This is a genomic window from Massilia phyllosphaerae (assembly GCF_034659755.1).
Classification (GTDB): domain Bacteria; phylum Pseudomonadota; class Gammaproteobacteria; order Burkholderiales; family Burkholderiaceae_D; genus Telluria; species Telluria phyllosphaerae.
On sequence record NZ_JAXSQX010000002.1, the window covers coordinates 420541 to 478211 of the forward strand.

The window sequence follows — 57671 nt, forward strand, 5'->3', positions numbered from 1 at the left end:
TGGTGCGCTAGCAGGGCTCAGGCGGTTTCCAGGTCGAACATGGCCAGGATGCCCGCCTTGAGCCGGGCGGCTTCGGCATCCCCGCGCGCGCGCGGGCGTGCCAGCCCGACCGGCAGCTGGGCGCGCGGCGGACCGGCCTGGCGGTCGAGCAGCACGATGCGGTCGCTCAGGTGCACCGCTTCGTCGATGTCGTGGGTGACCAGCAGCACGCTCAGGCCGCGCTCGCGCGCAACACGCGCCAGCAGGTCCTGCAGCTTGATGCGGGTGATCGCGTCGACCGCCGAGAACGGCTCGTCCAGCAGCAGCACGCGCGGCCGGGTGTACAGCCCGCGCGCGATCGCCACCCGCTGCGCCTGTCCGCCGGACAGCTGGCGCGGCAGGTGGGCGCCGTAGCCGGCCAGGCCGACTTCGGCCAGCAGCGCATCGACGGCCCCCGCGGCGGCCGCCGCAGCGCCGCCGCCGAAGGCGATGTTGCGCGCCACGTCCAGCCACGGAAACAGGCGCGGCTCCTGGAACACGAAGCCGATGCCGTCACCGTCACGCTCGCCGGCTCCGGCCAGCGCTGCGCCGTCCAGCCGCACCGTGGCCCGCGCCCCCTTGTCGAGTCCCGCCACGATCGAGAGCAGCGTGCTCTTGCCGCAGCCGCTGGGGCCGACCAGGCTGACGATCTCGCCGCGCGCCAGTTCCAGGCGCAGGTTCTTCAGCACGACGCGCTCGCCGTAGCGCTTTTCGTCGACGACGATTTCCAGAAAACTCATCGGTATCCTCCACCCAGGCTCCCCGCGAAGTCGTCGCGCCAGGCCAGCAGGCGCCGTTCCAGCGCCACCATCCCCATGTCGCTCAGCTTGCCCAGCACCGCCAGCAGCACGATCGCCGCCAGGACGATGTCGGCGCGGCTGGTCTCGCGCCCGTCCGACAGCAGGTAGCCGAGGCCGCGCGTCGCCGCGATCAGTTCGGCCGCCACCATGAACATCCACGCCAGCGACAGGCCGGTGCGCAGTCCGGTCAGGATCGCCGGCAGCGCCGCCGGCAGCAGCACCCGGCGCACCAGCGCCAGCGGCGCCAGCCGGTACAGCTGGGCCACCTCGACCAGCTTGCGGTCGACCCCGCCAAAGCCGGACACCACGCCGGTGTAGACCGGGAAGAAGGCGCCGATCGCGATCAGGACCAGCTTCGGTAGTTCGTCGATGCCGAACCAGAGCAGCAGCAGGGGCACCCAGGCCAGCGACGGGATCGCGCGCAGCGCCTGCAGCGTCGGATCGAACAGCGCGGCGGCGCGGCGGTCGAGCGCTACCAGCGCGCCGGCCAGCAGCGCGACGCCGGCGCCGGCCAGGAAGCCGATCGCGACCCGCGCCGTGCTGGCCGCCAGGTGGGCGCCGAGGCCGTTCTCGGCCAGCCAGGCCAGGGTGCGTGCCACTTCGGATGGGGGCGGCATCAGGTTGGCCGGCAGCACACCGGCGCGCACGGCCAGCTCGGCGCCGCCCAGCAGCAGGGCCGGCAGCACGAAGGGCAGCACCAGCAGCAGCGGCACGCCGCCACGGCGCCGATGCGCACCCGCTGCGGGCACATCCAGGACGCGGGTGTTCACGTCAGCCCTTCGCGATGTAAGGCTGGGCGAAACGGGTGTCGACCAGCTCGGCGATCGCGCGGTTCAGGTCGGCGCCGGGCTTGACCAGCGCTTCGTCGCGCAGGATCGGCGCTGCCTGGCGCAGGGCGTTCACGTGTTCGGTGCCGGGCAGGGGCTGGCTGAAGTCGCTGCGCAGCTTGATCTGCAGCAGGGCCACCGGCAGCGAGACCTTGGCCTCTTCGGACAGGATCTTCGCCGCTTCGGTCTGGTTGGCACGCACCCAGGCGCGTGCCTTTTCATAGGCCTGGATCACGCGCGCCGTCTCGTTCGGATGGCTGCCCAGGAATTGCTCGCGCACGTTCAGGAAGCCGTAGGTGTTGAAGGCGACGTTCCGGTACAGCAGGCGCGCACCGCTTTCAAGCTCGCTCGCGGCCATGTGCGGATCGAGGCCGACCCAGGCATCGACCTTGCCCTGTTCCAGCGCCGTGCGGCCGTCGGCGTGCTGCAGGCTGACGTGCTCGATATCGGACCGTTTCAGGCCGGCCACTTGCAGCGAGCGCAGCAGGAACAAATAGGGATCGGTGCCCTTGGTGGCGGCGACCTTCTTGCCCTTCAGGTCGGCCAGGCTGCGGATCGGGGAGTTCTTCGGCACCACCAGCGCGGTCCATTCGGGCCGCGAGAAGATGTAGGGGGCGCGGATCGGCGTGCCGTTGGCGCGCGCCAGCAGCGCGGCCAGGCCGGCCGAGGAGCCGATGTCGATGCTGTTGCCGTTCAGGTATTCCAGCGCGCGGTTGCTGCCGGCGCTGAATACCCATTTGACCTTGGTGCCGTCGGCCTTGAAGGCTTGTTCGAGCCAGCCGAAGCGGCGCAGCACCAGGCTGGTGGGCGAATAATAGGCGTAGTCGAGGCGGATTTCCTCCAGCGGCACGGCGGCGGCCAGGCGCGGCAGGGTGGCGGAGGCTGCGCCGGCGGCGGCGGCGAGTTGGAGCAGGGTACGGCGTTTCACACTTTTCCTTTCTTATTAGCTAAAAACCTGATCAGGCGGCGGATGGCTGCGTCACGATGCTGACCCGCTGCCCGGGATGGTGGGGCGCCAGCCGGTCGCCCCGGCCCAGCAGCTGGTTGCGCAGGGTGCCGCCGGGATAGTCGGTGCGGTAGCGCCCGCGCCGCTGCAGCTCCGGCACCACCAGCTCGACCACGTCGCGCATCGATTCATGGGCCACGGCAAAGGCGAGATTGAAGCCGTCGGCGCCGGTCGCTTCCTGCCAGGCGTCGAGCTGGTCGGCCACCTGGCCGGGGTCGCCCACCAGCACCGGACCGCGGCCGCCCAGGCCGATGAAGCGTGCCGCCTCGCGCACGGTCCAGGTGCGCTCCGGGTCGGCGGCGCTGAGCGACGCGAGGGCGGTACGGCCTGCGTCAGTGTCGATGTACTCGACGGTGGCGTCCAGCGGCAGGCGCGCGAAGTCGACCCCGGTCCAGCCGGACAGCAGCGCCAGCGCACCTTCGACGTCGACGTGTTCGAGGTAGTCCTGGTACTTGGCCTGGGCCTCGGCGGCGGTGGGCGCGGTGACGATCAGCGCCTGCGCATACACCAGCAGTTCGTCCGGATCGCGGCCGGCGGCACGTGCCGCAGCGCGGGTGGCGTCGACGTATTTTTTTACCACCTGCTTGCTGGGGCCGGCCACGAAGGTCGCCTCGGCATGGCGCGCCGCGAACGCGAGGCCGCGCGGCGAGGTGCCGGCCTGGTACAGGAAGGGCGTGCGCTGGGGCGAGGGTTCGCACAGGTGGATGCCGGGCACGGTGTAGTGCGGGCCCTGGTGCTGGATGGGGTGGACCCTGGCCGGGTCGGCGTACACGCCTTCGACCTTGTCCGCTACCACGGCATCGTCGTCCCAGCTCTTTTCCCACAGCTTGTAGACCACCTCCAGGTAATCGTCGGCGAGGTCGTAGCGTTCGTCGTGGCCCAGCTGCCGGGTCTGGCCGAGGTTGCGCGCGGCGCTGTCGAGGTAGCCGGTGACGATGTTCCAGCCGACGCGGCCGCCGCTCAGGTGGTCCAGCGTCGACATGCGGCGCGCAAAAGTGTACGGATGCTCGTAGGTGAGAGCGGCGGTGACCCCGAAGCCGAGGTGTTCGGTGGCGTGGGCCAGCAGCGGCACCAGCGCCAGCGGATCGGCCAGCGGCACCTGCACCGCGTTGCGCAGCGCGGCGTCGGGACTGCCCTCGTAGACGTCGTAGATGCCCAGCACGTCGGCCAGGAACAGGGCGTCGAAGCGCCCGCGTTCCAGCAGCTGCGCCAGTTCGACCCAGTGGGCGGCGGTCTTGTAGCGCGTGCTGGTGTCGCGCGGGTGGGTCCACAGGCCGGGCGATTGGTGGCCCACGGTGTTCATCTGGAAGGCGTTGAAGCGGATCGGCTTGGTCATGTAGCAGTTATTTTGCGCGTTGGGCCAGCATGGCCAGCTGGTAGTCGGTCTTGGCGTAGCCGGCGTTGTGCTGCTCGGTCCAGGCCAGGAAGTCGCGCGAGCGGTAGGCCGCGGCCAGGTCGCGTGCGAAGGGTTTGTCGAGGTCGGCGCTGCGTACCGCCACCACATTGACGTAGTTGCGCGAGATCTTTTCGGTGCGCAGCGCCTCGGTCAGCTTCAGGCCCGAGGCCAGCGCATAGTTCCCGTTGACGAAGGCGTAGTCGGCATCCTGCAGCGCGCGCGGCAGTTGGGCGGCTTCGAGCGGCAGCAGCTTCACGCCGCGGATGTTGCGCGCGACGTCGCGCTCCGACGCCTTGACCGGATCGGTGTTCGGACGCAGCTGGATCCAACCCATCTGCTCGAGCATGACCAGCGCCCGTGCCTGGTTGGTCGGGTCGTTCGGCAGCGCTACCGTGCTGCCGGCGCGGGCCTCGTCGAGGCTGCGGTGCTTGCGGCTGTAGATCGCGATCGGCGCGGTCGGGATCGTGACCAGTTCGGACAGTGCCAGCTTGTGGTCACGCGAGAATTTATTCAAATAGACGATGTGCTGGAACACGTTGGCGTCGAGCGCCCCCTCGGCCAGCGCGAAGTTCGGCTGGATGTAGTCGTTGAACTCGACCACCTTCACCTGCCAGCCCTGGCGTTCCAGGATCGGCTTGATGCCGTACTTGACCTGGTCGGCGTAGGGGCCGGCGCTGGTGCCGATCACGATCTGTTTCGGGTCCTTTGCCCCGGCCTGCAGGCTGCAGCCGAATGCCAGCAGGAGCGCCAGCGCTGCGCGGCGTGGAATCTTCATGTGCTTCCTTCTTGTTGAGATGAATGCGTCAGCGCTTGTCGAGCCGGCGCGCCACCCGCGTGCCGGCGAACTGGATCAGCTGCACCAGCACGATCAGCAGCGCCACCGTGAACACCATGACGTCGGTCTCGAAGCGGTAGTAGCCATAGCGGATCGCGAGGTCGCCGATGCCGCCGCCGCCGACCACGCCCGCCACCGCCGAATACGACAGGAAGCTGATCGCCAGGACGGTCAGCGCCAGCACCAGGCCGGAGCGTGCTTCGACCAGCAGTACCCGGGTCACGATCTGCAGCTCGGAGGCGCCCATCGCTTCGGCCGCCTCGATCACGCCGCGCGGCACCTCGCGCAGCGTCTGTTCGACCAGGCGCGCGAAATACGGGATCGCTGCCACCGACAGCGGCACCGCCGCCGCCAGCGGCCCGATCGAGCTGCCGGCGATGACGCGCGTGAAGGGCACCAGCGCCACCAGCAGGATGATGAAGGGGAAGGAGCGGACCGTGTTCACGACCCAGCCCAGCACCGCGGCCAGGGTCCGGTTCTGCAGCGACTGGCCGTCGCCGACCAGGAACATCAGGATGCCGAGCGGGCCGCCCAGCAGCAGCGCCGCGCCGAGGCCGATGCCGAGCATGGTCAGGGTCTGGCCGAGGGCGACCAGCAGCTCGGGCAGCAAGGTGATCAGCTTGTCGAGGGTCGAGGCGTCAGGCATGCAGCGCTCCCTGCAGGGCGGCGCCTGCCTCGGTGCCGTGGAAGGCCAGTTCGCGCCCGAGCGCGGTCAGGCGCGGCGTGCTGGAGTCGGCCAGGTCGAACTGCTCGGCCACGCGGCCGTCTTCCAGCACCGCGACGCGCTTGCACAGCGCACCCAGTGCCGGCAATTCGTGGCTGACGATGACGATGGTGACGCCAAGGCTGGCATTCACCTCGCGCAGCGTGGCCAGCAGGCCGCGCGTGGTCTCGGCGTCGAGCGCCGACGTCGGCTCGTCGCACAGCAGGATGTCCGGCTGGCTGGCCAGCGCCCGCGCGATCGCCACGCGCTGCTTCTGGCCGCCCGACAACTGGGCCGGATAGCTGGCCGCCTTGTCGCCGATGCCGACCAGGTCGAGGCATTCGCGCACCCGGCGCTCCAGCCGCGGCGCGTTCAGCAGGCCGTGCAGGCGCAGCGGGAAGGCGACGTTGGCGTGCACGTCGAGGTTCTGCAGCAGGTTGTAGCCCTGGAAGATCATGCCGATGTTGCGGCGTGCCAGGCGCAGGCCGCGCCGGCTCAGGCGGGTCAGGTCCTGGCCGGCGACGAACACCGATCCGGCATCCGGCGTTTCCAGCAGGTTGATCATGCGCAGCAGCGTCGACTTGCCGGCCCCGCTGCGGCCGACGATGCCGAAGATGTCGCCGCGCTCGACCTGCAGCGTGACGTCGCGCAGCGCGGCGTAGCGCTCGCCATTGGCATGAAAGGGGGCGGCAAAGGATTTGGCGATGCCTTCGAGGCGGATCAGCGGCTCGGCTTCGGTGTGCATGGCAGTGCTCAGGAATAGGCGGTCGGTTCCGGCAGGCGGCCTTCGAGCGCGTAGCGGCCCAGGTCGCGCAGCTTGTAGTCGACCGGATCGTGCAGCGTGTGCACGCGGGCGTTGCGCCAGAAGCGGTCGAAGCCGAAGCGGGCCGACGTGGAGCGGGCGCCGGTCAGCTCGAACAGCTGGCTGCCGATCTCGATCGAGGCGCGGTGCGCCAGCACCTTGGCCTCGGCCACCGCCACGGCGACCTCGCCGCGCTCGGCCGCGGTCAGGTCGGCGCCGCGCCGGAAGGCGGCATCGAGCTTGCGCGCCGCCTCGTCGGCGAGCAGCTGCGCCGGACGCACCAGCAAATGGAATTCGCCGAAGCGGTGCTGGATGAAGGGATCGTCGACGGCGTTTTCCACGCCGGATGCGAACCAGGGGCGCGCCTCGTCGCGCAGGTAGCCGCGCGCCGCCGCCAGCGCGCCTTCCGCCAGGCCGAGGTAGAGATTGGTCACGACCAGCTGGGCCACCTGCGAGCGCAGCGTCGCCTGCGGGGTGGCGGCGCGGCCGGCATGCTGCAGCACCAGGTCGTCGCTCAGCGTGACGTTGTTGAAGCGGACGTTGCCGCTGTCGGTCTGGCGCTGGCCGAAGGCATCCCAGTCTGCCTGCACCTCGATGCCGGGCTGGCGTGTCGGCAGCACCGCGATCAGGGGCGCGGCGGCCAGCGGGTCCCAGGCCGAGATGGTGAGCCAGTCGGACCCGACCGAGCCGGAGGCGAAGCTCTTGATCCCGTTCAGCAGGTAGCCGCCGGCCGAGGGCACGCCGACCAGGCGCTTGTCGAGCGGGTTGAGCGCATTGCCCCAGAAGGCGTTGGTGGCGACGGTGTCGGTCAGCAGGCGGCGCTGCTGCCCGCTGCTGCCGTACAGCTGGATGCCGGCCAGCTGCAGGTGGTGGAAGCCAAGCAGGTGCGCCAGCGCGCTGTCGGCCCGGGCGACGATGCGCACGACCCGGTAGACCGTGGGCCAGTCGGCGCCGAGGCCGCCGCATTCGGCCGGGACCGACAGCGCCAGCAGCCCGGACTCGCGGATCCATTCGCGCTCTTCGGCGGCATGGCCGCCGATGCGGTCGCGCTCGACCGCGGTGGTAGCCAGGCGTTCCGCCAGCCTGTCGGCGGCGGCGATCGGATCAAACTCGGTGGGCGCAGCGGGAAATGCCAGGTGCATGGTGAATATCCAGGTCAGAAATAGCAGCCAGTATTGCAAACGGCTGTCGGTGCGTGAACGAAGATATTCGGGCTTGCATATTTGTTAAACGCTAAAACGAAAAGCGTCTAAGCATGTGCATGCGGCAGAGACCGGAGCGGCTCAGGCACCCAGCCGGTCGGCCAGTTCCCCAATGTCGGCCACCAGCAGTTCGGGCGGCTCGGCCAGCGGAAAAGGCGCCTGGTCGTTACGGCGCACAAACGCATTGCGCAGCCCCGCCCAGCGTGCCCCGGCAACGTCCCAGCCATGCGCCGCGACCAGCATGGCCTCCTTCGGTTCGACCCGCATGCGTCGCAAAGCCCCCTGGTAGACCGAGGCATGGGGTTTGTACACGCCGGTCTCCTGCACGCTGAACTGGGCATCGAAGCAGGACGCCAGCCCGGCATAGTCCAGCTGGCTGCGCAGGCCAGTGGTGGTGGAGTTCGACAGTGCGGCCAGTTTGAACCCGGCGGCGCGCAGCCGGGCCAGCGCCGGCGCCACGTCGGGGTAGGCGGGCAGGCGCGTGATCGGCGCGATGGCAATGCGGGCCTGCTCCTCGGACAGCTTGACGCCGCGTCCCTCGGCCAGCATGCGCAGAACGGCGGTGCCGATCTCGGGCAGGGTGGCGTACTGCTCGGCCAGCGACATCGCGGTGGCGTACTGCAGCATCGTGGTGAACCACAGCTTGGGGCTGTCGGCGCCCGGCAGCACGCGGCGGATGCTGGCCTGCAGCGGAGTCAGGTCGAGCAGGGTTTCGTTGACGTCGAACAGCAGCAGGGCGGGGCGGGACATGGGCGCGTGCGTATATATAAAGACGCATCATCGCGTATCCCGGGCGGCAGCGGCGCGCGCCAGGATAGGGACATCAGCGCGCGATGATCAAGCGCAGCCCCAGCCCGATAAATACGACTCCGGCGGCGCGGTCCAGCCATACGCCCGCCTTCGGCTTGCGGTTCAGCCAGGCGCCGACGCTGCCGGAAAAGTAGCCCAGCAAACCGAACAGCACGGCGGCCTGCACCGCGAAGGTCAGCCCGAGCAGGGCCGTCTGCAGCGTGACATGGCCGTGCGAGGCGACCACGAACTGCGGCAGGAAGGAGAGGAAGAACAGCGCCACCTTGGGATTGATGGCCGCCGCGATCGCGCCCTTCATCATCAGTGCGCGCGGTGATTCGGTCACCCCCTCGGCCTGGCCGACCTTGCCGGCGCCGCGGCTGCGCAGCGCGCCGACACCGAGCCAGGCCAGGTACAGGCCGCCGCACACCTTGAGCGCGGTAAACGCCAGCGGCGACGCGGCGATCAGGGCGCTGACGCCGATCACGGCCAGCAAGGTGTGGCTGAGCGTCCCCAGCGCGCAGCCCAGGCCGAAGGCCATGCCGCGCAAGCGGCCCTTGGCCATGCCGAGGCTGAGTACCAGCATGTTGTCCGGTCCGGGGGACAGCGTCAGCAGGATGACGGTGCCGAGGAAGGGGAAGAACTGGTCGTAGGTCAGCATCGGGAGTCGGGAAAGACATGGAGCAAAGACGAGGGATAGCCATCTTACACGGCCTTGTCGACCGGCACTAGGCATTGCCGGCGCAGTACCAGGGCCGCCTGCGATGGTGTACAGTGCGGCTTTGCCAGCGCGCCACCCATGCCAGCCGCCACGACCAAGTCCGACCGCCCGATCCGCAATGCCACCGAACGTACGCTGAATGCCCTGTTGCTCGGCGGACGGGTCGCGCGCCTCAGCTACCGTCTCGGCGGGCTCGGGCGGTTACGGGTGACGCGCCACACAGTAGTGCTGGCGCCGCCAATCATGGCAGCGCTGCCGCGACCGCTGCGTGTCGGCTTCGCCTCCGACCTGCACGCCGGCCCCACCACCGCGGCTGCCCTGTTCGACGACCTGCGCGCGGCGCTCGAACGCGAGCGGCCCGACGTGCTGCTGCTCGGCGGCGATTACGTGGCCTTCGACGCCGCCCACGTCGCCGACCTGCACGCCTTCCTGCAGGCGGCGCAGGCGCCGCTCGGCACCTATGCGGTCATCGGCAACCACGATATCTGGAACGGGCGGGCGCCTGTGGAGGCGGCACTGCGCGCGGCCGGGATCGAGGTGCTGGTCAACCGCAGCGTAGCCTTGCCGGCGCCCTTCGGCGCGGTCAGCATCTGTGGCATCGACGATCCCTGGACCGGACACCCCTCGACCCGGGATGCGTTTGCCGGGGCCGCGGCCGCGGCGCTGCGCATTTTCCTGACCCATTCGCCGGACGGCGTGACACTGCTGGATGGCCAGCGCTACGACGCCGCCTTCGCCGGTCATACCCATGGCGGACAGATCGCGGCACCAGGCGGCCGGCCGCTGTTCCGTCCGAGCGGTCCGGGTTCGCGCCATTACAGCTACGGTCCCTACGAGATTTCGGACAACGGGCCGCTGTTCGTCAGCCGCGGCGTCGGCTGTTCCGGTATTCCATTGCGCATCAATGCCGATCCCGAACTCGTGATCTGCACGCTGGGCGGCCACGGCGGCTGATGCTTTTTATAGGACCATCGCGTCTTTCCGCCCGGCGTTTCGCCTCGCGCAAAGCACCCAACATTGTTTTTTGAGTATTTCCTTTGATTCCGGATAACAGAATGGCGATAATGTGACGCCACTAGGACCTGTCCGAAAGGAAAGGTCCTTTGCTTCCGCCTGGCATCCTTATTGCTTGCCAGAAGCGGTCGCAGGCCCGCGCCCGAGGAGGAGACATCCAAAGGTCGGCCGGCGATACCCTCGCCGTGTCGCAGCATCAAGCCCGACTAAGCACGCCCGACCATAAGAAAGGGCACGGGGTCTATCATCAATTGATTGGAGAAAGCAGTGAGTCTTTTTAGAACCAAGAATCTCGACCAGATGGTCGCCAGCAGCCAGAAGACCGGCGGGCTGAAGAAAGTGCTGGGCCCGATGGACCTGATCCTGATGGGCATCGGGGCGATCGTCGGCACCGGTATTTTCGTGCTGACCGGCACCGGCGCGCTCACGGCCGGTCCGGCGCTGACCGTGTCCTTCATCGTTGCCGCGATCGCCTGCGGCTTCGCCGCCATGTGCTACGCCGAATTCGCATCGACGGTGCCGATCGCCGGCTCGATCTATACCTACAGCTATGCGGTGCTGGGCGAACTGGTGGCCTGGATGATCGGCTGGGACCTGCTGCTCGAGTACGGCTTGGCGACCTCGACCGTAGCGGTCGGCTGGTCCGGCTATTTCCAATCCTTCCTGCATGGCTGGGGTTTCGACCTGCCCGCGGCCCTGACCGCCGCGCCCGGCGCGCGTCCGGGCGTGGACACCGTCATGAACCTGCCGGCGCTGTGCATCATGCTGTTCCTGACCTGGATGCTGTCGCTGGGCGTGCGTGAGTCGGCACGCGTCAACAATGTCATGGTGGCCATCAAGATGACCATCGTGCTGCTGTTCATCATCTTCGGGTTCGGCCATGTCAACACCGACAACTGGCGTCCATACGCGCCGTTCGGTGCGTCGGGCATCATGAGCGCCGCCGCGCTGGTGTTCTTTGCCTTCATCGGTTTCGATGCTGTGACCTCGGCCGCCGAGGAAGTCAAGAATCCGAAGCGCGACCTGCCGATCGGCATCATCGGTTCGCTGGCGATCTGCACGGTCTTGTACGTGATCGTCTCGGCGATCATGACCGGCATCGTGCCGTTCAAGCTGTTCGAAGGCGTCGACCACCCGGTGTCGCTGGCGCTGGAGCACGCGGGCGTGAACTGGCTGGCACAATGGACCAATGTCGGCGCCATCCTCGGCATGACTACCGTGATGCTGGTGATGGCCTACGGCCAGACCCGCATCCTGTTCGCCATGTCGCGCGACGGTCTGCTGCCGGCCCGCCTGTCGACCGTGCATTCGAAATACGGCACCCCTTACTTTGCCACCTGGCTGGTCGGCATCGTGTTTGGCGTGATCGCCGCCTTCGTACCGCTGAACGTGCTGGCCGAGCTGGTCAACATCGGCACCCTGGCCGCGTTCTGCCTGGTCTCGGTCGCCGTGATCGTGCTGCGCAAGAAGCGTCCGGACCTGAAGCGCGCCTTCCGCTGCCCGGGCGTGCCGGTGGTGCCGGCGATCGCCGTGCTGTTCTGCCTGGCGCTGATGTCCTTCCTCAGCCTGATCACCTGGATCGCCTTCCTGGTGTGGCTGGCGCTGGGCCTGGTGGTGTACTTCGGTTATGCGCGTTCGCGCTCGGTGCTGGGCGGCGCGGTGTCGAAGACCTGAGCGGCCGTCGTCACTTTCGTTAGATCCGGAAGCCGCCCCTGTTTGCACAGGGGCGGCTTTTTTCAAGCGCCTGGGCATCACCTACCGAGCGAAAATCTTGTCGTCAGCGTAATGTCCAAAGGCTTGAAATCGTGAATTTTTTGTAAGTTCTGTCCGACATTCATGTGGGATGCGTACCGATTACGTGCACACCGATGCGTCCGCATAATCACGGCAGAACATTTACTAGAAGATTCATTATGACTTCAAGCTTAGCCGTCGACAGCCTTGAACGCGCAGCCGCAGCAGCCGCCACGAGCGATACTGCAATCCCGTCTGCCAAGGCACTCTATTTCTCCATGCTCGACAACCCCGAGGAAGCCGCGGTGGAGGCCCGCGCTTTCCTGCATGCACAGATCGAGCTGGCCCGCTGCGAACCCGAAGAATTGCCGGAATCGGTAACGCAGTTGTCCGGATGGGTCCAGGGCCGTTCCGAAGCGGTCGGCCTGGCCTATCGCGAATACCTGAACGCGCGCAAAAATGGTGCGGCGCGCCGCTACTTCACCAACAAGTCGCATGCGCTGGCCTTCCTGAAGGGCGCTGCGCCGACCAAGCTGGCCGATGGCGCCTGGCTGTACGGCACCTTGTCGCGCTGGGAAAACCCGGATTTCCATCCGCTGATCAAGACCTATCTCGAGGAACTCGGCGACGGCGTGCCCGACAAGAACCACGTGACCTTGTACCGGCGCCTGCTGGCGGCGCATGGCTGCGAGCACTGGGAAGGCCTGTCGGACCCGCACTTCGTGCAGGGCGCGATCCAGTTCGCGCTGGCCTATAACGCCCAGGATTTCCTGCCCGAGATCATCGGCTACAACCTCGGCTACGAGCAGCTGCCGCTGCACCTCCTGATCACGTCGTACGAGCTGAACGAGCTCGGCATCGACCCGTATTACTTCACGCTCCACGTCACCGTCGACAATGCCGGCAGCGGCCACGCCCACAAGGCGGTGCAGGCGCTGCGCAACCTGATGGCGCAGTCGAGCGACCCGGCCGCCTTCTACCGGCGCGTGCTGGACGGCTACCGCCTGAACGAACTCGGTGCCAGCACCACCTCGATCATCGCCGGCTTCGACCTCGAAGCGGAGCTGGTCGAAATCTTCACCGCCAAGGCGGTCGTCGGCAAGAACATGCACTCGGATTACTGCCGGGTCGCCGGGCGCTCGATCAACGACTGGCTGGCCGAACCGGCCCAGATCCCGGCCTTCATGGCGGCGATGGAAGGCGCCGGCTGGATCAAGCGCGGCGAAGACGCCGAGAACAGCCGCTTCTGGCGCCTGATCCAGGGCGAACGCGCCGAAATGTTCGGCGTGTTCTCGACCTATGAGCAACAGGTGCTGCGCGACTGGATCCAGAGCTCGCGCGACGACAGTACGGCCGCGCGCACCGGCCGCGTGCTGAGCCACCGCGCCCGCCAGCGCACCCTGGACACGCTCAACCAGCACGCCGAGCGCGGCGCCTATCCGGAGCGCGGCCTGATCCGCCGCCGCAGGACGGGGGCGGAGAGTGCCGGCGACGCCGAACTGCGCCAGCTCGAGCAGAAGGTGGCCGACGCCGCCGGCAAGCCGGAAGCGATGGCCATGCTGGCGCGCCTGATGTCGCCGGCCGTGCACCATACGGCGATCGGCCTGATGGCCACCCGCATGTATTCGCAGTTGCTGGACGCCTGATCCTGTTCAGGCAAGACCAACCCTAGAAAGACCCGGCACGGGCGCGGCATGACCGCGCCCGGCCCTCGTTCCGAACAAGGAAATCCTGTGCGCATACTCGAACAACGCTTCCTGCGTGGTCCCAACATCCACGCCGATACCCCATGCCTGCTGTCCGTGCTCGATCTCGAAGACATGTACGGCGTCTCCACGCGCGACCTGCCGCACTTCAACGAAGCGTTGCTGGACCTGCTGCCGCTGCTGGCCGACTACCTGGTGCCGACCGGCCAGCCGGGCGGCTTCGCGCAGCGCCTGCGCGAAGGCACGTATCTGGCGCGCGTGATCGAGCACGTGACGCTCGGCCTGCAATGCCTGGCCGGCGCCGGCGCCTCGTTCGGCCGCACCCGCCCGGTCACCGGCGTGCCCGGCCAGTACCGCATCGTGTGCGCCTACCAGCTGGAAAAGGTGGCGCAGCCGGCGTTCGCGCTGGCGGTGGACATCGTCGACGCACTGGCCCACGGCCGCCCGTTCGAGCTGGCGCCGCGCATGGAGGAGCTGCGCGAGCTGGCCCAGCACTACGCGATCGGCACCTCGACCGCCGCCGTGCTGGCCGCGGCCCAGGAACGCAACATCCCGATCCAGCGCGTCACCGAGGACGCCAACCTGTTCCAACTCGGCTGGGGCGCCAAGCAGAAGCGCATCCAGGCCACCATCACCGGCGAGACCAGCAACATCGCGGTACGCATCGCCAGCGACAAGCAGCTGACCAAGACCCTGCTGGCGGAAGCCGGCGTGCCGGTGCCGCAGGGCGAGACCGTGACCAGCATCGACGACGCGCTGCGCGTGGCGCGCCGCATCAAGGCGCCGGTGACGATCAAGCCGCTCGACGCCAACCAGGGCAAGGGCGTTACCGTCAACTGCCGGACCGACGAGGAAATCGAGCAGGCCTATGCGTTCGCGCGCAAGCATGGCCGCCGCATCATCGTCGAACGCCACGTCGAGGGCCACGACTACCGCGTGCTGGTGGCCGGCGGCAAGGTCGCCGCCGCCTCGATGCGGCGTCCGGCCCACGTCGTGGGCGACGGCGAGAAGACCATCCGCGAACTGGTGGACCTCGAGAACCGCAACCCGGCGCGCGGCGCAGGCCACACCAACATCCTGACCCAGATCGCCCTCGACGCCCACGCCGAGGAAATGCTGCGCAAGCAGGACTACGAGCCCGATTCGGTGCCGGCGCCCGGCGCCGTTGCCTACCTGCGCGGCAACGCCAACCTGTCCACCGGCGGCACTGCCGAAGACGTGACCGATGTGCTGCCCGAGTCGACGCGCCGCCTGTGCATCCGCGCCGCCGCCAAGATCGGGCTCGACGTGGCCGGCATCGACATCGTCTGCCGCGACATCGCCGAACCCCTGGAAGCGCAGGGCGGCGCCGTGATCGAAGTGAACGCCGCCCCCGGCATCCGCATGCACCAGTACCCGAGCAGCGGCCAGCCGCGCGACGCCGGCGACGCCATCGTCGACGGCCTGATGGGCAAGTCCGACGGCCGCATCCCGATCATCGCCTGCACCGGCACCAACGGCAAGACCACCAGCACGCTGCTGATGGCGCACACCGTGCGCCTGGCCGGCCGCGTGACCGGCGTCACCACCACCCACGGCGTCATCATCGACGGCAAGCAAGTGGTCAAGGGCGACTGCACCGGCTACTGGTCGGCGCGTACCGTGCTGGCCTCGCCGGACGTCGAATTCGCGGTGCTGGAAACCGCGCGCGGAGGCATCCTCAAGCGCGGCCTGGCATTCGACCGCTGCGACGTCGGCGTGGTGCTGAACGTGGCTGCCGACCACCTGGGCCTGGACGGCATCGATACGGTCGAAGACCTGGCCCAGGTCAAGGCGGTGGTGCCGATGTCGGCCTCGCGCGCGGTGGTGCTCAACGCCGAAGACCCGCTGTGCGTAGCGATGGCGCGCCGGTTCCATCCGGACGTCGAGATCGTGTACTTCTCGATGGAAGCCGACAACCCGATCCTGCTGCGCCACCTGGAAGAGGGCGGCCGCGCCACCTACCTGCAGGACAACGCGATCGTGGTGGCCGACGCCACCTACCACCAGCAGCTTGTGCGCGTCGAGAGCATGCCGATCACCTTCGGCGGCCGCGCTCGCTACAACATCGCCAACGGCCTGGCCGCGGCGGCGGCGCTGATGGCGTCCGGCTTCACCAACTTGCAGATCGCCACCGGCCTCTCCACCTTTGTAAGCGACGGCAAGAGCAACCCGCTGCGCACCAACGTGTTCGACGTGCGCGGCGTGACCGTGATCGTCGACTACGCCCACAACCCGGCGGCCTACGCGGCGTTGTCGGAAATGGCGCGCGGCCTGCTGCCGGGCCAGCTGGTCGGCATCGTCACGGCGCCGGGCGACCGCCGCGACACCGACCTGGTCGAGACCGGGCGCGTGTGCGCGGCCGGCTTCGACGAGCTGGTGGTGTACGAGTCGGCCAGCCGTGGGCGCCAGGTCGGCGATGCGGTCGACCTGATCCTGCGCGGCGCCGAGGAAGTGGTGGGCGCATCCGACACGCTGCACCGCGAGCTGGAAGTGGGCAAGGCGATCCGGCTTGGGCTGTCGCTGTGCCAGCGCGGCGACGTGCTGGTGTTTGCCTGCGGTTCGTCGCTGCAGGTGTTGGTGGATGCGATCCGCGACATGGATCCGGAGAGTGCGGAGCGGATCGCGGCGCAGGTGGGATAAACGCGTTTGCTTTTCGCACCATGCAGGCATGCCGCAATTCAGCCCGGATGCCCCTCCAGGTTGCGCCGTGCCTGCCGCTCGTAATGCGCTAGCGCATCGTCACAGGACACAGGATGCAGGATGACTTCTATTTTCTCATGCAAAAAGATCTGACGTTCTCGCGGGCACAGCCAAACTGTTATTGACAGGTCGGCCATGAAAAAACGCCGCTCCCGCAGCGGCGGGAACGGCGTTTCGAAAATGAGGAAAGGGGCTGCTGGGCTTACCGCGCAGCGGCGTCAGACCGCCGCTTCCGCCTCGATACGCTGCGCCGTCGCCGGCGACGTCGGGCGGATCGCTTCCAGCAGCTCGCTGATCGACGAGCCGCAGCCGAACACCAGCACATCGCCCGGTTCGCACCGTGCCAGGCCCTTGCGGATCGCCGGGTGCACGTCCAGCTCGACCTGCAGGTGGTCCTGCTCGAACTTGCCGACCTGCGCACCCTGCACCAGCAGGCGTGCGACCTCGCCGGCGGCGCGGCCGCGGTTCTCGGTTTCGTACACGACCAGTTCGTCGAAGCCGGCGGCGCAGGTGGCGCCGATGTCGACCAGGTCGTCGTCGCGGCGGTCGCCTGGGGCTGCCACCACGCCGACCAGGCGGCCCGGGGTCAGGGCGCGCGCGGTTTCGGCCAGTGCCGCGTAGGCGGCGCTGTTGTGGGCGTAGTCGACGATCACGGTGACGCCGTCGACGTCGAACACGTTCGAGCGCAGCGGATTGTGCTTCCAGTCGGAGACGAAACTGCGCAGGCCGTCGACGATTTCGAGGTTGCCGAAGCCGCAGGCCGACAGCGCCGCCGCGGCCGCCAGGCTGTTGGCGATGTTGTAGCGCGCCGCGCCCCGCATCGTCACCGGCATGCTGCGCACGTCGAGCAGGGCTTCATGCTTGGCGCCGTTGGCCAGCACGATGCTGTTGTCCTGCAGGTAGACCGCGCGACCACCTTGTTCCAGATGGCGCACCAGCACCGGGTTCTCGGCGTCGAGCGCGAAGTACAGCACTTCGACGCGCCCGGCCAGCGTGCCGGCCATCGCGACGCAGTGGTCGTCCTCGGCGTTCAGGACCACTGCGCGGCGAGCGCGCCCGGCCACCACGGCCTTGACCTTGGCCAGCTCTTCGATGGTGTCGACGCCATCCAGGCCGAGGTGATCGGCGGACACGTTCAGGACCACCGACACGTCGCACATGTCGTAGGCAAGGCCGCGCTTGAGGATGCCGCCGCGCGCCGTTTCCAGCACCGCGAACTCGACCTCGGGCGACGCCAGCACGGCGCGCGCCGAACGGTAGCCGGTGCAGTCGCCCCTGGCGATCTGCGCGCCGTCGATGAACACGCCTTCGGTGGTGGTGCAGCCGGTGCGCAGGCCGGCAGCGCGTGCGGCATGCTCGATCAGCAGGGTGGTGGTGGTCTTGCCGTTGGTGCCGGTCACGGCGACCAGCGGGATGCGGCCGTCGTCCTGGCCGAACAGCGCTTCGGCGATCGCATCGCCGGCGTCGCGCGGGGTACCGCGGCTCGGGTACTGGTGCATGCGGATACCGGGCGCCGCGTTGACTTCGATGATGCCGCCGCGCTGTTCGCGCAGCGGTTGCGAAATGTCCTCGCATACGATGTCGATGCCGGCCACGTCCAGGCCGATGGTGCGCGCGGCGCGGATGCAAATGTCGCGGGTTTCCTCGGGCAGCAGGTCGGTCACGTCTTCGGCGGTGCCGCCGGTCGACAGGTTGGCGTTGCCGCGCAGGTCGACGCTGACGCCTTCGGGCAGCACGCTGTCGAGCGTGTAGCCCTGCTTGGCCAGGATGTCGGTCGCCAGGTCGTCGAGCGGAATTTTGGTCAGGATATTCGTGTGGCCCTCGCCGCGCGCCGGGTTGCGGTTTTCCGTTTCAACCAGTGCGCGCACGCTCGAGATGCCGTCGCCGGTCACGTGCGGCGGACGGCGCCACGACGCGGCGGCAACCTTGCGGCCGGTGACCAGCACGCGGTAGTCGCGCCCGCGCAGGAATTCCTCGACGATCACGTGGCGGCCGTAGTTCTGGGCGAAGGCGAAGGCGCGCTCCACTTCTTCGGGCGTCGATACCGCGGTCGTCACGCCCTTGCCCTGGTTGCCGTCGAGCGGCTTGATGGTGACGCTGCCGATGCGCCTGGCGACGCGCTGGGCCTGCGCCAGCGAGGTGACGGTGTCGCCGGCCGGGACCGGGCAGCCGGCCTGGTCGAGCAGGGTCTTGGTCAGCTGCTTGTCGCTGGCGATGCTGACCGCGATGTTGTTGGTGGCGCCGGTGATGGTCGCCTGCAGGCGCTTCTGGCGGCTGCCCCAGCCGAGCTGGAACAGGTTGGCGTGCTCGGTCAGGCGCAGGCTCGGGATGCCGCGCTTGTGGGCGGCGGCGATCACGGCGCCGGTGCTGGTGCCGATCGCATGGCGCTGGGCGATGTCGTGCAGATTGTCGACGGCCGCGGCCAGGTCAAATTCTTCGTGGCGCGCCAGCGCCTCGAACAGCGCGCGTGCCGTCTCCAGCGCGGCCACCGCCACCTGCTCGGTGGCGTAGCCGCAGGCCACGCGCACCCGTGCCGGACCGGTGAGGGCCGGTACCGATTGGCTGAAGGCGCCGGGCGCGCCGGCCAGGCGCTGCAGCTCCATCACCACCGGCTCTAGCGCGTCGGCCGTGCTGTTGCAGTCGGACAGGCGCGCCGAGGCTTCGGGCGGCATGCCGGGCAGCAGCGCCAGCAGGCGTGCGCCCAGGCCCGGCAGCAGCTCGGCGCCTGCGCCGTCGATGACGGCCAGCAGGCAGGGAGTGGCCGCGTACAGGTTGGGGCCGCGCAGGAGGCGTTGTTCGATGATTCTCATGAGATCGGATTCCGTTTCGTTACATTTTCCAAAAACTCGAGCAGCGGCTGGGGAATGCGGCGCTGTTCCTGGTCGCCTTCCTTGGGCAACTGGTACTTGCTGCCCGACGGCAGCAGGTGCAGGCGCACGTCGATCAGTTCCGGCGTCTCGCGGTTGGCGATGTCGTGCAGGTTGGTGGTCATGCTGCGGCCGTCGACGACGGTGACCGCGCCTTCGCCCAGTACTTCAATGCCGACGCCGCGTTCGATCACCAGGGCGGTATCCTCGTCGATGCCGATCCCCTGCAAGTACGGATTCTGGGCCACGATCGACAGCAGGCGCGACAAGCGCTGGCGCTCCGAAAAGTGCTGGTCGATCACCACCTTGTGCAGGAAGCCGAGGCCGGCGCCGAGGCTGACCGACCCTTTTTCCGGATGCAGTTCGGCGCGGCCCTGGGCCAGCATGTGGCCCGACATGGCCGAAGCGCCGGCGCTGGTGCCGCCGATGACGGCGCCGCGCAGCTTCAGCGCCGCGTGCATCTCGGCGTCCAGCGCGGTGCCACCGATGATGGCGAGCAGGCGCTTCTGGTCGCCGCCGGTCATGAAGATGCCGGTGGCGTCGACGATGTCGCGGATGTGGTCTTCGTCGTTGGCGTCCTGGCGGCTCTGCAGGCCGAGGTGCACCCGCCTGGCGACGCCGAGCTCGCCGAAGGCGCGGTCGTAGGTCTGCCACATCTCGTCGGCCACCGTGCTGGCGGCCGAGATCACGACGATCTTGGCATCCTTGCCGCCGGCCAGCTCGACGAAGCGGCTCAGGATCTGCATGTCGTTGCTGCGGTCTTCGTGGCCGCCGATGATGACCAGGTGGCCGTAGCCTGTGCGGGGTTGTTCGTTGCCGATCTGCTGCTGTTCCTGAGTGCTCGTGGTGTTCATGCTTGGACGATCCTTGCGTGGGGCATGTCGCGGTTGCCGTGGGCGGCGGCTTCGGTTTTGGTGACGCCGATCAGGCCGACCGCGACGTCTTGCGGGAACAGCTCGATGCCGCGCTGGAGCGCCTGCTCGAGCGGCATGCCGTTCTCGATCCAGCCGTAGACGGTACGGGCCAGCAGGTGGCGCACGATGTGTTCGCCGATGCCGGTGGCGGCGATGGCGCCGTGCGGGCCGGCGAAGAAGCCGGCGCCGATGATCGGGGTGTCGCCGACACGGCCCAGCAGCGACGGCGCCGAACCGCCGGTCGAGCAGGCCACGCCGAAGTGGCCGTCAGGGGCGCGCACCACGGCGCCGACGGTGTCGCAGGCGGCGCTTTCCGGCAGCGTGGCCGGGGTCTGGTAATTCCAGTAGCGCAGGAAAGCGTGGTTGGAGACGCCCGGCATGGCCGGCACCGAGCCGGCCAGTTCCTTCAGCAGCTTGCGGTGCGCTTCGCGCTGGCGCTCGCTGATCCTGTCGTGCACGGGATGGCCGATGGCGGCGGCGAAGCGGGTGGCGCCGTCGCCGGCCAGCAGCCAGTGCGGAGTCTCAGCCACGGCGCGCGCCAGCAGCACCGGATTGCGGATGCCCTGCACGCAGGCCACGGCACCGAGGCGGCCGCGGGTGTCCATGATCGATGCGTCCATCTCGACGGTGGAGCCGTCGAGGCACAGTACCGAGCCGCTGCCGGCGTTGAAACGTCCATCGTCTTCCATCTCGGCGACGGCGGCAATCGCCGCTTCCAGCGCATCGCCGCTGATCCCGAGTTCCTCGACGCCGCGCTGCGCAGCGCGTTCGCAACCGTCGTCATATTCGCGCGGGCTGCCGACGCCGCCGTGCGCCACGATGGCAAAACCTTGTTCCAAACCGGTCATTCTTCTTCGTCTCCAACAAATGCATAGGCTGCGCATGGCGATCCGCGCAGCACAGGAATATCGCATTATGCAAAATGTGTAGAAAACGAAACATCGGTACCCTAGCCGTGTGGTTGTAAGAGCCCGCTTACATGGCTGGGGGATGCGAAGCTGGCCGGCTAGCGCATCATCGACAGGCTGCGCAAGGCGGCGCGCAACTCGGCCGCGACCTGGCGGCGCCTGGCGTCGGTGACGAAACGGCCGACCTCGACCTGCACGCCGCGCGACTCCAGGCACAGCAGCGCGTGGCGGCCGCCGGCGCCGCTATGTTCGAGGACACGGGTGCGCAGCGGATCGAGGCAGGATTGGCGGCGCTCGCCGGCTTCCACGCACTCGACCACCAGGGCGGCATCGGTGAGGGCGATCCGTTCATGGTCGAGCGCGTGGCGCGCATACACCAGCAGCGCCAGGCCGACTAGTGCCAGCTCGCAGAACGAGAAGGCGAGAATGATCCAGACGCCGCGCAGCAAAAAGGCGACGGCGACCGCGCCGGACGCGCAGCACAGCAGCGCATACGCGCGCGCCACCTGGCGCGGCGACAGCGAGCAGTTGCGGGCGAGCCTCCATTCCTGGTCCATCGCGCCATCCTAGACCCAGGGTAGGGCGGCCGGCGCACGGCTGGACTAACCGATGCTGCTGCAGGGCGGCCGCCCCTGGCTGGCGGCCGAGGCCATGTCGGCAAGCAGCTTCTGCACCGTGGCCAGGTCGACCGGCTTGGTCAGGTGATGATCGAAGCCGGCGTCGCGCGAGCGCGCGCGGTCGTGTTCCGCGCCCCAGCCGGTGAGGGCGACCAGGCAGGGCCGGTCCAGGCCCGCCAGGCCACGCAGCGCGGCCGCGGTCTGGTAGCCGTCCATGCCGGGCATGCCGATGTCGAGGAATACCACTGCCGGGCGGAAGGCGGCGGCGGCTTCGAGCGCCTCCGGGCCGCTGTGGGCGACGTGGGTGGCATAGCCTTCGATGTCGAGGATCATGGCCAGCGTCAGCGCGGCGTCGACGTTGTCGTCCACCACCAGCACGCTCATCTTGGGTGCTTCGGCGTTTGGCTGTATCGGCGCGGCGGCGCTACTGCTGCCGCCGCCGTCTTGCACCTGGCCCGGCGCCAGCGGCAGGCGCACCGTGAAGCGGCTGCCGCTGCCGGCGCCGCCGCTGTGGGCGTCGACGCTGCCGCCGTGCATCTGGACCAGCTGGCGTACCAGCGACAGGCCGATGCCGAGGCCGCCCTGGGCGCGTTCGGCGCCGCTGCCGACCTGGCTGAACATGTCGAAGACCGTATCGAGCGCGTGGCCGGGAATGCCGATGCCGGTATCGGTGACGGTGATGACGGCGTCGCCGCCCTCGGCGCCCAGGGCCAGCCCGATGCGCCCGCCGGCCGGCGTGTACTTGGCGGCGTTGTTCAGCAGGTTCGAGACCACCTGCGCGATGCGGGTGGCGTCGCCGTCGACCAGCAGGGTGGCGTCGGCCAGGTCGAACACCAGTTCGTGGCGGGCGGCCTCGATCAGCGGCATGCTGGTCTCGACCGCGCTGGCCAGCACGCCGTTCAGGTCGATGCGTTCCATCCGCAGGTTGAGCTTGCCGCCGCTGATGCGGGCCACGTCCAGCAGGTCGTCGATCAGGTGCACCATATGGGTGACCTGGCGCTCCATCATTTCGCGTACCCGGACCATGCCCGGGGCCAGGTCGCGGTTCAGGCGCATTACCCCCAGGCCGCTGCGGATCGGCGCCAGCGGGTTGCGCAGCTCGTGCGCCAGGGTGGCCAGGAATTCGGTCTTGCGGCGGTCGGCTTCGGCCAGGTCGTCGGCGAGGCGGCGCAGCGTCTCTTCGGCGGCCTTGCGTTCGCTGATGTCGCGGAACAGGATGGCGACCTTATCGCTGCCGCTACCGCCGATGCGGGTGATATACAGGTCGAGCCAGCGGCCGCCGGCGCGCACTTCCTGTTCGAGGCGGCGCGCCTGGCCAGTGCGGGCCACCGCGCCGAGTTCGTCCAGCCACCACAGTTCCGGATCGGCGATCCTGCTGCGCATGGTCTTGCCGACCACGTCGGACACGCCGGTCTGGACGGCGAAGGCAGGATTGGTTTCGAGGTAGGTCCAGTCGACCGCCTGGCCGGCGCCGTCGAATTCGAGTTCGAGGATGGCGAAAGCCTGGTCCATCGATTCGAACAGCTTGCGGTAGCGTTCCTGGCTGGCGCGCAGCGCCTCGGCCGCGCGCTTGCTCTCGGTGGTGTCGAGCACGATCGCCACCACGGCGCGGTGTTCGCCGCCGGCGCCGCGCACCGCGTTGACGCTGCTGGTGGCCGACACCAGGGTGCCGTCCTTGCGCCGGTAATGCTTGTCGATCTGGAAGCCTTCGCCGGTGGCCAACAGGCCGCCCAGCGTCAGCGCCGTCTTCTCGACCGAATCCGGCGCCGTGATGTCGAGGATGTTGCGGCCGAGCAGCTCGCTCTCGTCGTAGCCGAGCATGTCGCAAAAGCGCCGGTTGACCAGCGTGATCATGCCGTTCACGTCCATCTCGACCACGCCGGTGGCGGCCTGGCTGACGATCTTCTGGAACCGTTCCCTGCTGTCGTGCAGGCCGATGTCGGCCAGCTTGCGGTGGGTCTGGTCGACGCCGTGGCCGAGCAGGCCGGTGATCTTGCCGTCGGCGTCGCGCAGGGCGATGAACACCAGGTCGAGGTAGCGCCGCTCCGGTGCCTCGCCGGGGACGCGCTGCAGCGTGACCAGCAGGTCGCTGGCGGCATACGGTTCGCCGGTGGCGTACACGCGGTCCAGCATCGCGATCAGGCCCTGGGTCGCCAGTTCGGGGACGGCCTCGTCGTTGGACAGGCCCAGCAGGGGACGGTCGCCGACCAGCTCGCGGTAGCGGTCGTTGACGAATTCGAACACGTGCTCGGGGCCGCTCAGCACGCACATGAAGGCCGGCGCGCGCATGAACACTTCGCTCATGCGCTGGTGCGTGGCCTGCAGTTCGCGCAGCAGGCGCTCGCGGTCTTCGCGCACCGCGGCCAGCGCGGTGACGTCGGTATGCACGCCGATCCATTCGCGCACCGCGCCGGCGGCCGACTGCGCATCGGGAATCGGCACGGCCTTGACGCTCATGTGGCGATAGCTGCCGTCGGCGCGGCGCAGGCGGTGTTCGCCCAGGTAGGGCGAGCCGGACTCGATCGAGCGGCGCCAGGCGGCAGCGGTCATGTCGCGGTCGTCCGGATGCACGGCATCGAGCCAGCCGAGGCCCTGGGCCTGGACGACGTCCTGGCCGGTGAAGGCGGACCAGGCCGGCTGTTCGCTGTCGAATTCGCCGTTGGCCCCCGTCTTCCAGACAATGGCGGCGGTGGCCGATACCAGCGAGTCGTAGCGCGCATCGCTGGCGGCGAGTTCGCTGCGCATGCCGTGCGCTGCCGTCACGTCCTGCGATACCGTGACGAAGCGCACCTGCGCACTCGCGGCGGCGGGCAGGGCGCTGACGCGCACGTCCCACCATTTCGGCGTGCCGCCCAGGGTCGGGCAGGGCGCGCTGAAGCGGGCGCTGCCTTCGCGGCTGGCCTGCGCCAGTGCTGCGTCGAGAGTGGCGTGGGCTTCCTGCGGCCACAGTTCGCGCCACGCGCGGCCTTCCACCTGGGCGGGATCGGCGATGTCCATGGCGGCGCGGCAGCTCCCGTTGGTGGCCACGATGCGGCCTTCGCCGTCGAGCAGGTTCATGCAGTCGAGGCTGGATTCGAACAGGTGCTCGCCGAGCATGGCCGCGCAGTCAGTGGGAAGGTTGTTCTTAATCTGGGGCATGGTTGAAGAGCAAGGCGGGCAAGAAGATACTGAACACATCGGGGCCTGCGGGATTGTAGCATCAGTGTCCATCCCTTAGCGGTTCGGCGTTGCCATGGGGCAGCTACCTATTGTTGCGGAAATGCGGCGCCGGCGAATGCGGCGGCAGGTGTGGCCAAGGTCGGAATCTGGTAACATTTCGCCCCTCTCACGAAAGGTATCCATGGCCAACGCTTGCGGCGTCGATTTCGGCACTTCCAATTCCACTGTCGGCTGGGTACGCCCCGGCCAGCCGAGCCTGCTTGCGCTCGAGGATGGCAAATCGACCCTGCCCTCGGTCGTGTTCTTCAATGCCGACGAGGATGCGGTGCGTTACGGCCGCGCCGCCCTGGCCGACTACCTGGAAGGCTACGACGGGCGCCTGATGCGCTCGCTGAAAAGCCTGCTCGGCACCAGCCTGATGGATGGCCAGACCGAAGTCGCCGGGCGCGCCTTGCCGTTCAAGCAACTGCTGGGCCACTTCATCGGCGAACTGAAGCGCCGCGCCGAACAGCAGGCCGGCCGAGAGTTCCCGAGCGCGGTGTTCGGCCGCCCGGTCTATTTCATCGACGACGATCCGACTGCCGACCGCCTGGCCGAAGACACGCTGGCCGAGATCGCGCGCTCGGTGGGTTTTCGCGACATCGGCTTCCAGTACGAACCGATCGCCGCCGCCTTCGACTATGAATCGCGCATCGAGCGCGAGGAGCTGGTCCTGATCGCCGACATCGGCGGCGGTACCTCGGACTTTTCGCTGCTGCGCCTCGGCCCGGACCGTGCCGGCCGCGTCGAGCGCCGCGACGACATCCTGGCCACCGGCGGCGTCCACCTCGGCGGCACCGACTTCGACAAATACCTGAGCCTGGCGGCGGTGATGCCGCTGCTGGGCTACGGCAGCACGCTGCTGTCGGGCGCCGCGGTGCCGAACAGTTATTATTTCAACCTGGCGACCTGGCATACGATCAACCAGGCCTACACGCGCAAGAGCGCGGCCCAGCTCGACGAACTGGTGCGCGATGCCGCCGAGCCGGCCAAGCTGAAGCGCCTGCGCGGCCTGATCGAAGACCGTGCCGGGCACTGGCTGGCGATGCAGGTCGAGGCTGCCAAGATCGGGCTGTCGGACACGCCCGAAGTCACCATCGACCTCGACCGCCTTTCGCCGCCGGAGCTGCTGCGGGTCGGGCGCAGCGCCTTCACCGATGCCATCGGCGGCCTGACCGACGACATCGGCGCCACCGTGCAGCGCCTGCTGGTCGATGCGGGGGTGGCGCCGGAGCGCGTCGATACCGTATTCTTTACCGGCGGCTCGAGCGGCGTCGGCGCCCTGCGCGAGCGCATCGCCGCCATCGTGCCGGATGCGCGCCGGGTCGAAGGCGACCTGTTCGGCAGTATCGGCGCCGGCCTGGCGCTGGATGCCGCGCGCAAGTTTTCCTGATAACGCAAAGGATCTGCAGTGTACCAACGCCCCATCGTCATGCTCGACTTCGAGACCACCGGCCTGTCGCCGGAAGCGGGCGACCGCATCACCGAAGTGGCGGCGCTGCGCATCGCCGGCGGCCGCGTGGTCGACCGCTACGTTTCGCTGGTCAATTGCGGCGTGCGCATCCCGCCCTACATCGTCGAGTACACCGGCATCACCCAGGAGATGGTGGACGGCGCGCCGCCGGTCGACCGGGTCGTGCCCGAGCTGATCGACTTCATCGGCGCCGACCCGCTGGCCGCCCACAATGCCAGCTTCGACGAGAAATTCCTGAAGGCCGAGGGTGCGCTGTTGGGCCACGCCTGCCGCCATTCCGACCTGGTGTGCTCGCTGAAACTGGCGCGCCGCGTGTTCCCGGGGCTGGCCAGCTACAAGCTGGGGCTGCTGACGCGCTCGCTCGGCATCCGCTTCAACGGCCGTGCCCACCGCGCCGAGGCCGACGCCGAAGTCGCGGCCGAGCTGCTGCTGCACATCGGCCGCCACCTGGACCGCTCCTACGGCCTGGGCCAGGTCGAGCCGGACCTGCTGGTCTCGATCAACCGCCTGGCGGCAGCCAAGGTGCATGGCTTCGTCGGCAAGTATGCGGCCGACCGCCGCGCCAACCGCTGAGAGCACCCGACAAAACCTCCATGGCGGCGTTGCAGCGTCTCCCCGACCATTCGTACTGTCTTCGACGCCGCGTCGGCAAGCCGCATCTCTTGCCCTGGAGCTTTGTTAGGCGCTCTGAGTCCTCAGCAGCGCCCGCCGCCGGACCTGCGCCGGTGGCGCCGTATTCTTCTTTATTCCATCTGCATGCCATTCGGGAGCGCTTTTTCGCGCTGTCCATCCCTACGCACTTGTCGTAGATCAAATCCGTAAAGCATCGTCTTATTAGACTTTTGCCAATAGTTGCGAATTGTGCAGCGTGCCCGTCCGCGCCGCTGCCTCGCCCGGATTTGCGGAGAAACCAGCATGCAGCCCCCCGACTCTCAGCCCGATTCTCAACCCGACCCCCAGCCCGACCGTCAGCCCGCGCCCCGGCCTCGGCTCGGCCGCCGGTCCGAACCTGCGCACGACGCGTCCGTCCTTGCGTGGTTCGCCCACGCGGCCGAACGCGGCAATCCCTACGCGCAATTCAACCTGGCGCTGCTGTACAAGAACGGTGCCGGCGGCGCGCGCGATGACGGCCTGGCCTGCCTGTGGCTGGCCCGTGCTGCGCGACAGCGTCTTGCCTTTGCCCAGAATCATCTCGGCAGCATGTACAGCCAGGGCCGCGGGGTGGCGCGCTCGGACAGCCTGGCGGCCTACTGGTTCGGGCTGGCGGCCGAGCAGGGCGATGCCTCGGCCCAGCAGAATCTCGGCGACCTCTACCGCAAAGGCCGCGGCGTGCCGCGCCAGCCGGAACAGGCCGTCGCCTGGTACTACAAGGCGGCCGAGCAGGATCTCGCCAGCGCCCAGCGCCTGCTTGGCGAGTGCTACCTGAACGGCGAGGGCGTGGCCGTCAATCACGCGCTGGCGATGGCCTGGTTCCGCAAGGCTGCCGTGCTCGAGGATGCCGCCGCCGAGGTCGAACTTGGCCTGATGTACCGGCGCGGCCAGGGCACGGCCGGGGGCGTGCCGGCCGTTAGCGGCAGTAGCCCGGGCAGCGGCGCCGGCGGCGAAGCCGAGGCGCTGCATTGGTTCCGGCGCGCCGCCGGACGCGGCCACCCGGCCGCCCAGCGCCTGCTCGGACTGGCCTGCCTGGACGGCGTGGCCGGCTGCGATCCCCAGGGCGCCTATACCTGGCTGCAGTGCGCCGCGCGCCAGGGCGATGCCGAGGCCCAGTTCAGCCTCGGCCAGCTGCTGTCCGGTGGCAAGGGCGGCAGCGGCCACTGCGACGAAGGGCGCGCGCTGGCCTGGACCACGCGTGCGGCCGAGCAAGGCCATGTGCTGGCCCAGTACAGCCTCGGCAACATGTACGCGCACGGCCGCGGCGTGGCGTGCGACCCGGCGCGTGCGCTGCACTGGTACCGCATGGCGGCCGAACAGGGGGCGCCCAATGCCCAGTTCACGCTGGGCGTGATGTATGCGCATGGCCAGGGCGTGCGGCGCGACGAGAGCGCCGCCGTCGCGTGGTACCGGCGCGCCGCCGAGCAGGGCGACGCCAGCGCCCAGAACAACCTCGGCGTCATGTACGCCAACGGCCAGGGCGTCGGGCAGGACGACGCCTGCGCGGTGCACTGGTACGGCCTGGCGGCCGAGCAGGGCCATGCGCTGGCCCAGTACAATCTCGGCGGCATGTACAACAGCGGGCGCGGCGTCGAGCGCGACACCGTGCGTTCCTATATGTGGATGCTGCTGGCGGCCGATGCCGGCGATCCGGCGGCGAGTGCCAACAAGGCCATCGTCGCGCGCCGCCTCTCGCCCCAGCAGATCGACAGCGCGGTCGACATGCAGCGGGCCTGGCGCCGTGCCCGTAGCGTCGAGCGTCCGGAGCGCCGCGCCGCCTGACTCGGCCCCTGGGTAGAGGGGGCAATCACTGGTTTGTCTACTGGACAATTCGCGTTATCATTGTTTTGTAGCATCTACGATAACCTTGTCCAAGAGTCCCATGCCCATGAAACGTCTCACCCTCGTGGCCGCCCTGGCCGCCGTGTTCGCCGCACCGCTCGCAGACGCTCAGACCTGTGCCGCCAACGGTAGGCCGCCGAGCTACCCGGTCGCCAGGAAAGTCGACCAGACCGACAATTACCACGGCACCGTGGTCGCCGATCCGTACCGCTGGCTGGAAGACGCCAACAGCGCCGACACCAAGGCCTGGGTCGACGCCGAGAACAAGGTGACCCAGGCGTACCTGGCGCAGATCCCGCAACGCGAAGCGATCCGCCAGCGCCTGACCCAGCTGTGGAATTACGAGCGCTACGGGGTACCGTTCAAGGAGGGCGGCCGCTACTTCTTCACCCGCAACGACGGCCTGCAGAACCAGGCGGTGCTGTACACGATGACTTCGCTGTCCGACACCCCGCGCCTGCTGCTGGACCCGAACACGCTGGCGGCCGACGGCACGGTGGCACTGGCCAGCACCGCCGTCAGCCCGGACGGCAAGCTGCTGGCCTACTCGACCGCGGCCTCGGGCTCGGACTGGAACGAGATCCTGGTGCGCGACATCGAGACCGGCAAGGACCTGAGCGACCACCTGAAGTGGGTCAAGTTCTCGTCGACGTCCTGGACCCACGACGGCAAGGGCTTTTTCTACAGCCGCTATGACGCGCCGGAGGAAGCGACCAAGCTGGCCGACGTCAATTATTTCCAGAAGCTGTACTACCATAAAGTCGGTACGTCGCAGGATGCCGACGTGCTGGTCTACGACCGCCCCGACCAGAAGGAATGGCAGCTCGCCGGCCACACCACCGACGACGGACGCTACCTCCTGATCACCGCGTCGCGCGACACCTCGCCGAAGTACAAGGTGTTTTACAAAGACTTGAGCAAGCCCGACAGCAAGGTGCTGCCGCTGGTCGGCGAGTTCGACGCTGCCTACGACTTCATCGACAACGTCGGCGACACCTTCTATTTCAGCACCGACAAGGCGGCGCCGCGCCGGCGCGTGGTCGCGATCGACCTGCGCAAGCCGCAGGAAGCCAACTGGAAGACCGTGGTCGCGGAAACCGCGCAGACCCTGCAGGGCGGCCGCATGATCGGCAACCAGCTGGTGCTGGAATACCTGGCCGACGCCCGCAGCGTGGTCAAGGTCACCGACCTCAAGGGCAAACCGGTGCGCGAGATCGCGTTGCCCGGCATCGGCAGCGTGTCGGGTTTCGACGCCAAGCGCAATGACAACGAGACTTTCTTCGCCTTCACCAGCTTCACCACGCCGACCACCATCTACCGCCTTGACATGAAGAGCGGCCAGAGCACCGTGTTCCGCCAGCCCAAGATGCTGTTCAACCCGGCCGACTACGAGACCCGCCAGCAATTCTTCACCAGCCGCGACGGCACCAAGGTGCCGATGTTCATCGTGTCGAAAAAAGGCTTGAAGCTCGACGGCAATAACCCGACCCTGCTGTACGGCTATGGCGGCTTCAATATTTCGCTGACCCCGGGCTTCTCGCCGGCCTACCTGGCATGGATGGAGATGGGCGGCGTGTTCGTCGAGGCCAACCTGCGCGGCGGCGGCGAGTACGGCCAGCGCTGGCACGAAGCCGGCACCAAGCTCGGCAAGCAGAACGTGTTCGACGATTTCATCGGCGCCGCCGAGTGGCTGGTGAACAACAAGGTGACCTCGCCTGCCAAGCTGGCGATCAATGGCGGCAGCAACGGCGGCCTGCTGGTGGGCGCCGCCATGACCCAGCGTCCGGACCTGTTCGCCGCCGCGATTCCGCAGGTGGGCGTGATGGACATGCTGCGCTTCCACAAGTTCACGATCGGCTGGGCCTGGACCTCGGATTACGGCTCGTCGGACAACGCGGACGAGTTCAAGGCACTGGTGAAATACTCGCCGCTGCACAACCTGAAGCCGGGTACCTGCTATCCGGCCACGCTGATCACCACCGCCGACCACGACGACCGCGTGGTGCCGGCGCACAGCTTCAAGTTCGCCGCCACCGCCCAGGCCGCCCAAGCCGGCAGCAATCCGGTGCTGATCCGTATCGACACCAAGGCGGGCCACGGCGCCGGCAAGCCGACCAGCAAGCGGATCGAAGAGGTGGCCGATATCTGGGGTTTCCTGAGCAAATCGCTGAAGATGAGCGACACGGTTACCGGCAACGCACCAAGCGTCGCCGGCGGGGCCGAGTAAATCAACAAGTAAATAAGTACGGAATCAACTAAGTAATTAAGTAAGTAAGTCTGCGTAAAATTTGTAATGGCTGTGCCCGGCGCGCACAGCCCTCCCGCATAATTGAGCGCCCGCGGCCGTGCCCTGCAAACATCGGGGTGCGGCCTTTTTTTTCGAAAGGAATGGTTTGTCCAGGTCGCGCTCCCCGCTCCCATCCGTCCCGGCGGCATCGCCCCCATCCACTGCGGCGGGCGCGCCGACGGCCGCGCTGGTCTCGCCGGCCCTGCTGGCGGGCGCCCGCCGCATCCTGTTCGTGACCCACCTGGCGATCGGCGACTTCACCTACCTGCAGAGCTGCCTGCGCGCCTTCAAGGCGGCCTGGCCGCACATCGAGATCCATCTCTGGGTCGACGAGCGCCGCCGCACGGAGGATCCGGCCGCCTGGCCGCACCTGCAGAAATACGCGCTGTTCGACTGGCTGGCGGCCTGCCCGTGGATCGCCAAGGTCTACGACAAGACCTACAGCCTGGCGACGCTGGCCGCCTCGCTGCAGGAAGCGCGCGCCCAGGATTATCCGCTGGTGGCGACGCTGACCGTGGTCGACGGCCACCGCTATGCGCGCATGGCGCGTTCGATCAGTCCGCGCGGCTTCATCGTCGGCCTGAAAGGGGCGCCCGAGCGCTGGTTCAAGGGCCTGTCGCGCCATACCAGCTACCGCCGGCTGGACGGCAGCGTGCCGCTGTACCAGCCCGGCAACTGCGGCGGCCAGCACATCAGCGACATCTACGCCGGCTGGTTCGCGCGCTTCTTCGGCCTCGACATCCCGCGCCAGGCGCGCTTCCCGGTGCTGGACATCCCGCCCGAGTGGCTGGCGCGCGCGCGGACGCAGTTCGGCGAGTGGGGCATCGGCGAACGGCCGGCGGTGTTCGTGAACGCCTTTTCCAAGTCGCCCGACCGCACCTGGCCGCTGGAGCACGTGGCGGCGCTGATACGGGCGATGGCAGCGCGTCCGGCCTGGCGCGAGGCCGCCTTCATCGTGAACACGGTGCCGGAAGCGCTGGCCGAGACCCGGCGCATGGTGCGGCGCCAGAAAGACCCCGCGTTCGAGCGGGTGCGCCTGTTCAGCGCCGAGGAGCATTTCTTCCAGCTGCCGGCGGTGATGCGCCTGTGCAGCCTGGTCATCTCGGTCGAGACCGCCGTGATGCACCTGGCGAATGCGGTGCAAGTGCCGGTGATCGCGCTGATGCGCTGCACGACGCCGGAATGGGTGCCGATCGACAGCGACAACAGCACCGTCGTCATGCTGGCCGAACGCGACGACTGGGTCACCGCGATCGGCGTCGCCGATGTGCTGGCGGCGCTGGATGCCCGTCCGCCGGCGGCCTCAGGCGGTGGCGGTTTCCACTTGCCTGATCAGGGCGTCCAGCGGCATCGGCCGGCAGAACAGGTAGTCCTGCATGCAGGCGCGCCCGTTGGTTGAAATGAACTGCGCCTGGGCGTCGGTCTCGATGCCCTCGGCCACCACATGCAGGCCGAGCTGGCGTGCCATTGCCAGCATCGACTGCACCAGCGCGTTGCCGTTGACGTCGTGCGGCGAGTCGCGCAGGAAGCTCCTGTCGATCTTCAGTTCGTACAGCGGCATCTTCTTGAGGTAGGCCAGGTTCGAGTAGCCGGTGCCGAAATCGTCGATCGAGAAGCGGATGCCGAAGGCGGTCAATTCGTGCATGCGCGCGACGGTCTGGTCGATGTCGTCGACCAGCAGGCCTTCGGTGACTTCGAAGATCAGCTGGTCCGGCGGCACGCCGGTCTCCTCCACGATGGCACGCACGCTGGCGACGAAATCCGGTTGGCGGAACTGCAGCGGGCTGACGTTGATCGACAGCGGCAGCGCATGGCCGGCCGCGTCCAGCGCGAGCCAGGCGGCGCAGGCCTGGCGCAGCACCCAGTGGCCGAGCGTCACGATCAGGCCGCGGCTCTCGGCGATCGGGATGAACAGGTCGGGCGGCACCAGGCCGTCGGGGCGGGTCCAGCGCATCAGCAGCTCGGCGCCGGTCGGCACGCCGGTGTGCTCGACCTGCAACTGCAGGTGCATCGCCAGTTCGCCGTTGTCGAGCGCGTTGGCGAGGTCGCGTTCGAGGGTCAGCTTGCGTTCGGCGTCGGCCAGCATCGCGGTTTCGAACATCACCACGCCGTTGCGCCCGCCGGCCTTGGCGTGGTACATCGCGGTATCGGCTTCGCGCATCAGGTCGTGCGCGCTTTCGCGGCCGCCCAGCGCCAGCGCGACGCCGATGCTCGCCGAGGACTGGTACCACTGGCCGTCGATCTCCATCGGCTGCGACAGCGCGATACGGACCTTGTCGGCCACCCCCATCGCGGCCCGGCGCGCCACGGCCGGGTCGGCGTCCAGGCCTTCCAGCAGGATCACGAACTCGTCGCCGCCCAGGCGCGCCATGGTGTCGTGGGCACGCACGGCGCCGCGCAGGCGCGCCGCCGCGGTGGTCAGCAGCTGGTCGCCGGCGGCGTGGCCGCAGGCGTCGTTGATCTTCTTGAAGTTGTCGAGGTCGATGTAGGCCAGCGCGCCCAGGCCGCGGCCGGCGTGGCTGCCGGCCACCATGGCGTCGAGCCGCTCCATCAGCAGGCGCCGGTTGGGCAGGCCGGTCAGCACGTCGAAGAAGGCCAGCTGGTGGATCGCCTGCGCCGAATGGCGGCGCTCGGTGATGTCGCGCGCGATCACCACCCAGTGCGTGATGGCGGCGCCCTGGCTGGAAAACGGCAGCATTTCCATTTCGACCCAGTACGGATCGCCGCCCTTGGTGTAGTTGATCACTTCCGCGCGCACCGGTTCGTCGCGGCGCATGGCGTCGACGATACGGCGGATGGTGGCCGGATCGGTGTCGGCGCCGTGCAGCATGCGCAGGCTGCGCCCGATCATCTCGGCGCGCGCGTAGCCCGAGCGGCGCATGGCGGCGTCGTTGACGAAGATGATCGGCTGCGGGGCCCCCGGCGCCGGATCGACCTTGGCGATGATGACCAGGTCGTTCAGGCGCGCCAGCGCGGTCGAGGTCAGGCGCAGTTCGGCATTCGCGGCATGCAGCTCGGCCTGGCCGGCTTCGAGGGCATCGGCGGTGCCGCGCGCCTCGCCCAGGGAACGCGACAGGCCCTTGAGCAGGGTGCCCGAGGTCAGCGTCACCAGGGCGCCGATGCAGGCGAAGTTGAGGGTGGTGACCAGCGTGGCGAGTACCGGCTCATGCTCGAGCGTGGCCACATGCATCGGCACCTGGCCGGTGAGGCCCAGGACCAGGATGCTGGTACTGCCCAGCCCGAGCAGGATCAGCGCCGGGCGTGTACCCAGCAGGATGACTGCCAGCACCGGAGGCGCCATCAGGTAATTCAGGCTGATCGGGCCGACCGTCAGCAGCAGGCCGATACCGAGCACGACCCCGAGCGCCAGGAAATTCATGACGCGCACCGTGTACGACACGCGGGTCAGGCGCTGGATCGCGAAGATCCAGCCCAGCACGACCAGGTCCATCACGGCCACCGGCCACATGCCCTGGCGGATCAGCAGCGGAACGCAGGGGGCGGCGGCGATCGTGCCGATCACCAGCACGACGGACAGCAGGGAAGAGAAAATCTGGGCGCGCCATTGCGCGATTTCGTGACTGCTGGACATGCGGCATCTGGGCGGCAGCCTCGGGGCAACGCCGCTCGGTCTACCTATATATTGACGTAGGGCAATATATTAAATGTGAGGTCGCTTTCTGTCATCAGATTTGACATTTTGTCGCGCGGTAGAAACTGAACAGCGAGACTTATCAGCGCTGCACGACCACGAGCAGCGCCCGCGCCTCGGTCTTGCCGGCATTGCGGATCACGTGGGCCTGGTCGGCCGGATAGCGGGCGGTGCCGCCGTGCTTGATTTTCTTCTTTTCGATGCCCACTTCCAGTTCCACCGCGCCGGTCAGGACGGTGAGGTGTTCGCTGGTGCCGGGATCGTGCGGCTGGGAAGCCAGTTCGCCGCCCGGCGCCAGTGTCAGCTCGTACCACTCGTACTTGCCGGCCAGGTCCATCGGACCCAGGATGCGCAGCGAATAGCCGGCGTGGCTGCCGGGCAGGGTCGGGATTTCGTGGGCGTCGACGACGCGGATCAATTCCGCGCTGCGCACCTCGGACGACAGCAGCTCACCGATCTGGACGCCGAGGGCGTTCGCCAGGCGCCAGGTGATGGCGATGGTTGGATTGGCTTTTTCGCGTTCGATCTGCGACAGCATCGACTTGGATACGCCGGCGATGCGCGACAGGTCTTCCAGCGTCAGGCCGCGCGCGAGGCGCATGCGCTGCAGGGTGGCGCCGACTTCGGGCGGGGCACTATTGTTTACTACGTTATTCATTCTGTTGTTCTAGGAAGCGGCTTGCCAAGTTCAATGGCCGGGAGTAAGATTCACTATATTGAATTTTGGTTCGATATAGTAAATAAGTACAGTACATCGAACGCGTTTTTCTTTGACCAGACGTTACAACATTCTCCAGCAAAGGACAAGCACATGAGCGACCAGGCCTTCTACGGCGCCCTCCAGCAGAAACTCGACACGCTCCGCACCGAGGGCCTGTTCAAGCCCGAACGCGTGATCGCCTCGCGCCAGGGGGCGACAGTCGAAGCCCAGGACGGCCGCACCCTGATCAACATGTGCGCAAACAACTACCTTGGCCTGTCCGGCGACGAGCAGACCGCGCAGGCCGCCGCCGCGGCGCTGGAAAAATACGGCTACGGCCTGTCGTCGGTGCGCTTCATCTGCGGCACCCAGACCGTGCACAAGGAGCTGGAAGGGGCGCTGTCGCGCTTCCTCGGCACCGAGGACACCATCCTGTACGCGGCGGCCTTCGATGCCAACGGCGGCGTGTTCGAGCCGCTGTTCGACGAAAACGACGCCATCATCTCGGACGCCCTGAACCACGCCTCGCTGATCGACGGCATCCGCCTGTGCAAGGCCGCGCGCTACCGCTATGCCAACAACGACATGGCGGACCTGGAAAAGCAGCTGAAGGCCGCAACCGATGCCGGCAAGCGCCATAAAGTGATCGTCACCGACGGCGTGTTCTCGATGGACGGCACCATCGCCCAGCTCGACAAGATCGTCGCACTGGCCGAACAATACGGCGCCCTGACCCTGGTCGACGAATCGCACGCCTCCGGCTTCATGGGACAAACCGGCCGCGGTACCCACGAGCACTGCGGCGTGCTGGGCAAGATCGACATCATCACCGGCACCCTGGGCAAGGCCCTGGGCGGGGCGATGGGCGGCTTCACCTCCGGCCGCAAGGAAGTGATCGAGACCCTGCGCCAGAAGTCGCGGCCCTACCTGTTCTCGAACACGCTGGCGCCGATGATCGCCGGCGCCTCGCTGTCGGTGCTGGAGCGCATCAGCAAGTCGACCGAGCTGCGCGACCGCCTGATGGAGAACACCGCCTACTTCCGCAAGGAGATCGAGCGCATCGGCTTCACCATCAAGCCGGGCACCCACCCGGTGGTGCCGGTGATGCTGTTCGACGCGCCGGTGGCGCAGAAATTTGCGGCGCGCATGTTCGAACTGGGCGTGCTGCTGTCGGGCTTCTTCTACCCGGTGGTGCCGATGGGCCAGGCGCGCGTGCGCGTCCAGCTGTCGGCCGCGCATACCCGCGAACAGCTCGATACCGTGCTGAAGGCCTTCGAGCAGGCCGGCCGCGAACTCGGCCTCATCAAATAATTCGCCAACACCGTCTTACCGGTATCGCGCCCACCCCGGCGCGGGCCGGCCGGCTCACGAAGCCCCTCCGCATCAAGAAAGAACAGGTACACCAGCATGGAACGCATCCTCATCATCGGCGCCAACGGCCAGATCGGCAGCGAACTCGTGGGCGCCCTCGCGCAGCAGCACGGTCCCGACCAGGTCGTCGCCTCGGACATCGGGCTTGACAACGTCTACGGCGCCGCGCGCTACACCCGCCTCGACGTGCTCGACCGCGACGCCGTCGCCAAGCTGATCGCCGACGAAGGCATCACCCAGGTCTACCAGCTGGCGGCGCTGCTGTCGGCCACCGGCGAAAAAGCGCCGCTGAAGGCATGGACGCTGAACATGGACGGCCTGCTGAACATCCTGGAAATCGCGCGCGAGCGTGGCGAAGCCGGCAAGCCGCTGAAGGTGTTCTGGCCGTCGTCGATCGCCGCCTTCGGTCCCAACACCCCGGCGGAAAACACGCCGCAGTTCGCCGTGATGGACCCGACCTCGATCTACGGCATCAGCAAACTGGCCGGCGAGCGCCTGTGCGAGTACTACCACGCCAAGTACGGCGTCGACGTGCGCAGCATCCGCTACCCGGGCATCATCAGCTTCAAGTCGCCTCCGGGCGGCGGCACCACCGACTACGCGATCGCGATCTTCCACGCGGCGCTCAAGGGCGAGACCTACGAATGCTTCCTCGGCCCCGAGACCACGCTGCCGATGATCTACATGCCGGACGCGATCCGCGCCACCATCGAGCTGATGGACGCCCCGGCCGACCAGGTCGCGGTCCGCTCCTCGTATAACGTGGCCGGCGTCTCCTTCAACCCGCGCGAGCTGGCCGCCGTGATCGGGGCCCGCCTGCCGGCCTTCCGCATCGCCTACAAGCCGGACAGCCGCCAGCAGATCGCCGATTCGTGGCCGAAGAGCCTCGACGACAGCCGCGCAAGCGCCGACTGGGGCTGGAAGGCGCGCATCGGCGTCGACGAGATGGTGAACGACATGCTGGAAAACGTGGATGTTGGGCAGACTGCCTGATTACTCGTTTCTACCGTGAATCCGATCCGTCGTTCCCGCGAAGGCGGGAACCCAAGTTTGTTCGCAGATCGCCGAACTTGGGTTCCCGCCTGCGCGGGAACGACGTTTTGGCGCTTGCATTCATCGCACGCGCCATCAGTAATCAACATAAGTATTTAGGAGACAGCTCATGGACATGAGCGTATTTGACCTGTTCAAGATCGGCATCGGCCCCTCCAGCTCGCACACGGTCGGCCCGATGGTCGCCGCGCGCCGCTTCTTGTTGGAAGCGGGCCACCTCGACGAAGCGGTTGGCGTCGAAGCCCACCTCTACGGTTCGCTGGCGCTGACCGGCGTCGGCCACGCCACCGACAAGGCGGTGATCCTGGGCCTGATGGGCGAGACCCCGCAGGATATCGACCCAGGCACGGTCGAGGACAAGCTGGCCGAGGCCGAGCTGGACGGCGTGCTGAAGCTGCTCGCGACCAAGGAGGTGCCGTTCAGCGCCAGGACCGGCCTGGTCTGGCACAAGGAATCGAGCATGCCCGAGCACCCGAACGGCATGCGCTTCGTGCTGAAGCTGGCGGACGGCAGCGTGATCGAGCGCGTGTACTACTCGGTCGGCGGCGGCTTCATTACCGCGGCCGGCGAAGCCAAGGCCGAAGCGCCGGCGCCGCGCGAAGAGAGCGGACGCGCCGCGTTGCCGTTCCCCTTCGATACGATGCGCGCGCTGCTGGCACAGGGCCAGGCCCACGGCCTGTCGATCCCGGCCATGCTGCGCGCGAACGAGCGCACGCGCATGACGGACGAGCAGCTGGACACCGGCCTGGACCGCATCTGGCAGGTGATGCGCGACTGTATCAGCCATGGCCTGGTCACCGAGGGCCAGCTGCCGGGTGGGCTGAACGTCAAGCGCCGCGCCGCCAAGTTGTGGCGTTTGGAGCGTGAACAGGCAGCGAAAGGCGCCACCAACCACCTGCCGCACGACGCGGTGAACCAAGTCAGCTTGTACGCGATGGCGGTCAACGAAGAGAATGCGGCCGGCGGGCGCGTGGTGACGGCGCCGACCAACGGCGCGGCCGGCATCATCCCGGCGGTACTGCGCTACTACGCCGAGGATTGCCGCCCGAGCGACCCCCAGCGCGGGATCCGCGACTTCCTGCTGGCCTCGAGCGCGATCGGCATGCTGTGCAAGAAGAACGCCTCGATCTCGGGCGCCGAGATCGGCTGCCAGGGCGAGGTCGGCGTGGCCTGCGCGATGGCGGCGGCCGGCCTGGTCGCGGCACTCGGCGGCACCAACGAGCAGATCGAGAACGCGGCCGAAATCGGCATCGAGCACCATCTCGGCATGACCTGCGACCCGATCGGCGGCCTGGTGCAGATCCCGTGCATCGAGCGCAACGGCATGGGCGCGATCAAGGCGATCACCGCGGCCTCGCTGGCGATGAAGGGCGACGGCACCCATTTCGTCAGCCTGGACGACGTGATCGAGACCATGCGCCAGACCGGGGCCGACATGCAGGTCAAGTACAAGGAGACCTCGCTCGGCGGCCTGGCCATCCACGTGGTGACGGTGAACCACGCGGCCTGCTGATGCCTAGGGTGGACGGGTTTCCCGTCCACGCGTCCACCCCAGATCGGCCACATCAAACGGAACATTATTCGGTAAAAAGACAACTTTTCCGCGGCCGGACTATAATAAATGTCCTCCCGAGCCAACCGGATCCTTTCTACCGTATGCACTATGTGTCCACCCGCGCGACCAGCGCGTCCGCAGCACGCAATCCCCAATCCTTTTCCGATATCCTGCTGGGCGGCCTGGCGCCGGACGGCGGCCTGTATCTGCCGGAAACCTATCCGCAGGTCAGCGGCGCCGAACTAGACGCCTGGCGCAAGCTGTCGTACGCCGAGCTGGCCTACGAGATCCTGCGCAAGTTTGCCACCGACATCCCCGACCAGGACCTGAAGGCGCTGACCGCGAAGACCTATACGCCGGCGGTCTACCGCAATGCGCGCGAGGATGAATCCGCCGAAGAGATCACGCCGCTGCGCGTGCTGGAGCAGGGCCCAGGGCGGACCCTGATCCTGCAGGGCCTGTCGAACGGCCCGACGCTGGCCTTCAAGGACATGGCGATGCAGTTGCTGGGCAACCTGTTCGAATACGCGCTGGCCAAGAACGGCGACGAATTGAACATCTTCGGCGCCACCTCGGGCGACACCGGCAGCGCGGCCGAGTACGCGATGCGCGGCAAGCGCGGCATCCGCGTGTTCATGCTGTCGCCGCACGCCAAGATGAGCGCCTTCCAGACCGCCCAGATGTTCAGCCTGCAGGACCCGAACATCTTCAACATCGCGGTCGAAGGCGTCTTTGACGATTGCCAGGACATGGTCAAGGCGGTGTCGAGCGACCTCGAATTCAAGGTGCGCCAGAAGATCGGCACCGTCAACTCGATCAACTGGGCGCGCGTGGTGGCACAGGTCGTGTATTACTTCCGCGGCTACCTGAAAGCCACGACGAGCAACGACCAGAAGGTGTCGTTCACGGTCCCGTCGGGGAACTTCGGCAACATCTGCGCCGGCCACATCGCCCGCATGATGGGCCTGCCGATCGACAAGCTGGTCGTGGCCACCAACGAGAACAACGTGCTCGACGAGTTCTTCCGCACCGGCGTCTACCGCGTGCGCAAGGCCGCCGAGACCTACCACACCAGCAGCCCCTCGATGGACATCTCGAAGGCCTCCAATTTCGAGCGCTTCGTCTACGACCTGGTCGGCCGCGACGCCGAGCGCACGCATGCGCTGTTCCGCAAGGTCGAGACCCATGGCGGCTTCGACCTGTCCGGGGCGCCGGGCAGCGACGGCGACGAATTCAAGGCGGTCGCGCAGTACGGCTTCCAGTCCGGCAGCTCGAACCACGAGGATCGCCTGGCGACCATCCGCGAAGTCTTCGACGACTACGGCATCACGATCGACACCCACACCGCCGACGGCATCAAGGTCGCGCGCGAGCACGTCGAACCCGGCGTGCCGATGATCGTGCTGGAGACCGCGCTGGCGGCCAAGTTCAACGAGACCATCCTGGAAGCGCTGGGCAACGACGCCGCGCGCCCGGCCGGTTTCGAGGACATCGAAAGCCTGCCGCAGCGCTTCGTGGTGATGCATCCGAACGTGGCCCAGATGAAGGAGTTCATCGCCGCGCACACTGGCCTGGCGCAGGGGGCGGCGGCGTGAGCGGCGCTGCGCAACCGAACCGCAAGCCGATGCTGGCGGTGCGCGAGGCGCTCGACTTCCTGCTGGCCGCCGCGCGTCCGGTGGCGGAGGTCGAGACGGTCGCCACGCTGGAAGCCAACGGCCGCGTGCTGGCCGAAGACCAGGTCTCGCCCCTCGACGTGCCGGCCGCCGACAATACCCAGATGGATGGCTACGCGGTACGCGCGGCCGATTGCGCCGGCGGCGCGGCGCGCCTGCACGTGGCGCAGCGGATTCCGGCCGGCAGCGTCGGCCAGCCGCTGGCCGCCGGCACCGCGGCCCGCATCTTCACCGGCGCCCTGATCCCGCAAGGGGCGGATGCGGTGGTGATGCAGGAGCAGTGCGAGGTCGATGGCGACCACGTCATCGTCAAGCACACGCCGGCGGAAGGCGAGTGGATCCGCCGCGCCGGCGAGGACGTGCGCAGCGGCGCGGTCATCCTGCCTGCGGGCACGCGTCTGCGCGGCCAGGAGCTGGGACTGGCCGCATCGGTCGGCCTGGCGACGCTGCCGGTGCGGCGGCGCCTGCGCGTGGCGGTGTTCTTCACCGGCGACGAGCTGGCGATGCCGGGCGAGCCGCTGAAGCCCGGCGCGATCTACAACTCGAACCGCTTCACGCTGCGCGGCCTGCTGGAAAACCTCGGCTGCGCGTTCACCGACTACGGCATCGTCCCGGATTCGCTGCAGGCGACGCGCGACACGCTGCGCGAGGCGGCGCGCGCACACGACCTGATCATCACCTCGGGCGGTGTCTCGGTCGGCGAGGAAGACCACATCAAGCCGGCGGTGGAAGCGGAAGGGCGCCTGAACATGTGGCAGATCGCGGTCAAGCCGGGCAAGCCGCTGGCCTTCGGCGAAGTCCGCAGACAAGGTGACACCGAGGGCGGCGCGGAAACCGACGCTGCGTTCTTTATCGGCCTGCCGGGCAATCCGGTCTCGAGCTTCATCACCTTTTTGCTGTTCGTGCGGCCTTTCCTGCTGCGTTTGCAGGGCGTGACCGGTGCGGTGGAGCCGCGCACGATCATGATGCGCGCCGACTTCGACTGGCCCAAGCCGGACCGCCGCAACGAATTCCTGCGCGTGCGCATGAACGAGGGCGGCGGGCTGGACCTGTTCCCGAACCAGGGCTCGGGCGTGCTGACCTCGACCGTCTGGGCCGACGGCCTGGTCGACAATCCGCCGGGCCAGGCGATCGCCCCCGGGGACGTGGTGCGCTTCATCCCGCTCTCGGCGCTGGGTTATTGATGGTGGTTCGTGGAAGTCTGAAGTCGAAAGGAAGTGTGTGAATATCCAGTTACGTTTTTTTGCCAGCGTGCGTGAAGCCGTCGGCACCTCGGGCGAAACGGTGGCCCTGCCGGCGGGCGTGGCCACTGTGGGCGCGGTGCGCGATTTCCTGATCGCGCGCGGCGGCACCTGGGCCGAGGCGCTGGCGCACGAGCGCGCGCTGCGCATGGCGTTCAATCAAGTGATGTGCGAACCGGACACGCCGCTGGCCGAGGGTGGCGAGGTGGCGTTTTTCCCGCCCGTGACCGGGGGCTGAGCGCCTGAAATAAGCGCTACATGAAGAACCGTCATTCCCGCGCAGGCGGGAATCCAAGTCAAGCCGACACGGTGTTAGCAAACTTGGATTCCCGCCTCCGCGGGAAGTCATTTCCGGCCATGCCGGGAATGACGTTTGTAGCCGTCACAGGAAAAAGGTTGCAGACTGGCCGGCTTACGCCACCGTCTTCTCCGCCAGCGCCAGCAGCCTGGCGCAATTCGCATTCTTCTCCCCGAAATCGCGCCAGGCGGTATTGCGCGCAATGTCCTGCCACTTGCGCAGCGACGCCGCATTCAGGTCCACCGCACGCCCGCCTCGGCCCGCGAACTGGGCCGCCACCGCGGCATCGTCCATCTGCGCCGACTTGCGCGCAAAGCCTTCCAGGTCGGCGCCGATCTTCATGAGGGCCGCCTGCTGGTCGCGCGGCAGGCGGTCGAACACCGTCTTCGACATCAGCAGCGGCTCCAGCATGAACCAGTAGGTGCCGCCGCGCGCGGTGGTCACCGATTTCGAGACTTCGTCGAGGCGGAACGACATCAGCGACGATGACGAGGTCATGGCCGCGTCCAGCGCGCCACTCTGCATGGCGCCGCGGATGTCGTTGGACGGGATGTTGACCACGGTGGCGCCGGCTTCCTTGAGGATCAGGTCGAGCGCGTGCGAGCCGCCGCGCACCTTCAGGCCGGCGGCATCCTCGGGATCGACGATCGGCTTGACACGCGAGGCGGCGCCGCCGGCCTGCCAGATCCAGCTCAGGATCACCATGCCGCGCTCGCCCAGCATGCGGCTGAACTCGCGGCCGACGTCCATGTTCTTCCAGGCGTAGCCCTGGTCGTAGGAAGTGACCAGGCCGGGCATCAGGCCGATGTTCACTTCGGGGAATTCGTCGCCGGCGTAGGACAGCGGCACCAGTGCCAGGTCGAGCGCGCCTTTCGACAGCGCCGGGATCTGGGCTTCGCTCTTCATCAGGCTGGAGGCCGGGTAGATCGAGAACTTGAGCTTGCCGCGGGTGGCGCGTTCGGCCTGTTCGGCGAACATGCGGCACAGGCGGTCGCGGAAATCGCCTTCGGCGACGCTTCCGGCGGGGAACTGGTGGGAAATCCTGAGGCTGCCGGGCTGGGCCCAGGCTGTCTGCAGCCAGAGGGGGCTGGTCGCGAGCGCGCCCAGTACTGTCCTGCGAGTCACTACCGACATAGTCATCCTCCAAGATGGTCTTACGGACTACCGGACGAATCGTGTACGCCTGAAACGACTGCTGCGGCGCTTGTTCACCCGTCTTTAGGTTTGCGCTTTTTTTGCATTATTTAACGTATAAGCATAGGCTCAGCTGTAAACATGTCAAGAGAATATTTAAGCGAATGCTCATGCAGTGCAACATAAAAATGTGCTTGAAAAGCCCGCCTTGCGTGGGGAAAAGATACGGCGAGAATGAAGCCGGCGGCTTCCAGGGAGGACGCCGCGGCGCAGCAAGCGCGCGGCGTCCCGGGCGGGCTTAAAGCGTTGCCAGGAAGCTGCGGATGGCGTCGATCACCTTCTCGGGCTGGTCGATCATCGCGAAGTGGCGTGCCGGTGCCACCGACACCACCTGCACCCGCGGCGCACCTTCCAGCAAGGCCTTGTAGTAGTCGGCCTTGGCGCTTTCGCTGATGCCCTGCTGCGAGGCGTCGAGCTCGTGGTAGGGCGAGATCACCAGCAGCGGCGCCGCGATGTCTTTCAGGCCGGGACGCAGGTCGAGGTTCAGCACGTCGGCGGCGTACTGGCCGGTCGCTGCCGGATCGCTGCGTGCCGACAGCTGGGCCAGCACATCCGCCTTGCCCATGTCCCGTACGCCGATGGTGCGCATGTAGGCTTGCTGCTGGCGCGCGAAGGCCGCCGGGTCGGTGGCGACGCGGCCGCGCATGCCCGCCGCCATCTGGCTGCGCTGGGCCGGCGCCATCGTCTCGGTGCCAGGCATCACCGGCAGGCCGTCGATGCTGACCACGCCGCCGACGGCCGCCGGTTGGTCTTGGGCCACCGCATAGCCGAGCGTGCCACCGAGGCTGTGGCCGACGATCACCGGCTTTTGTAGCTTGCGCTCGGCGATCAGCTGCTCGACCGCGGTGCGGGCGGCAGCGAAGGGCGATGCGGCCGCTGCAGGGGCGGCGGGGCGGCCGTCGAAGCCAGGCAGGGTCAGCACGTATATGGGATGGCTGGCGGCAAAGGCCCGGATCGTGTCTTGCCACACCCAGCTGCCGCTGGCCAGGCCGGGGATCAGGATCAGGGGCCGGCCGGCGGCGGCGCCGTGGCGCTCGACCAGCACGCCGCCGACCTCGAAGCGTTCGGCCGGGGCCAGGGTGGCGGCAAAGCGGTTCGGTGCCGCCGCGGGAGGGTTGGCGTCGGCATCGGCCGCGTGCGAGTTGTCGAAAGCGCCCAGTGCCAGCAACAGGGCGAAGGCGGCATAGATCAGGCGTTGTTTGCGGGTGGTGTGGCAAAGGCTCATACGGGCTCCTGGTCGGGGAAGAAAATGGCTTCGATCGGTTGTTCGAACAGCTTCGATAAGGAAAACGCCAGCGGCAGGCTGGGGTCGTACTTGCCGTTCTCGATGGCGATCACGGTCTGGCGCGACACGTCCAGCAGTTCGGCCAGGTGCGCCTGGCTCCAGCCGCGGGCGGCGCGCAGTTCGCGCAGCAGGTTCTTCATCGGCTTCTCCATGCGCGCACCAGGTTCACCGCGACCCAGCTGGTGCACATGACTATCCAGACCGCGAACATCGACACTTTCGGGAAGCCGGCGGTTTCGAGGAAGCCGTAGCTGAAGGTCAGGGCGCCGGTGACGGCGAAGGCGATGCCGATCGATTCCAGCATGCGCAGGCGCTGGTACTCGTCGATGCGGGCGACGTGGCGCACGATGGCGCGGATCGCCAGGGCGAAGCCGAGCATCGGCAACAGCAGCAGGACCGTGCGCAGCGTGCCGTCGGCCATCGGCCGCGCCAGCTTGATCGACCCGACCAGCAGCACCGCATATACCCCGATCCCCACCCATAATTCGGTGTGATAGGCCCGTGCGACTCGCTTTTCATGCATGTCCGTTCTCCCTGGTTTAAAAAGAATCATGTAAAGTATGCTTTACATCGTAGTGGCGGTTCCCGCCAATGTCAAGCTTCCTTTACATCTGTTTTCGGCGCCCGCTCTCGACTACAATGCGGCTCCCTCTCTCCCGTTTGCCGCCATGTCCCGAGTCTCGACCCCATCCCGCCACGCCATCGTCATCGGCGGCGGCCCCGCCGGCCTGATGGCGGCCGAAGTCCTGGCCGCGGGCGGCGTTCAGGTCGACCTCTACGACGCCATGCCTTCGGTGGGACGCAAGTTCCTCCTGGCCGGCAAGGGCGGCATGAACATCACCCACGCCGAGGATGCCGGCGCCTTTGCCGGTCGCTACGGCGCCCGCCGCGCCGAGGTCACTCCCTGGCTGGACGGCTTCACGCCGCAGCAGGTGCGCGACTGGATCCACGGTCTCGGCATCGACACCTTCGTCGGCAGTTCGGGGCGCGTGTTCCCGCTTGAAATGAAGGCGGCGCCGCTGCTGCGCGCCTGGCTGCACCGCCTGCGCGAGGCCGGCGTGCGCTTCCACATGCGTCATCGCTGGCTGGGCTGGCGCGACGGCGCGCTGCTGTTCGCCACGCCCGACGGCGAACGCCTGGAGCAGGCCGGCGCCACCGTGCTGGCGCTGGGCGGCGCCAGCTGGGCGCGCCTCGGCTCGGACGGCGCCTGGGTGCCGCTGCTGCGGGAAAAGAGCGTGGAGGTGGCGCCGCTGGTGCCGATGAATTGCGGCTTCGACGCCGACTGGAGCGAACACTTCGCGAGCCGCCATGGGGGCGCGCCGCTGACGACCGTGGCGCTCGCGGTGGAAGGTGCGCCGGGGCCGGACGGCACACCGGTGTTCCGCAAGGGCCAGTTCGTGGTCACCGCCAGCGGCATCGAGGGCAGCCTCGTGTATGCGCTGTCGGCACCGATCCGCGACGCCATCGCGGCCCAGGGGCGGGCCACGGTGTGGATCGACCTGCTGCCGGACCATAGCTTCGAGCGCGTGCTGGCCGAGGTGACGCACCCGCGCGGCACCCGTTCGATGGCCAGCCATTTGCAGAGCCGGCTCGGGATCAAGGGCGTGAAATCCGGGCTGCTGCACGAATGCCTGTCGAAGGATGCGTATGCCGATCCGGTGCGGCTGGCGCAGGCGCTGAAGGCGCTGCCGCTGGTGCTGGTGCGCGCGCGCCCGATCGACGAGGCGATCAGCAGCGGCGGCGGGGTGCGCTTCGAGGCGATGGAGGGCGCCGGCGGCATGCTGCGCGCGCTGCCGGGCGTGTTCGTGGCGGGCGAGATGGTCGACTGGGAAGCGCCGACCGGGGGCTACCTGCTGACGGCTTGCTTCGGCAGCGGGCGTGCCGCCGGCAGTGCCGCACTCGAATGGTTGAGCACGTAGGGTGGGCACCCCGTGCCCACGCGAACGTTAGCATCGTGCCGGCTTCCGCGTGGGCACGTGGTGCCCACCCTACGACATCAATGCCGGGTGGTTTCTTCGGGCCGTAGCGTCAGCACCCGCACGCCGGTGCGCGTCACCGCCACCGTGTGCTCGAACTGTGCGGATAGCTTGCCGTCGCGCGTCACCACGGTCCAGCCGTCGTCCTCGGTATCGACCCAGCCGCGTCCCTCGTTCAACATCGGCTCGATCGTGAACACCATGCCTTCGCGCAGCACCAAGCCGGTCTGCGGCTTGCCCCAGTGGAGCACCTGCGGCGGCTCGTGCATTTCGCGGCCGATGCCGTGGCCGCAGTATTCGCGCACCACCGAATAGCCGTTGCGGCGCGCATGCCGTTCGATCGCGTGGCCGACGTCGCCCAGGCGGGCGCCCGGCCGCACCGCCTTGATGCCTTTCCACATCGCTTCGTAGGTCACCTGCACCAGGCGCTTCGCCAGCGGCGACACCTCGCCGACCAGGTAGGTCTTGCTGGAGTCGGCGATGTAGCCGTTCTTTTCCAGCGTGATGTCGAAGTTCACGATGTCGCCGGCCTGCAGCAGTTCGGACGGCGACGGCACGCCGTGGCACACCACGTGGTTGCGCGACGAATTCAGCGCGTAGGCATAGCCGTACTGGCCAATGCTGGCCGGACGGGCGGCGAGGGTGTCGACGATGAAGCGCTCGGCCAGGTCGTTGACGGCCATGGTCGACATGCCGATCAGGTTCAGTTTGTCGAGTTCGCCGAACACGGCCGCCAGCAGCCGGCCGGATTCCGCCATCAGGGCGATTTCTTCGGGACGCTTGGTCATCGCTAGGCCGCCCGGATGGGTTGCGTCACGACCCCGGCCGCGCGCAGTTCGCGCGCGACGATCTCGTTGAAGCTCATCGTCGGATTCATTTCGGCCAGCATGCCGATTTTCAGCCAGAAGGCCGCCTGCGCGTTGATCGAGCGGACCGAGACCACGCTGGCCTTGCGCAGCTGGTCATGCAGCTCGTCGTCGATGTTTACAATACCCATGATATGTTCCGTATGTGATCAATATACGAATCATATATTCATGGGGCGCGCAGGGCAAGCGCTGATTACAAGAAACATTTTCAGTCGTGGAAATTGACGCTGGCGCTCCCGTGGCGGCTGACCTCGCGCCGCTCCGGATTACCGTAGACGGTCGAGTCGCCGCTGCCGGCTAGTTCCAGTCTGGCTTCGCGGCTGGCATACACCGCGCTGGTGCCGGAACCGGTGTGCTCCAGGCGGACCTGTTCGGCGCGCAGGTGGCGCGCGTCCAGTTCGCCAGAACCCTGCAGATCGGCTTCCAGTTCGCGGGTGGCGCCGACCAGGGTCAGGTTGCCGGAGCCGACGCTCTCGGCCTTAACGCGCTCGCTGCTGCCGCCGGTGAGTTCGAGGTCGCCGCTGCCGTGCAGGGCGACGATGTTCTCGCGGTAGCGGCCATTGAAGCGCAGGGTGCCGCTGCCGCCCAGGCCGAGGTCCAGGCGTTCGCCGGCGAAGCCGCTGGCGGTGGCGTCGCCGCTGCCGTTGACGTGCAGGGTGTCCAGCGCCGGCAGCGTCAGCGTGACTTCGATTGGCTGGCGGTGGCGCAGCAGGATGCCGCGCGGGCCGATGTGCAGGGTGCGGCCTTCCACGGTGGTGCCGATATTGGCCAGCAGGCGCTGTTCGCCGCGCACCTCGAGCGCCGGTTCCGGGCCCTGGCGCAGGGTCAGGTTGATCGGGCCGCTCAGCTCGACGGCGGTGATCTGGGCGTCCAGCGCACGCTTGTCGGTGGCCAGCAGGCGGCTGCCGGGGCTCGAGGCGCCGGTCGTGCCCTGGGCCCGCAGCACGGTGTAGGACACGCCGATCAGGCCGAAGGCGATCAGCAGCAGGACGAAGCCGGTTTTCAGCAATGCGCGCATGGTGGTTTCAGTGTCCGGCGAGGAGGGAACGGTTCATCTGGAAGTAGCGCTTCAAGCCGACCAGGGTAAAGCGCGTGACCACCAGCGATACCAGGAACAGGGCGATCCCGCCGATCACCATGCCCAGGCCGACCGCGGTCTGGGTGGTGCGCGATTCGGCATCCATCTCGGTGCTGATGCGCAGCGAGCCGTCGGTGACCGCTTCGGCGCCGCGCAGCACGCGCGAACGCCCGCGCCGGCTGCTTCCTTCCTCGTCCGGCGCGCCATCCTCGGCGCCGCGCGGGCTGTCCTGGGTGATCTGGATGTCGCCGGCGCCGATGGTGATGCGGGTCTGGCGCTCGCCGCGGCTGTCCGGGTCGACCGTCATGTAGCGGGCCGGCCAGTCGAGCACCAGCTCGTTGGTGCCGGCCAGGCCGCTGGCGGTGGTCATGATGCCGCCCACATAAAAGGCCAGCGCGCACACGTACAGGGCGAACAGCAGCGCCGAATAGACGATCGCCGGGACGATCATGAACAGGTTGAAGATGGCCAGGCCTGCCACCGACGCGATCATGCGGGGCAGGTTGGCCGGCGCCTTCTTTTGCGGTTTGTCTCCGCTGTTTTTGGCGCTGACATTGGCGTTGGCGGTGGCATCGGCGGTGAGCGCGTCGAAGTGGGTGCTGGCGCGCAGCGTCATCGCGATCTTTTTCGGGTCGTCGAGTTCGCGTGCGACGTCCTCTTCGCCGCGGCCGAGGTTGGCGCCGTCGACGAAGCGCTGCTCGTAATAGGCCAGGGTCCTGGCCTGGACCTCGGGCGTCAGGCCCAGCATGGCGCGCTTGAGCGCGTCGAGGTATTCCAGTTTTCCCATCGGAGTTCCGTATTGCAGTATTCGATGCTGCCAGACTACGCCGTACGGCCCGGCCGCGCCAGCGCCGTGCGACAGTCTGCAGGATACGCGGCCCAGGGCGCCGCCAGGGCCGATGGGCGCAAGCTCAAGCCGCGATGCCGTCCAGCGTGCGCGCCGCCGCCAGGCCGCTGCGCACCGCCGATTCCAGCGTCGCCGGGTAGTCGCAGGCGGTGTAGTCGCCGGCCAGCGCCAGCCCCTTGACGCCGGTATCGTTGCCGGGCCGGACGAGGGCCGGCCTGCAGCTGAAGGTGGCGCGCTTTTCGGTGATGACCTGGTGCCAGGCCGGCGCGGCCAGGGCCGGCAAGCCGAAGGCCTCGGCCAGCTGGGCCGCGACCTGGGCCGCCAATTGGCCGCGCTCGAGTTCCGCGGCACCGGAGGCGCCGCTGATCACCACCGCCAGCAGGCCGTTCTGGCCGGCGTCCAATTGCCCGCGGTCGAACACGAACTGGCCCCAGTGGCCGCGTTCCGGCTCGTCCAGCAACGCGCAGAAGGGCAGCGGCAGGCGCAGCGCCGGGTCGTAGTGCAGGTAGACCGTGGAAATCGGTTCGTAGTCGAAGGCATCGAGCTGGCCGGCCAGGACGTCGAGGCCGGGCAGGGCGCGCAGAATCGCCGCGGCCTGCCACGGCGCGGTCGCCAGCACCACGCCGTCGAACTTGACGCAGCCGGCGGAGGTCGTCACGCGCCAGCGGTCATCGTCGTCCCGGGCCAGGGCGTCGACGCGGGCCGCGGTCAGCACGCGGCCGCCGCCCTGTTCGATGTGGCGGCGGGCGGCGTCCGGAAACAGCGCGTCGAGCAGCAAGCGCGGCAGCAGCATGTCGGACGCCGCCCGCTTGGCGCCGAGGCTGTCGCGCAGCACCGCCAGGAACACCTGGCTGGAAGCGTGTTCGGGCGCGGTGTTCAGCGCCGCCAGGCACAGCGGGCGCCACATCTGGCGGACCAGGTTCGGGGTCTGGTCGAAGCGTTCCAGCAGCTCGGCCACGCTGCAATCGTTGTGCAGCTGCCAACCCATCCAGCGCGCGCTGGTCGAAAAGCGCGCCAGCGCCATCTTGTCGGCGCTCGTGAGGCCGCGCGCGCGCAGTAGCGCCGCCAGCATGTGCAGCGGCGCCGGCAGCGGCGGGGCGACGAAATCCATGAGGCCGCGGCCCGGCGGGTAGCGCATCTGCAGCGGCAGGCGCAGCAGCGCGTCGCGCGGCTTGATGCCGACCCGGCGCAGCAGGCCCAGGGTCTGGTCGTAGGCGCCCAGCATGATGTGCTGGCCGTTGTCGAGCTGGCGGCCGTGGGCATCGACGGCGCGCGCGCGGCCGCCAAGGGTGCGCGCGGCTTCGTACAGGGTCACCGCATGGCCGGCGTCGGCCAGGGCGACGGCCGCGGCGCAGCCGGCCCAGCCGCCGCCGATCACGGCGGTGGCGGGGCCGGGGCGCGTGTGCATTGCGGGCATCGGGTTTCCACGCCAGCCACAGCTTGCGCAGCGGCGTCAGCGAAATCCGCTGCGTCAGCACGTGGAAGCCGTCGCGCTCGATCTCGTCGAGCAGCGTGCGGTAGATCGCCGCCATCATCAGGCCGGGACGCTGGGCGCGCCGGTCCTGCTTCGGCAGCAGGGCCATGGCCTCGTCGTAGCAGGCCTGGGCGCGGTCGGTCTGGAACTTCATCAGCGCCTCGAACTTCTCGCTGTGGCGCGCGTTCAGCAGGTCGGCGGCGGTGACGCCGTGCTGCTGCAGTTCGTTCACCGGCAGGTAGATGCGGCCCTTGCGCGCGTCTTCGCCGACGTCGCGGATGATGTTGGTCAGCTGGAAGGCCAGTCCCAGCTTTTCCGCGTACTCCAGGGTCTTCGGATCGGTCACGCCGAAGATGCTGGCCGACAGGATGCCGACCACGCCGGCCACGTGCCAGCAGTATTTGCGCAGGCCCGGGTAATCGAGGTAGCGCGACTGGTCGAGGTCCATCTCCATGCCGTCGATGATGGCCTGCAGGTGTTCCTGCTTGAGGTCGTAGACGGCGATGTGCGGGCGCAGCGCCAGCATCACCGGGTGGGTCGGCGCGCCGTCGGCGGCATACATGCTCGCCACTTCGTTGCGCCACCAGGCCAGCTTGATGCGCGCCAGCGAGCCGTCGCTGGTGTCGTCGACGGTGTCGTCGACCTCCCGGCAGAATGCATACAGCGCCGTGATCGCGCGCCGCCGTTCAGGCGGCAGGAACAGGAAGCTGTAATAAAAGCTGGAGCCGCTTTGGACGGTCTTTTGTTGGCAGTATTCGTCGGGAGACATATTATAAAAACGCAAATTCCTGGAGCAAGTCCGCTATTCTATCTCTGATAGGGCTCCAGATGAGGGCAATGCGGGGGATTTACAGTCGCGCCCTACATTTTGATGGCGCGCCAGCCGATCGCCAGCCAGTCCAGCCGTCCCAGCTTGGGACGCCGGGTGTGTACGTCGTAATCGACCCGTTCGATCGCTTCCAGGATGCGCAGGCCGCCCTGGACCACCATCCGCAGTTCCCAGCCGACGCGGCCCGGCAGGCGGGTCGCGAGCGGGGCGCCTTCCAGCATCAGGGCGCGCGCCCGTTCCACTTCGAAGCGCATCAGCGCGGTCCAGGCCGAACCCTGGCGGCCGGCGCGGATGTCGGCTTCGCTCACGCCGAAGCGCTGCAAGTCTTCCAGCGGCAGGTAGATCCGGCCTTTTTCGATGTCGATCGCCACGTCCTGCCAAAAATTAATCAGCTGCAGTGCGCTACAGACGGCATCCGACTGGCGCAGGCTGAGCGGGTCGGCCACGCCGTACAGGGCTAGCATCAGGCGCCCCACCGGGTCGGCCGAGCGGCGGCAATAGTCGAGCAGGGCGGCGAAATCGGCGTAGCGGACGGTGGTCACGTCCTGGCGGAAGGCGCTCAGCAGGTTGCGCAAGGGTTGCAGGTCGAGCCGGTAAGCGGCGATCACGGCGGCGAGGCGCGCGAACAGCGGGTCTTGCGGGGGCGTACCGGCCGCGATGGCGTCCAGCGCGGCGTCATAGGCGCTTAGCGCCGCCAGCCGCTCCTCGGGGCGGGCATCGCCCTCGTCGGCGATGTCGTCGGCGCTGCGCGCGAAGGCGTAGATCGCTTCCACCGCCGGCCGCAGGCGGCGCGGCAGCAGGATCGAGGCGACGGGGAAGTTTTCGTAGTGATCGACGGCCATGGGGGATGCGGTGTTGTGTTTGCATGATTATAATTGCTCAAATTAAAAAATCAGAATTGCCCGGGCATCCGGTCCGGGCTACAGAGGAAGACACCGTGCCCGTCCGCGAATCCTGCTTGTCCCGCCGTTCCCTGGCGCTGCCCATTTTGTTGCCCCTGCTGTTGTTCGCCTTGTTGTCCGCCTGTTCGAAGCCGGCGCCGCCGGCCCCTGAGGTGCGCCCAGTGCGCACCCTCACGCTGGCCGCCGCCGCCGTCGGCAGCAGCGCCGAGTTTTCGGGCGACGTGCGCCCGCGCTACGAATCGCGCCTGGGTTTTCGCGTCGGCGGCAAGATCAGCGCGCGCAAGGTCGACGTCGGCAGCGTCGTGACGCGCGGGACGGTCCTGATGCAGCTCGATCCGCAAGACTTGCGTCTCGGCCAGGCCCAGGCCCAGGCGGCCTTGCGCGCGGCCGAGACCACGTCCGAGCTGGCCCAGGCGGAACTCAAGCGGTACCAGGGCTTGCGTGCCCAGAACTTCGTCAGCCAGGCCGTGCTCGACGAGAAAGTGGCGGCGGCGCGTTCCAGCCAGGCCACGGTGGAATCGAGCCGCGCCGCGCTGCGCGAGCAGAGCAACCAGGCCGGCTATGCCAACCTGGTGTCGGACACGGATGGCGTGGTGACGGCGATCGACGCCGAGGTCGGGCAGGTGGTCGCCGCCGGCACCCCGGTGGTGCGGGTCGCGCGCACCGATGAAAAGGAAGTCGTGATCGGCGTGCCGGAAGACCAGGTCGAGGCCTTACGCAAGGTGAGCGAGGTCAAGGTCAAGTTGTGGGCCGACCCCAACGCCAGCATCGCGGGACGCATCCGCGAAGTGTCGCCGATGGCCGATCCGGCCACACGCACCTACACGGTCAAGGTCGCGATGCCGGCGCGCGAGGACGTCCGCCTGGGGATGACGGCGGTGGTCCAGCTGCTGCACCGCGCGGCCGGCGCCAACACGTCCCAATTGCGCGTGCCGACCTCGGCGCTGTACCAGGACAAGGGCGTGACCTCGGTCTGGGTCGTCGACGACGGCGTGGCGCGCCTGCGCCCGGTGCAGGTCGGCGGCGTGGCCGGCAACGACGTGGTGCTGGCGGGCGGCGTGCAGGCCGGCCAGGTGGTGGTGACGGCCGGCGTCAACCTGCTGCGCGACGGCCAGCGGGTCAAGATCCTGACCGCCGACGTGGCGCGCCGCGCGGATGCCGAGGCCGAAGCCGCGGGCAAGTCGGATGCGCATGCCGGCAAGGGTTCAAGTACGGAGCACGGCTCGGTAGCGGGTGCTCCCGGCGGGCAGGCTGCGCTTGGCGTGCCGCCGGCGGGGCCGGGCGTGCCGTCGGCGGCAGCGGCACCTGCTGCGACGCCGGTGGCGGTGCCTGCGGCTGCCGCGGCAGTGGCCGGGGCCGCTGCCGTCGGTGCAGGGGCGGCGGTCCTGGCCAAGGCGCCGGCACCCGAACCGGCGCACGCGGCTGCCAAGCCGGCCGCCAAGCCAGAGCAGAAGGCGGCGCGCAAGGAAAGCAGGAAGGAAACGAAAAAGGAAGCACGCAAAGACGTGAAGAAGAAATCCGCCGAACACGCCAAAAAGCGTACCGACAAGAGTTCCAGCAAGACCGCTGCAGCCCACGGCCGCAAGCACGCTGGTGCGGGAGCGGCTAAATGAGGGGTTTCAACCTGTCGCGCTGGGCGCTGGAACATATCCCGCTCACGCGCTACCTGATCGCCGCGCTGCTGATCGGCGGCATCCTCAGCTACAACGTGCTCGGCCAGGATGAGGATCCTCCCTTCACCTTCCGCATCATGGTGCTGACGGCTTACTGGCCCGGCGCCACCGCGGTGCAGATGGCCCAGCAGGTGACCGATAAGCTCGAGCGCAAACTGCAGGAAACGCCGTCGATCGACAAGATCTCGAGCTTTTCCAAGCCCGGCGAAACCACCGTCATCCTCGAACTGAAGGAATCGACCGCGCCGAAGGACGTGCCGCCGACCTGGTACCAGGTACGCAAGAAGGTCGGCGACATCGCGGCGACGCTGCCGGCCGGCGTGGTCGGCCCCTTTTTCAACGACGAATTCGGCGACACCTACGGCTCGATCTTCGCGCTGTCCGGCGATGGGTTCACCTATGCCGAGATGCGCGACTATGCCGACTTCGTGCGCCAGCAGTTGCTGGCCGTGCCGCTGGTGGCCAAGGTCGAGCAGTTCGGGGTGCAGGAAGAAAAGCTGAACATCCTGTTCTCGCAGCAGAAGTTCGCCCAGCTCGGCGTGCCGATGGACACCATCGTCAACCAGATCGCGACCCAGAACGGCATCGAGGCCTCGGGCGTGCTGGTCACGCCGGGCGAGAACCTGCAGGTGCGCGTCAGCGGCGGCCTCAGGACTCCGAAAGACCTGGAAGACCTGAGCCTGCGCGCTAACGGCACTACCATCCGCCTGGGCGACTTCGCCCACGTCGAGCGCGCCTACCAGGACCCGCCTCGCGACAAGATGCGCTTCAACGGCAAGGAAGTGATCGGCCTGGGCGTGTCGATGGAAAAGGGCGGCAATATCATCCAGCTGGGCGAGGGACTGGAACAGACGGTGGCGCGCATCCGTGCCCAGCTGCCGGTCGGGATCGAGCTGGAGCGGGTGTCGAACCAGCCGGCCGCGGTAACGGCCTCGGTGAGCGAATTCATGCACACGCTGGTGGAGGCGGTGGTGATCGTGCTGCTGGTGTCGTTCGTGGCCCTGGGTTTGCATTCGAAGCCGAAGCTGCGCCTGGACGTGCGTCCCGGCCTGGTAGTGGCGCTGACCATCCCGCTGGTGCTGGCGATCACCTTCATGTTCATGCGCGTGCTCGATATCTCGCTGCACAAGGTGTCGCTGGGGGCACTGATCATCGCGCTGGGCCTGCTGGTGGATGACGCCATCATCGCCGTCGAGATGATGGTGCGTAAGATGGAGGAGGGCATGTCGCGCTTCGAGGCGGCGACCTTTGCCTACACCTCGACCGCCTTCCCGATGCTGACCGGTACCCTGATCACGGCGGCCGGCTTCCTGCCGATCGGCCTGGCCAAGTCCACCGCCGGCGAATACACCTTCTCGATGTTCTCGGTGAACGCGATCGCGCTGATCGTGTCGTGGGTCGTGGCGGTGACTTTCACGCCCTACATCGGCTTCGTGCTGTTACGGGTTGAGCCAAATAAGCAGCCGCATGCGCCGGGTGAGAGCGCGCACCATGACGTGTTCGATTCGCCGGCGTACCAGCGCTTCCGGCGCCTGGTCAACTGGTGCGTGGAGTGGCGCATGACGACGATCGTGCTGTCGCTGGCGGTGTTCGGGCTCGGCGTGTTCGGCTTCAAGTTCATCGAAAAGCAGTTCTTCCCGGATTCCAGCCGCCCCGAGCTGATGGTCGAGATGTGGACGCCGGAAGGCACCAGCTTCGCCGTCAACGAAGCGCTGGCCAAAAAATTCGAAGCCTTCGTGCGCCGCCAGCCGGAGCTGGAAAGCGTGACCAGCTATATCGGCACCGGCAGCCCGCGCTTCTACCTGCCGCTGGACCAGATCTTCCCGGCTTGGAACGTCTCCCAGTTCGTGGTGCTGCCCAAGACCCTGGCGGGGCGCGAAACGCTGCTGCGCAAGATCCGCCAGGTGTTCAAGGACGATTTCCCGGAAGTGCGCGGGCGCGTGAAACTGCTGCCGAACGGGCCGCCGGTGCCGTATCCGGTGCAGTTCCGCGTCACCGGCCCGGACATCGCGGTGGTGCGGCGCGTGGCCGACCAGGTCAAGGACGTGATGCGCACCAACCAGAACACGGTCGGCGTCAACGACAACTGGAACGAGTCGGTCAAGGTGCTGCGTCTCGATCTCGACCAGGACAAGCTGCGCGCGCTCGGCGTGACCTCGCAGGCGGTGCGGCGCACCGTCGCCACCGTGCTGTCGGGCACGACGATCGGCCAGTTCCGAGAAAGCAACCGCCTGATCGACATCGTGGTGCGCCAGCCGCTGGAAGAGCGCTCGACCATGTCGGTACTGGCCAATACCAACGTCGCCACCGCGGCCGGCAAGCCGGTGCCGCTGTCGCAGCTGGCGCGCATCGAGTTCGTGTGGGAGCCGGGCGTCGTGTGGCGCGAGTGGCGCGAGTGGGCGATCATGGTCCAGGCCGACGTGGTGGAGGGCATCCAGGGCCCGACGGTCTCGACCCAGGTCGACGAGCGCCTGGCCGGGCTGCGCAAGATGCTGCCGGCCGGCTACCGCATCCAGCAGGAAGGCGCCGCTGCCGACAGTGCCGAAGCGGAAGCCTCGATCTCGGCCAACGTACCGCTGGTGCTGTTCCTGGTGTTCACCCTGTTGATGCTGCAGCTGCACAGCTTCTCGCGCGCGCTGCTGGTGTTCCTGACCGGGCCGCTGGGGGTGGCCGGGGCGGCGATGGCCCTGCTGGCGCTGGGCCGGCCGTTCGGCTTCGTCGCCAACCTGGGCGTGATCGCGCTGTTCGGCATGATCATCCGCAACTCGGTGATCCTGGTCGACCAGATCGAAACCGATATCGGCGCCGGGGTGCCGGCCTGGGATGCGATCGTCGAAGCGGCGGTGCGGCGCTGCCGGCCGATCCTGCTGACGGCGGCCGCAGCGGCATTGGCCATGATTCCATTGTCGCGTTCCGTGTTCTGGGGGCCGATGGCGGTGGCGATCATGGGTGGCTTGCTGGTCGCCACG

46 protein-coding genes and 1 pseudogene (2 of these 47 only partly in view) are annotated in these 57671 nt (G+C 67.9%); 19 read left to right on the plus strand and 28 right to left on the minus strand.

Annotated elements, in window-relative coordinates:
* A protein-coding gene (locus U1H99_RS10045) for an NADH:flavin oxidoreductase (RefSeq protein WP_323141596.1) crosses the window boundary here: on the plus strand, positions 1 to 11 show its 3' end. Its footprint begins 1105 nt before the window's first position; only the last 11 of its 1116 coding nucleotides appear in the window; the start codon falls outside the window, past its left edge; the stop codon is at positions 9 to 11.
* Between the two features lie 6 nt (positions 12 to 17).
* Here the strand turns inward: U1H99_RS10045 and U1H99_RS10050 are convergent, their stop codons facing one another.
* The 10 genes from U1H99_RS10050 to U1H99_RS10095 form a co-directional block, all read right to left on the minus strand.
* A complete protein-coding gene (locus tag U1H99_RS10050) occupies positions 18 to 758 on the minus strand; it encodes an ABC transporter ATP-binding protein (RefSeq protein WP_323141597.1) in 741 nt (246 codons plus the stop codon).
* Positions 755 to 1531: an ABC transporter permease gene (locus U1H99_RS10055; protein WP_323142099.1), complete on the minus strand. Its 777-nt coding sequence runs from the start codon at positions 1529 to 1531 to the stop codon at positions 755 to 757. Before U1H99_RS10055 ends, U1H99_RS10050 begins: the two co-directional genes overlap by 4 nt.
* A gap of 58 nt (positions 1532 to 1589) precedes the next feature.
* Complete coding sequence (locus tag U1H99_RS10060) at positions 1590 to 2573, minus strand: aliphatic sulfonate ABC transporter substrate-binding protein (protein WP_323141598.1); 984 nt, start codon at positions 2571 to 2573, stop codon at positions 1590 to 1592.
* A gap of 31 nt (positions 2574 to 2604) precedes the next feature.
* Positions 2605 to 3987: an LLM class flavin-dependent oxidoreductase gene (locus tag U1H99_RS10065; RefSeq protein WP_323141599.1), complete on the minus strand. Its 1383-nt coding sequence runs from the start codon at positions 3985 to 3987 to the stop codon at positions 2605 to 2607.
* Between the two features lie 7 nt (positions 3988 to 3994).
* Complete coding sequence (locus U1H99_RS10070; RefSeq protein WP_323141600.1) at positions 3995 to 4822, minus strand: MetQ/NlpA family ABC transporter substrate-binding protein; 828 nt, start codon at positions 4820 to 4822, stop codon at positions 3995 to 3997.
* A 28-nt stretch (positions 4823 to 4850) separates the two neighbouring features.
* Positions 4851 to 5528 (minus strand): methionine ABC transporter permease, encoded by a 678-nt coding sequence (locus U1H99_RS10075; protein ID WP_323141601.1) that lies wholly within the window; start codon positions 5526 to 5528, stop codon positions 4851 to 4853.
* Positions 5521 to 6330: a methionine ABC transporter ATP-binding protein gene (locus U1H99_RS10080; protein ID WP_323141602.1), complete on the minus strand. Its 810-nt coding sequence runs from the start codon at positions 6328 to 6330 to the stop codon at positions 5521 to 5523. Before U1H99_RS10080 ends, U1H99_RS10075 begins: the two co-directional genes overlap by 8 nt.
* Positions 6331 to 6338: 8 nt before the next feature.
* Positions 6339 to 7529: an acyl-CoA dehydrogenase family protein gene (locus U1H99_RS10085; protein WP_323141603.1), complete on the minus strand. Its 1191-nt coding sequence runs from the start codon at positions 7527 to 7529 to the stop codon at positions 6339 to 6341.
* 141 nt (positions 7530 to 7670) lie between these two features.
* On the minus strand, positions 7671 to 8339 hold the full coding sequence (locus U1H99_RS10090; protein ID WP_323141604.1) for a haloacid dehalogenase type II: 669 nt from the start codon (positions 8337 to 8339) through the stop codon (positions 7671 to 7673).
* A gap of 73 nt (positions 8340 to 8412) precedes the next feature.
* On the minus strand, positions 8413 to 9039 hold the full coding sequence (locus U1H99_RS10095; protein WP_323141605.1) for a LysE family translocator: 627 nt from the start codon (positions 9037 to 9039) through the stop codon (positions 8413 to 8415).
* Positions 9040 to 9177: 138 nt separating this feature from the next.
* On the opposite strand from U1H99_RS10095, the gene U1H99_RS10100 reads away from it, so the two are divergent.
* The 4 genes from U1H99_RS10100 to cphA (U1H99_RS10115) all read left to right on the plus strand — a co-directional run bounded on the left by U1H99_RS10100 (position 9178) and on the right by cphA (U1H99_RS10115) (position 16214).
* Complete coding sequence (locus tag U1H99_RS10100) at positions 9178 to 10053, plus strand: metallophosphoesterase (RefSeq protein ID WP_323141606.1); 876 nt, start codon at positions 9178 to 9180, stop codon at positions 10051 to 10053.
* Between the two features lie 327 nt (positions 10054 to 10380).
* Complete coding sequence (gene bcaP, locus U1H99_RS10105) at positions 10381 to 11787, plus strand: branched-chain amino acid transporter BcaP (RefSeq protein WP_323141607.1); 1407 nt, start codon at positions 10381 to 10383, stop codon at positions 11785 to 11787.
* A 338-nt stretch (positions 11788 to 12125) separates the two neighbouring features.
* Positions 12126 to 13493 (plus strand): iron-containing redox enzyme family protein, encoded by a 1368-nt coding sequence (locus U1H99_RS10110; protein WP_323141608.1) that lies wholly within the window; start codon positions 12126 to 12128, stop codon positions 13491 to 13493.
* A gap of 87 nt (positions 13494 to 13580) precedes the next feature.
* Positions 13581 to 16214, plus strand: coding sequence for a cyanophycin synthetase (gene cphA, locus U1H99_RS10115; protein ID WP_323141609.1), 2634 nt, complete (start codon positions 13581 to 13583; stop codon positions 16212 to 16214).
* 278 nt (positions 16215 to 16492) lie between these two features.
* Here cphA (U1H99_RS10115) and cphA (U1H99_RS10120) read toward each other — a convergent pair whose 3' ends face one another.
* The 5 genes from cphA (U1H99_RS10120) to U1H99_RS10140 form a co-directional block, all read right to left on the minus strand.
* Entirely contained in the window at positions 16493 to 19084 is a 2592-nt protein-coding gene (gene cphA, locus U1H99_RS10120; RefSeq protein WP_323141610.1) for a cyanophycin synthetase, read from the minus strand.
* Positions 19081 to 19995 (minus strand): cyanophycinase, encoded by a 915-nt coding sequence (locus U1H99_RS10125; protein ID WP_323141611.1) that lies wholly within the window; start codon positions 19993 to 19995, stop codon positions 19081 to 19083. The genes cphA (U1H99_RS10120) and U1H99_RS10125 overlap by 4 nt, the downstream gene beginning before the upstream one ends.
* Complete coding sequence (locus tag U1H99_RS10130; RefSeq protein WP_323141612.1) at positions 19992 to 20903, minus strand: isoaspartyl peptidase/L-asparaginase; 912 nt, start codon at positions 20901 to 20903, stop codon at positions 19992 to 19994. The genes U1H99_RS10125 and U1H99_RS10130 overlap by 4 nt, the downstream gene beginning before the upstream one ends.
* Positions 20904 to 21061: 158 nt before the next feature.
* A complete protein-coding gene (locus U1H99_RS10135) occupies positions 21062 to 21520 on the minus strand; it encodes a DUF2244 domain-containing protein (protein ID WP_323141613.1) in 459 nt (152 codons plus the stop codon).
* 45 nt (positions 21521 to 21565) lie between these two features.
* Positions 21566 to 24718, minus strand: a complete 3153-nt coding sequence (locus U1H99_RS10140) for a PAS domain-containing hybrid sensor histidine kinase/response regulator (protein ID WP_323141614.1) — start codon at positions 24716 to 24718, stop codon at positions 21566 to 21568.
* Positions 24719 to 24920: 202 nt separating this feature from the next.
* On the opposite strand from U1H99_RS10140, the gene U1H99_RS10145 reads away from it, so the two are divergent.
* The 5 genes from U1H99_RS10145 (at position 24921) to U1H99_RS10165 (ending at position 32431) form a co-directional block, all read left to right on the plus strand.
* Positions 24921 to 26171, plus strand: coding sequence for an Hsp70 family protein (locus U1H99_RS10145; protein WP_323141615.1), 1251 nt, complete (start codon positions 24921 to 24923; stop codon positions 26169 to 26171).
* A 39-nt stretch (positions 26172 to 26210) separates the two neighbouring features.
* Positions 26211 to 26825, plus strand: coding sequence for a 3'-5' exonuclease (locus U1H99_RS10150; protein WP_375341606.1), 615 nt, complete (start codon positions 26211 to 26213; stop codon positions 26823 to 26825).
* Positions 26826 to 27167: 342 nt separating this feature from the next.
* A complete protein-coding gene (locus U1H99_RS10155; protein ID WP_323141617.1) occupies positions 27168 to 28685 on the plus strand; it encodes a tetratricopeptide repeat protein in 1518 nt (505 codons plus the stop codon).
* A 100-nt stretch (positions 28686 to 28785) separates the two neighbouring features.
* Positions 28786 to 30972 carry a prolyl oligopeptidase family serine peptidase gene (locus U1H99_RS10160; protein ID WP_323141618.1) on the plus strand — a complete coding sequence of 729 codons (2187 nt, stop codon included), beginning with the start codon at positions 28786 to 28788 and terminating at the stop codon, positions 30970 to 30972.
* Between the two features lie 166 nt (positions 30973 to 31138).
* Entirely contained in the window at positions 31139 to 32431 is a 1293-nt protein-coding gene (locus U1H99_RS10165; protein ID WP_323141619.1) for a glycosyltransferase family 9 protein, read from the plus strand.
* On the opposite strand, the gene U1H99_RS10170 is transcribed toward U1H99_RS10165, so the two are convergent.
* Both U1H99_RS10170 and U1H99_RS10175 read right to left on the minus strand, forming a co-directional pair.
* The gene (locus U1H99_RS10170; RefSeq protein ID WP_323141620.1) at positions 32336 to 34624 is read right to left on the minus strand and encodes a putative bifunctional diguanylate cyclase/phosphodiesterase; all 2289 of its coding nucleotides are present in this window, start codon (positions 34622 to 34624) and stop codon (positions 32336 to 32338) included. The genes U1H99_RS10165 and U1H99_RS10170 overlap by 96 nt on opposite strands.
* Positions 34625 to 34766: 142 nt before the next feature.
* A complete protein-coding gene (locus U1H99_RS10175; RefSeq protein WP_323141621.1) occupies positions 34767 to 35342 on the minus strand; it encodes a helix-turn-helix domain-containing protein in 576 nt (191 codons plus the stop codon).
* 153 nt (positions 35343 to 35495) lie between these two features.
* On the opposite strand from U1H99_RS10175, the gene U1H99_RS10180 reads away from it, so the two are divergent.
* The 6 genes from U1H99_RS10180 to moaD all read left to right on the plus strand — a co-directional run bounded on the left by U1H99_RS10180 (position 35496) and on the right by moaD (position 42515).
* A complete protein-coding gene (locus tag U1H99_RS10180) occupies positions 35496 to 36695 on the plus strand; it encodes a glycine C-acetyltransferase (RefSeq protein WP_323141622.1) in 1200 nt (399 codons plus the stop codon).
* A 96-nt stretch (positions 36696 to 36791) separates the two neighbouring features.
* Entirely contained in the window at positions 36792 to 37748 is a 957-nt protein-coding gene (locus U1H99_RS10185) for an NAD-dependent epimerase/dehydratase family protein (protein WP_323141623.1), read from the plus strand.
* A 169-nt stretch (positions 37749 to 37917) separates the two neighbouring features.
* Complete coding sequence (locus U1H99_RS10190) at positions 37918 to 39321, plus strand: L-serine ammonia-lyase (RefSeq protein WP_323141624.1); 1404 nt, start codon at positions 37918 to 37920, stop codon at positions 39319 to 39321.
* A 143-nt stretch (positions 39322 to 39464) separates the two neighbouring features.
* Positions 39465 to 40958 (plus strand): threonine synthase, encoded by a 1494-nt coding sequence (gene thrC, locus U1H99_RS10195; protein WP_323141625.1) that lies wholly within the window; start codon positions 39465 to 39467, stop codon positions 40956 to 40958.
* A 29-nt stretch (positions 40959 to 40987) separates the two neighbouring features.
* Positions 40988 to 42220, plus strand: a complete 1233-nt coding sequence (locus U1H99_RS10200) for a molybdopterin molybdotransferase MoeA (RefSeq protein ID WP_323142100.1) — start codon at positions 40988 to 40990, stop codon at positions 42218 to 42220.
* A gap of 37 nt (positions 42221 to 42257) precedes the next feature.
* Positions 42258 to 42515 (plus strand): molybdopterin converting factor subunit 1, encoded by a 258-nt coding sequence (gene moaD / locus U1H99_RS10205; protein ID WP_323141626.1) that lies wholly within the window; start codon positions 42258 to 42260, stop codon positions 42513 to 42515.
* A 174-nt stretch (positions 42516 to 42689) separates the two neighbouring features.
* Here moaD and dctP read toward each other — a convergent pair whose 3' ends face one another.
* The 4 genes from dctP to U1H99_RS10225 form a co-directional block, all read right to left on the minus strand.
* Entirely contained in the window at positions 42690 to 43709 is a 1020-nt protein-coding gene (gene dctP / locus U1H99_RS10210) for a TRAP transporter substrate-binding protein DctP (protein WP_323141627.1), read from the minus strand.
* 298 nt (positions 43710 to 44007) lie between these two features.
* Positions 44008 to 44994: an alpha/beta fold hydrolase gene (locus tag U1H99_RS10215; protein ID WP_323141628.1), complete on the minus strand. Its 987-nt coding sequence runs from the start codon at positions 44992 to 44994 to the stop codon at positions 44008 to 44010.
* Positions 44991 to 45194 (minus strand): helix-turn-helix transcriptional regulator, encoded by a 204-nt coding sequence (locus U1H99_RS10220; RefSeq protein WP_323141629.1) that lies wholly within the window; start codon positions 45192 to 45194, stop codon positions 44991 to 44993. Before U1H99_RS10220 ends, U1H99_RS10215 begins: the two co-directional genes overlap by 4 nt.
* On the minus strand, positions 45191 to 45577 hold the full coding sequence (locus U1H99_RS10225) for a hypothetical protein (protein ID WP_323141630.1): 387 nt from the start codon (positions 45575 to 45577) through the stop codon (positions 45191 to 45193). Before U1H99_RS10225 ends, U1H99_RS10220 begins: the two co-directional genes overlap by 4 nt.
* 145 nt (positions 45578 to 45722) lie before the next feature.
* On the opposite strand from U1H99_RS10225, the gene U1H99_RS10230 reads away from it, so the two are divergent.
* Positions 45723 to 46973: a TIGR03862 family flavoprotein gene (locus U1H99_RS10230; RefSeq protein WP_323141631.1), complete on the plus strand. Its 1251-nt coding sequence runs from the start codon at positions 45723 to 45725 to the stop codon at positions 46971 to 46973.
* Between the two features lie 77 nt (positions 46974 to 47050).
* Here the strand turns inward: U1H99_RS10230 and map are convergent, their stop codons facing one another.
* From map to hpnC, 7 genes and pseudogenes are all read right to left on the minus strand, one after another.
* Entirely contained in the window at positions 47051 to 47818 is a 768-nt protein-coding gene (gene map / locus U1H99_RS10235; RefSeq protein ID WP_323141632.1) for a type I methionyl aminopeptidase, read from the minus strand.
* Positions 47819 to 47820: 2 nt separating this feature from the next.
* On the minus strand, positions 47821 to 48027 hold the full coding sequence (locus tag U1H99_RS10240) for a ParD-like family protein (RefSeq protein WP_323141633.1): 207 nt from the start codon (positions 48025 to 48027) through the stop codon (positions 47821 to 47823).
* An 80-nt stretch (positions 48028 to 48107) separates the two neighbouring features.
* On the minus strand, positions 48108 to 48917 hold the full coding sequence (locus U1H99_RS10245; protein ID WP_323141634.1) for a head GIN domain-containing protein: 810 nt from the start codon (positions 48915 to 48917) through the stop codon (positions 48108 to 48110).
* Between the two features lie 7 nt (positions 48918 to 48924).
* Positions 48925 to 49764, minus strand: a complete 840-nt coding sequence (locus tag U1H99_RS10250) for a DUF1700 domain-containing protein (RefSeq protein WP_323141635.1) — start codon at positions 49762 to 49764, stop codon at positions 48925 to 48927.
* Between the two features lie 124 nt (positions 49765 to 49888).
* Positions 49889 to 51241, minus strand: coding sequence for a hydroxysqualene dehydroxylase HpnE (gene hpnE, locus U1H99_RS10255; RefSeq protein WP_323141636.1), 1353 nt, complete (start codon positions 51239 to 51241; stop codon positions 49889 to 49891).
* Positions 51242 to 51245: 4 nt separating this feature from the next.
* Positions 51246 to 52067: pseudogene (hpnD, locus tag U1H99_RS10260) on the minus strand (presqualene diphosphate synthase HpnD); the annotation flags it as partial.
* Between the two features lie 92 nt (positions 52068 to 52159).
* A complete protein-coding gene (gene hpnC, locus U1H99_RS10265) occupies positions 52160 to 52969 on the minus strand; it encodes a squalene synthase HpnC (protein WP_323141637.1) in 810 nt (269 codons plus the stop codon).
* Positions 52970 to 53085: 116 nt separating this feature from the next.
* Here hpnC and U1H99_RS10270 point away from each other — a divergent pair, with 116 nt between their 5' ends.
* Both U1H99_RS10270 and U1H99_RS10275 read left to right on the plus strand, forming a co-directional pair.
* Complete coding sequence (locus U1H99_RS10270; RefSeq protein ID WP_323141638.1) at positions 53086 to 54642, plus strand: efflux RND transporter periplasmic adaptor subunit; 1557 nt, start codon at positions 53086 to 53088, stop codon at positions 54640 to 54642.
* On the plus strand, positions 54639 to 57671 hold the 5' portion of the coding sequence (locus U1H99_RS10275; protein ID WP_323141639.1) for an efflux RND transporter permease subunit. Its footprint extends 72 nt past the window's final position; only the first 3033 of its 3105 coding nucleotides appear in the window; the start codon lies at positions 54639 to 54641; its stop codon lies off the right edge, out of view. Before U1H99_RS10270 ends, U1H99_RS10275 begins: the two co-directional genes overlap by 4 nt.

Coding starts and splice junctions, on each gene's coding strand:
- U1H99_RS10145 (WP_323141615.1), top strand. CDS start 24,921: ATGGCCAACGCTTGCGGCGTCGATTTCGGCACTTCCAATTCCACTGTC.
- U1H99_RS10180 (WP_323141622.1), top strand. CDS start 35,496: ATGAGCGACCAGGCCTTCTACGGCGCCCTCCAGCAGAAACTCGACACG.
- U1H99_RS10190 (WP_323141624.1), top strand. CDS start 37,918: ATGGACATGAGCGTATTTGACCTGTTCAAGATCGGCATCGGCCCCTCC.
- U1H99_RS10070 (WP_323141600.1), bottom strand. CDS start 4,822: ATGAAGATTCCACGCCGCGCAGCGCTGGCGCTCCTGCTGGCATTCGGC.
- U1H99_RS10175 (WP_323141621.1), bottom strand. CDS start 35,342: ATGAATAACGTAGTAAACAATAGTGCCCCGCCCGAAGTCGGCGCCACC.
- U1H99_RS10095 (WP_323141605.1), bottom strand. CDS start 9,039: ATGCTGACCTACGACCAGTTCTTCCCCTTCCTCGGCACCGTCATCCTG.
- U1H99_RS10110 (WP_323141608.1), top strand. CDS start 12,126: ATGCTCGACAACCCCGAGGAAGCCGCGGTGGAGGCCCGCGCTTTCCTG.
- hpnE (WP_323141636.1), bottom strand. CDS start 51,241: ATGCCCGCAATGCACACGCGCCCCGGCCCCGCCACCGCCGTGATCGGC.
- U1H99_RS10075 (WP_323141601.1), bottom strand. CDS start 5,528: ATGCCTGACGCCTCGACCCTCGACAAGCTGATCACCTTGCTGCCCGAG.
- U1H99_RS10200 (WP_323142100.1), top strand. CDS start 40,988: ATGCTGGCGGTGCGCGAGGCGCTCGACTTCCTGCTGGCCGCCGCGCGT.
- U1H99_RS10240 (WP_323141633.1), bottom strand. CDS start 48,027: ATGGGTATTGTAAACATCGACGACGAGCTGCATGACCAGCTGCGCAAG.
- U1H99_RS10140 (WP_323141614.1), bottom strand. CDS start 24,718: ATGCCCCAGATTAAGAACAACCTTCCCACTGACTGCGCGGCCATGCTC.
- U1H99_RS10185 (WP_323141623.1), top strand. CDS start 36,792: ATGGAACGCATCCTCATCATCGGCGCCAACGGCCAGATCGGCAGCGAA.
- U1H99_RS10080 (WP_323141602.1), bottom strand. CDS start 6,330: ATGCACACCGAAGCCGAGCCGCTGATCCGCCTCGAAGGCATCGCCAAA.
- U1H99_RS10125 (WP_323141611.1), bottom strand. CDS start 19,995: ATGAACACCACGAGCACTCAGGAACAGCAGCAGATCGGCAACGAACAA.
- U1H99_RS10170 (WP_323141620.1), bottom strand. CDS start 34,624: ATGTCCAGCAGTCACGAAATCGCGCAATGGCGCGCCCAGATTTTCTCT.
- thrC (WP_323141625.1), top strand. CDS start 39,465: ATGCACTATGTGTCCACCCGCGCGACCAGCGCGTCCGCAGCACGCAAT.
- hpnC (WP_323141637.1), bottom strand. CDS start 52,969: ATGGCCGTCGATCACTACGAAAACTTCCCCGTCGCCTCGATCCTGCTG.
- U1H99_RS10250 (WP_323141635.1), bottom strand. CDS start 49,764: ATGGGAAAACTGGAATACCTCGACGCGCTCAAGCGCGCCATGCTGGGC.
- U1H99_RS10150 (WP_375341606.1), top strand. CDS start 26,211: ATGCTCGACTTCGAGACCACCGGCCTGTCGCCGGAAGCGGGCGACCGC.
- U1H99_RS10160 (WP_323141618.1), top strand. CDS start 28,786: ATGCCCATGAAACGTCTCACCCTCGTGGCCGCCCTGGCCGCCGTGTTC.
- U1H99_RS10085 (WP_323141603.1), bottom strand. CDS start 7,529: ATGCACCTGGCATTTCCCGCTGCGCCCACCGAGTTTGATCCGATCGCC.
- U1H99_RS10230 (WP_323141631.1), top strand. CDS start 45,723: ATGTCCCGAGTCTCGACCCCATCCCGCCACGCCATCGTCATCGGCGGC.
- U1H99_RS10220 (WP_323141629.1), bottom strand. CDS start 45,194: ATGAAGAACCTGCTGCGCGAACTGCGCGCCGCCCGCGGCTGGAGCCAG.
- U1H99_RS10050 (WP_323141597.1), bottom strand. CDS start 758: ATGAGTTTTCTGGAAATCGTCGTCGACGAAAAGCGCTACGGCGAGCGC.
- U1H99_RS10225 (WP_323141630.1), bottom strand. CDS start 45,577: ATGCATGAAAAGCGAGTCGCACGGGCCTATCACACCGAATTATGGGTG.
- U1H99_RS10215 (WP_323141628.1), bottom strand. CDS start 44,994: ATGAGCCTTTGCCACACCACCCGCAAACAACGCCTGATCTATGCCGCC.
- U1H99_RS10135 (WP_323141613.1), bottom strand. CDS start 21,520: ATGGACCAGGAATGGAGGCTCGCCCGCAACTGCTCGCTGTCGCCGCGC.
- U1H99_RS10245 (WP_323141634.1), bottom strand. CDS start 48,917: ATGCGCGCATTGCTGAAAACCGGCTTCGTCCTGCTGCTGATCGCCTTC.
- dctP (WP_323141627.1), bottom strand. CDS start 43,709: ATGTCGGTAGTGACTCGCAGGACAGTACTGGGCGCGCTCGCGACCAGC.
- map (WP_323141632.1), bottom strand. CDS start 47,818: ATGACCAAGCGTCCCGAAGAAATCGCCCTGATGGCGGAATCCGGCCGG.
- U1H99_RS10130 (WP_323141612.1), bottom strand. CDS start 20,903: ATGACCGGTTTGGAACAAGGTTTTGCCATCGTGGCGCACGGCGGCGTC.
- U1H99_RS10155 (WP_323141617.1), top strand. CDS start 27,168: ATGCAGCCCCCCGACTCTCAGCCCGATTCTCAACCCGACCCCCAGCCC.
- cphA (WP_323141610.1), bottom strand. CDS start 19,084: ATGAGAATCATCGAACAACGCCTCCTGCGCGGCCCCAACCTGTACGCG.
- U1H99_RS10090 (WP_323141604.1), bottom strand. CDS start 8,339: ATGTCCCGCCCCGCCCTGCTGCTGTTCGACGTCAACGAAACCCTGCTC.
- U1H99_RS10100 (WP_323141606.1), top strand. CDS start 9,178: ATGCCAGCCGCCACGACCAAGTCCGACCGCCCGATCCGCAATGCCACC.
- U1H99_RS10065 (WP_323141599.1), bottom strand. CDS start 3,987: ATGACCAAGCCGATCCGCTTCAACGCCTTCCAGATGAACACCGTGGGC.